53 protein-coding genes and 4 pseudogenes (1 of these 57 only partly in view) are annotated in these 57,671 nt (G+C 43.8%); 27 read left to right on the top strand and 30 right to left on the bottom strand.

The window, feature by feature from the left end:
* Together QFZ80_RS16225 and QFZ80_RS16220 are read left to right on the top strand one after the other, a co-directional pair.
* Nucleotides 1–1,223 carry the 3' portion of a spore germination protein gene (locus tag QFZ80_RS16225; protein WP_307545445.1) on the top strand. It extends 376 nt beyond the left edge of the window, so 1,223 of the gene's 1,599 nt are visible here — the last part of the coding sequence; its start codon lies beyond the left edge, outside the window; the stop codon is at nt 1,221–1,223.
* A complete protein-coding gene (locus QFZ80_RS16220) occupies nt 1,220–2,392 on the top strand; it encodes a Ger(x)C family spore germination protein (protein WP_307545447.1) in 1,173 nt (390 codons plus the stop codon). The genes QFZ80_RS16225 and QFZ80_RS16220 overlap by 4 nt, the downstream gene beginning before the upstream one ends.
* 215 nt (nt 2,393–2,607) lie before the next feature.
* Here QFZ80_RS16220 and QFZ80_RS16215 read toward each other — a convergent pair whose 3' ends face one another.
* Nucleotides 2,608–3,708 (bottom strand): GerAB/ArcD/ProY family transporter, encoded by a 1,101-nt coding sequence (locus QFZ80_RS16215; RefSeq protein ID WP_307545449.1) that lies wholly within the window; start codon nt 3,706–3,708, stop codon nt 2,608–2,610.
* Nucleotides 3,709–3,887: 179 nt separating this feature from the next.
* Between QFZ80_RS16215 and QFZ80_RS16210 the strand changes: the two genes are divergently transcribed.
* From QFZ80_RS16210 to QFZ80_RS16195, 4 genes are all read left to right on the top strand, one after another.
* Nucleotides 3,888–4,064, top strand: a complete 177-nt coding sequence (locus QFZ80_RS16210; protein WP_307545451.1) for a hypothetical protein — start codon at nt 3,888–3,890, stop codon at nt 4,062–4,064.
* An 80-nt stretch (nt 4,065–4,144) separates the two neighbouring features.
* Nucleotides 4,145–4,471: a TetR family transcriptional regulator C-terminal domain-containing protein gene (locus tag QFZ80_RS16205; protein ID WP_307545452.1), complete on the top strand. Its 327-nt coding sequence runs from the start codon at nt 4,145–4,147 to the stop codon at nt 4,469–4,471.
* 85 nt (nt 4,472–4,556) lie between these two features.
* Nucleotides 4,557–5,321 (top strand): SDR family NAD(P)-dependent oxidoreductase, encoded by a 765-nt coding sequence (locus tag QFZ80_RS16200; protein ID WP_307545455.1) that lies wholly within the window; start codon nt 4,557–4,559, stop codon nt 5,319–5,321.
* A gap of 39 nt (nt 5,322–5,360) precedes the next feature.
* On the top strand, nt 5,361–5,750 hold the full coding sequence (locus tag QFZ80_RS16195; RefSeq protein ID WP_307545457.1) for a hypothetical protein: 390 nt from the start codon (nt 5,361–5,363) through the stop codon (nt 5,748–5,750).
* A 219-nt stretch (nt 5,751–5,969) separates the two neighbouring features.
* Here QFZ80_RS16195 and QFZ80_RS16190 read toward each other — a convergent pair whose 3' ends face one another.
* A complete protein-coding gene (locus QFZ80_RS16190; RefSeq protein WP_307545459.1) occupies nt 5,970–6,947 on the bottom strand; it encodes a collagen-like triple helix repeat-containing protein in 978 nt (325 codons plus the stop codon).
* 197 nt (nt 6,948–7,144) lie between these two features.
* Between QFZ80_RS16190 and QFZ80_RS16185 the strand changes: the two genes are divergently transcribed.
* From QFZ80_RS16185 to QFZ80_RS16165, 5 genes are all read left to right on the top strand, one after another.
* Nucleotides 7,145–8,191: a YheC/YheD family endospore coat-associated protein gene (locus tag QFZ80_RS16185; protein ID WP_307555469.1), complete on the top strand. Its 1,047-nt coding sequence runs from the start codon at nt 7,145–7,147 to the stop codon at nt 8,189–8,191.
* 193 nt (nt 8,192–8,384) lie between these two features.
* On the top strand, nt 8,385–9,635 hold the full coding sequence (locus QFZ80_RS16180) for a S1C family serine protease (protein WP_307545463.1): 1,251 nt from the start codon (nt 8,385–8,387) through the stop codon (nt 9,633–9,635).
* A 198-nt stretch (nt 9,636–9,833) separates the two neighbouring features.
* On the top strand, nt 9,834–10,412 hold the full coding sequence (locus QFZ80_RS16175) for a TetR/AcrR family transcriptional regulator (protein WP_307545465.1): 579 nt from the start codon (nt 9,834–9,836) through the stop codon (nt 10,410–10,412).
* Between the two features lie 21 nt (nt 10,413–10,433).
* Nucleotides 10,434–10,775, top strand: coding sequence for a DMT family transporter (locus QFZ80_RS16170; RefSeq protein ID WP_307545467.1), 342 nt, complete (start codon nt 10,434–10,436; stop codon nt 10,773–10,775).
* A complete protein-coding gene (locus tag QFZ80_RS16165) occupies nt 10,775–11,089 on the top strand; it encodes a DMT family transporter (RefSeq protein WP_307545470.1) in 315 nt (104 codons plus the stop codon). The genes QFZ80_RS16170 and QFZ80_RS16165 overlap by 1 nt, the downstream gene beginning before the upstream one ends.
* Before the next feature lie 139 nt (nt 11,090–11,228).
* On the opposite strand, the gene QFZ80_RS16160 is transcribed toward QFZ80_RS16165, so the two are convergent.
* Nucleotides 11,229–11,984, bottom strand: a complete 756-nt coding sequence (locus QFZ80_RS16160; protein ID WP_307545472.1) for a YheC/YheD family protein — start codon at nt 11,982–11,984, stop codon at nt 11,229–11,231.
* Between the two features lie 236 nt (nt 11,985–12,220).
* Nucleotides 12,221–13,399, bottom strand: a complete 1,179-nt coding sequence (locus QFZ80_RS16155; protein WP_307545474.1) for a CapA family protein — start codon at nt 13,397–13,399, stop codon at nt 12,221–12,223.
* Nucleotides 13,400–13,602: 203 nt separating this feature from the next.
* Here QFZ80_RS16155 and QFZ80_RS39080 point away from each other — a divergent pair, with 203 nt between their 5' ends.
* The 8 genes from QFZ80_RS39080 (at nt 13,603) to QFZ80_RS16125 (ending at nt 20,282) form a co-directional block, all read left to right on the top strand.
* A complete protein-coding gene (locus QFZ80_RS39080) occupies nt 13,603–13,803 on the top strand; it encodes a DUF6199 family natural product biosynthesis protein (protein ID WP_373460103.1) in 201 nt (66 codons plus the stop codon).
* A gap of 301 nt (nt 13,804–14,104) precedes the next feature.
* On the top strand, nt 14,105–14,908 hold the full coding sequence (locus QFZ80_RS16150; RefSeq protein ID WP_307545476.1) for a metallophosphoesterase: 804 nt from the start codon (nt 14,105–14,107) through the stop codon (nt 14,906–14,908).
* Between the two features lie 661 nt (nt 14,909–15,569).
* Nucleotides 15,570–16,082, top strand: coding sequence for a reverse transcriptase domain-containing protein (locus tag QFZ80_RS16145; RefSeq protein WP_483874723.1), 513 nt, complete (start codon nt 15,570–15,572; stop codon nt 16,080–16,082).
* Nucleotides 16,069–16,284 carry a reverse transcriptase domain-containing protein gene (locus QFZ80_RS39325; protein WP_483874722.1) on the top strand — a complete coding sequence of 72 codons (216 nt, stop codon included), beginning with the start codon at nt 16,069–16,071 and terminating at the stop codon, nt 16,282–16,284. Before QFZ80_RS16145 ends, QFZ80_RS39325 begins: the two co-directional genes overlap by 14 nt.
* Nucleotides 16,285–16,798: 514 nt before the next feature.
* Nucleotides 16,799–18,046, top strand: coding sequence for a group II intron reverse transcriptase/maturase (gene ltrA / locus QFZ80_RS16140; protein ID WP_307559983.1), 1,248 nt, complete (start codon nt 16,799–16,801; stop codon nt 18,044–18,046).
* 226 nt (nt 18,047–18,272) lie between these two features.
* Nucleotides 18,273–18,635, top strand: coding sequence for a group II intron maturase-specific domain-containing protein (locus QFZ80_RS16135; protein WP_307559980.1), 363 nt, complete (start codon nt 18,273–18,275; stop codon nt 18,633–18,635).
* 224 nt (nt 18,636–18,859) lie between these two features.
* Nucleotides 18,860–19,840 carry an aldo/keto reductase gene (locus QFZ80_RS16130; RefSeq protein WP_307559978.1) on the top strand — a complete coding sequence of 327 codons (981 nt, stop codon included), beginning with the start codon at nt 18,860–18,862 and terminating at the stop codon, nt 19,838–19,840.
* A 73-nt stretch (nt 19,841–19,913) separates the two neighbouring features.
* The gene (locus tag QFZ80_RS16125; protein WP_307559976.1) at nt 19,914–20,282 is read left to right on the top strand and encodes a MerR family transcriptional regulator; all 369 of its coding nucleotides are present in this window, start codon (nt 19,914–19,916) and stop codon (nt 20,280–20,282) included.
* Nucleotides 20,283–20,464: 182 nt separating this feature from the next.
* Here QFZ80_RS16125 and QFZ80_RS16120 read toward each other — a convergent pair whose 3' ends face one another.
* A complete protein-coding gene (locus tag QFZ80_RS16120; protein WP_307559974.1) occupies nt 20,465–20,977 on the bottom strand; it encodes a class I SAM-dependent methyltransferase in 513 nt (170 codons plus the stop codon).
* 364 nt (nt 20,978–21,341) lie between these two features.
* Between QFZ80_RS16120 and QFZ80_RS16115 the strand changes: the two genes are divergently transcribed.
* From QFZ80_RS16115 to QFZ80_RS16090, 6 genes are all read left to right on the top strand, one after another.
* The gene (locus QFZ80_RS16115; protein ID WP_307545484.1) at nt 21,342–21,806 is read left to right on the top strand and encodes a YhcN/YlaJ family sporulation lipoprotein; all 465 of its coding nucleotides are present in this window, start codon (nt 21,342–21,344) and stop codon (nt 21,804–21,806) included.
* Nucleotides 21,807–21,921: 115 nt separating this feature from the next.
* Entirely contained in the window at nt 21,922–23,475 is a 1,554-nt protein-coding gene (locus QFZ80_RS16110) for an alkaline phosphatase family protein (RefSeq protein WP_373460408.1), read from the top strand.
* Between the two features lie 1,386 nt (nt 23,476–24,861).
* Nucleotides 24,862–24,969, top strand: a complete 108-nt coding sequence (locus tag QFZ80_RS16105) for a YjcZ family sporulation protein (RefSeq protein WP_307545488.1) — start codon at nt 24,862–24,864, stop codon at nt 24,967–24,969.
* A 100-nt stretch (nt 24,970–25,069) separates the two neighbouring features.
* Entirely contained in the window at nt 25,070–25,327 is a 258-nt protein-coding gene (locus tag QFZ80_RS16100) for a hypothetical protein (RefSeq protein WP_307559973.1), read from the top strand.
* A gap of 28 nt (nt 25,328–25,355) precedes the next feature.
* Complete coding sequence (locus QFZ80_RS16095; RefSeq protein ID WP_307545492.1) at nt 25,356–25,532, top strand: hypothetical protein; 177 nt, start codon at nt 25,356–25,358, stop codon at nt 25,530–25,532.
* A gap of 71 nt (nt 25,533–25,603) precedes the next feature.
* A complete protein-coding gene (locus tag QFZ80_RS16090; protein ID WP_307545494.1) occupies nt 25,604–26,284 on the top strand; it encodes an aspartate/glutamate racemase family protein in 681 nt (226 codons plus the stop codon).
* Between the two features lie 1,610 nt (nt 26,285–27,894).
* On the opposite strand, the gene QFZ80_RS16085 is transcribed toward QFZ80_RS16090, so the two are convergent.
* The 18 genes and pseudogenes from QFZ80_RS16085 to QFZ80_RS39070 form a co-directional block, all read right to left on the bottom strand.
* Complete coding sequence (locus tag QFZ80_RS16085) at nt 27,895–28,434, bottom strand: hypothetical protein (protein WP_307559971.1); 540 nt, start codon at nt 28,432–28,434, stop codon at nt 27,895–27,897.
* Nucleotides 28,431–31,064, bottom strand: a complete 2,634-nt coding sequence (locus tag QFZ80_RS16080; protein ID WP_307559969.1) for a polymorphic toxin-type HINT domain-containing protein — start codon at nt 31,062–31,064, stop codon at nt 28,431–28,433. Before QFZ80_RS16080 ends, QFZ80_RS16085 begins: the two co-directional genes overlap by 4 nt.
* A gap of 93 nt (nt 31,065–31,157) precedes the next feature.
* Entirely contained in the window at nt 31,158–31,898 is a 741-nt protein-coding gene (locus QFZ80_RS16075; protein ID WP_028554791.1) for a response regulator transcription factor, read from the bottom strand.
* Nucleotides 31,846–33,618, bottom strand: coding sequence for a sensor histidine kinase (locus QFZ80_RS16070; RefSeq protein WP_307564138.1), 1,773 nt, complete (start codon nt 33,616–33,618; stop codon nt 31,846–31,848). The genes QFZ80_RS16075 and QFZ80_RS16070 overlap by 53 nt, the downstream gene beginning before the upstream one ends.
* Before the next feature lie 117 nt (nt 33,619–33,735).
* Nucleotides 33,736–34,464 (bottom strand): glycosyl hydrolase family 95 catalytic domain-containing protein, encoded by a 729-nt coding sequence (locus tag QFZ80_RS39075; protein WP_373460102.1) that lies wholly within the window; start codon nt 34,462–34,464, stop codon nt 33,736–33,738.
* 62 nt (nt 34,465–34,526) lie between these two features.
* A pseudogene (locus QFZ80_RS16060) lies at nt 34,527–36,059 on the bottom strand (glycoside hydrolase family 95 protein); the annotation flags it as partial.
* 95 nt (nt 36,060–36,154) lie between these two features.
* The gene (locus tag QFZ80_RS16055; protein WP_307559962.1) at nt 36,155–37,720 is read right to left on the bottom strand and encodes an extracellular solute-binding protein; all 1,566 of its coding nucleotides are present in this window, start codon (nt 37,718–37,720) and stop codon (nt 36,155–36,157) included.
* Between the two features lie 63 nt (nt 37,721–37,783).
* The gene (locus QFZ80_RS16050; RefSeq protein ID WP_057304608.1) at nt 37,784–38,665 is read right to left on the bottom strand and encodes a carbohydrate ABC transporter permease; all 882 of its coding nucleotides are present in this window, start codon (nt 38,663–38,665) and stop codon (nt 37,784–37,786) included.
* A 15-nt stretch (nt 38,666–38,680) separates the two neighbouring features.
* The gene (locus QFZ80_RS16045; RefSeq protein ID WP_057304609.1) at nt 38,681–39,664 is read right to left on the bottom strand and encodes an ABC transporter permease; all 984 of its coding nucleotides are present in this window, start codon (nt 39,662–39,664) and stop codon (nt 38,681–38,683) included.
* Nucleotides 39,665–40,024: 360 nt separating this feature from the next.
* Nucleotides 40,025–40,324: a glycoside hydrolase family 95-like protein gene (locus QFZ80_RS16040; RefSeq protein WP_057304610.1), complete on the bottom strand. Its 300-nt coding sequence runs from the start codon at nt 40,322–40,324 to the stop codon at nt 40,025–40,027.
* 145 nt (nt 40,325–40,469) lie between these two features.
* Nucleotides 40,470–40,670 (bottom strand): hypothetical protein, encoded by a 201-nt coding sequence (locus tag QFZ80_RS16035; RefSeq protein ID WP_307559957.1) that lies wholly within the window; start codon nt 40,668–40,670, stop codon nt 40,470–40,472.
* 325 nt (nt 40,671–40,995) lie between these two features.
* On the bottom strand, nt 40,996–41,463 hold the full coding sequence (locus tag QFZ80_RS16030) for a GNAT family N-acetyltransferase (protein ID WP_307559955.1): 468 nt from the start codon (nt 41,461–41,463) through the stop codon (nt 40,996–40,998).
* A gap of 209 nt (nt 41,464–41,672) precedes the next feature.
* Entirely contained in the window at nt 41,673–42,242 is a 570-nt protein-coding gene (locus tag QFZ80_RS16025; RefSeq protein ID WP_307559953.1) for a dihydrofolate reductase family protein, read from the bottom strand.
* A gap of 299 nt (nt 42,243–42,541) precedes the next feature.
* A complete protein-coding gene (locus QFZ80_RS16020; protein WP_307559951.1) occupies nt 42,542–43,150 on the bottom strand; it encodes a transglutaminase-like domain-containing protein in 609 nt (202 codons plus the stop codon).
* Nucleotides 43,151–43,415: 265 nt separating this feature from the next.
* Nucleotides 43,416–43,748, bottom strand: coding sequence for a hypothetical protein (locus QFZ80_RS16015; protein WP_307559949.1), 333 nt, complete (start codon nt 43,746–43,748; stop codon nt 43,416–43,418).
* 366 nt (nt 43,749–44,114) lie between these two features.
* Complete coding sequence (locus QFZ80_RS16010; RefSeq protein ID WP_307559947.1) at nt 44,115–44,831, bottom strand: hypothetical protein; 717 nt, start codon at nt 44,829–44,831, stop codon at nt 44,115–44,117.
* Nucleotides 44,832–45,179: 348 nt separating this feature from the next.
* Nucleotides 45,180–45,962 (bottom strand): class I SAM-dependent methyltransferase, encoded by a 783-nt coding sequence (locus tag QFZ80_RS16005; RefSeq protein WP_307559945.1) that lies wholly within the window; start codon nt 45,960–45,962, stop codon nt 45,180–45,182.
* 579 nt (nt 45,963–46,541) lie between these two features.
* Nucleotides 46,542–47,045 (bottom strand): CBO0543 family protein, encoded by a 504-nt coding sequence (locus QFZ80_RS39070; protein ID WP_373460101.1) that lies wholly within the window; start codon nt 47,043–47,045, stop codon nt 46,542–46,544.
* Between the two features lie 383 nt (nt 47,046–47,428).
* Here QFZ80_RS39070 and QFZ80_RS16000 point away from each other — a divergent pair, with 383 nt between their 5' ends.
* Nucleotides 47,429–48,646, top strand: a complete 1,218-nt coding sequence (locus QFZ80_RS16000; RefSeq protein WP_307559943.1) for an IS110 family RNA-guided transposase — start codon at nt 47,429–47,431, stop codon at nt 48,644–48,646.
* Between the two features lie 407 nt (nt 48,647–49,053).
* Here the strand turns inward: QFZ80_RS16000 and QFZ80_RS15995 are convergent.
* The 3 genes and pseudogenes from QFZ80_RS15995 to QFZ80_RS15985 all read right to left on the bottom strand — a co-directional run.
* A pseudogene (locus QFZ80_RS15995) lies at nt 49,054–49,504 on the bottom strand (family 43 glycosylhydrolase); the annotation flags it as partial.
* A gap of 15 nt (nt 49,505–49,519) precedes the next feature.
* Nucleotides 49,520–51,502: a YjhG/YagF family D-xylonate dehydratase gene (locus QFZ80_RS15990; RefSeq protein ID WP_307559941.1), complete on the bottom strand. Its 1,983-nt coding sequence runs from the start codon at nt 51,500–51,502 to the stop codon at nt 49,520–49,522.
* 46 nt (nt 51,503–51,548) lie between these two features.
* Nucleotides 51,549–51,707: pseudogene (locus QFZ80_RS15985) on the bottom strand (aldehyde dehydrogenase family protein); the annotation flags it as partial.
* Nucleotides 51,708–52,122: 415 nt separating this feature from the next.
* Here QFZ80_RS15985 and QFZ80_RS15980 point away from each other — a divergent pair.
* Nucleotides 52,123–52,527, top strand: coding sequence for a sensor histidine kinase (locus tag QFZ80_RS15980; RefSeq protein ID WP_307559938.1), 405 nt, complete (start codon nt 52,123–52,125; stop codon nt 52,525–52,527).
* A 143-nt stretch (nt 52,528–52,670) separates the two neighbouring features.
* On the opposite strand, the gene QFZ80_RS15975 is transcribed toward QFZ80_RS15980, so the two are convergent.
* The 4 genes and pseudogenes from QFZ80_RS15975 to QFZ80_RS15965 form a co-directional block, all read right to left on the bottom strand.
* The gene (locus QFZ80_RS15975; RefSeq protein WP_307559936.1) at nt 52,671–54,116 is read right to left on the bottom strand and encodes a DUF5605 domain-containing protein; all 1,446 of its coding nucleotides are present in this window, start codon (nt 54,114–54,116) and stop codon (nt 52,671–52,673) included.
* 131 nt (nt 54,117–54,247) lie between these two features.
* A pseudogene (locus QFZ80_RS39065) lies at nt 54,248–54,714 on the bottom strand (beta-galactosidase small subunit).
* Between the two features lie 155 nt (nt 54,715–54,869).
* Nucleotides 54,870–55,958: a Gfo/Idh/MocA family protein gene (locus QFZ80_RS15970; RefSeq protein WP_307559934.1), complete on the bottom strand. Its 1,089-nt coding sequence runs from the start codon at nt 55,956–55,958 to the stop codon at nt 54,870–54,872.
* Nucleotides 55,959–56,081: 123 nt separating this feature from the next.
* A complete protein-coding gene (locus QFZ80_RS15965) occupies nt 56,082–57,086 on the bottom strand; it encodes a hypothetical protein (protein WP_307559932.1) in 1,005 nt (334 codons plus the stop codon).
* Between the last annotated feature and the right edge of the window lie 585 nt (nt 57,087–57,671).

Raw genomic sequence — 57,671 nt, 5'->3', positions numbered from 1 at the left:
GTCATGTGTTAAAGGGTCATGCAGCCGTTCTTACAATAGGAGACAGCAATGCGTTGATGGTCAAGGTTTGCGGTACAGCACAACGAAGCCTTGAAGAACCTTCATCTGAACCTGTCATTCGCGGTCCTAGGGATGGATTTATCGAGAAGATTTCAACGAATATTGGTCTAATACGAAATAGAATTAAAACATCTCGACTAAAAATGGAATCCATTACGCTCGGGGAGCTTACTCAAACCCAAGTAGTCATTAGTTATATAGTTGGTATTGTTTCCGAATCTGTAGTTGAGGAAGTTCGAAAAAGGGTATCTCGGATTCAAATCGACGGGATCCTCGATTCAGGCTACATAGAGGGATTTATTGAGGATTCACCTTTCTCTCCTTTTCCACTAGTGCATAGTACAGAGCGACCAGATGTTGTAGCTGCAGAGCTATTGGAAGGGAAAATAGCCATTCTTGTCGATACCACTCCATTTGTATTAATTGTTCCCATGACATTCTGGAGTGGACTCCAGGCAAGCGAGGATTACTATATTCGCTGGCCCATTGCAACTTTTGTGCGGTGGATTCGATTCCTTTTCATCAGTATCGCCATATTTGCTCCTCCCCTATATGTTGCGATTACGACCTTCCACCAGGAAATGATTCCGACTAATCTCGTTCTGAGTATTGCCTCCTCTAGGGAGCCTGTTCCTTTCCCGGCTGTGTTCGAAGCCTTAATAATGGAAATTATATTTGAGGCATTGCGGGAAGCAGGGATTCGATTACCCAAACAAATCGGGCAAGCGATAAGCATTGTTGGGGCATTGGTCATCGGCCAAGCAGCTGTGCAGGCGGGAATTATTTCAGCTCCAGTCGTCATTATCGTATCGATTACTGGCATTGCAGCGTTTACAATTCCACGATATAGTTTTGCAAATGGAATCCGAGTTCTTCGCTTTCCGATGCTATTCTTGGCGGGTACGCTTGGACTTTATGGCATTGTACTGGGTTTTTTAGGCATCTTGTTACATGTCACGTCACTTCGTTCTTTCGGCGTCCCTTATTTCACTCCGGCAGCCCCGATGACCATCACGGATTTGAAGGATGTAATCATCCAGGCGCCAATATGGGCTAAAACTCGTCGTCCACAGGCAACAGGATCTAATAATTTGGTCCGTGAACCGGCAGGTCAAAAACCAAGTCCAGAATCTGCGAGGAAAAGGAAAGGAACTTCAGAATGAAACCATTCCTATGCATCGGCTTACTATTCACAATATTAACCACAAGCGGTTGTTGGGATCGTACGGAGATTAATGATCTTGCGTTCATTGCGGGTACGGCATTTGACTTAACGGATAATGGGGAATATTTATTATCGCATCAAATTGTCATCCCTGCCTCCGCTCAAGGGGGACCAGGGAGTGGAGGAAGCCAAAAAGAGAAGTTTTTTGTTATATCGGCTGTTGGAAAGAATATTAATGAAGCGTTCTATAGGCTTCAGAAAAAAAGTTCGCGCAGGTTGTTTACCGCACATCGCGTCGTTATTTTTATAGGTGAATCGTTATCCAAACACGGGATTCAAGATATTCTCGATGTTTACACCCACGAATCGAAGCAACGATTAAAAACCTACATGATGGTTGTAAAGGGGGCAGAAGGGCGGAGACTTCTGAAAGTTAATTACCCTTTTGAACAAGCTCCCAGCGAAGCAATCAAGGAAATGGAAGCTTTAAGAAGCGAGTTGGCGGTTACACTGCGAGACTTTTTTTTAGCGTCATCAAGTGATGGGATCAGTCCTATTTTGGGAGTCATAATGCCTGAGGGTTTATCAGAAGGAGTGAAAGAAAACCATATATTTAAGCTAGCTGGAACTGCCATTTTCAAGGATTTCAAGTTAGTCGGTTATCTAAACGAGAATGAAACAAATGGATTTCTTTGGGTTACAGGTAGAATGAAGAGTGGTAGAATCAACGTCAGATTACCAGAAGGTGACGGAATAGTGGGGTTGGTTCTGGACAAAGCAAACCGAAAAATCACCTCGGAGATAAGTGGTGATAAGATCAAATTCAAGATTCAGCTGGAAGGGGAAGGAGCTATCTGGGAAAATAATACCCCGTTGGATATCAGTTTGCCAGAGAATCTTAGACTTGTACAGAAAGCATTAGAGAAAACGGTCGAGAAACAAGTCCTGGATACATTATCCAAAGTCCAGAAGCGGTACAAAGTTGATAGTGTGGGTTTCGGCCAAGAAATTTACCGTGATAAGCCAAAACAATGGAAAGTGTTGAAAGAACAATGGGATCATAAGTTTCCGGAGGTAGACGTTTCCGTTGCAGTTAAGTTAAATATAATCGGAAGCGGGATGGCAGGTCCTCCATTACATTTGAAGGAAAAGGAGATCATAAAATGATCGTCCAAATCGTGGGATATGTATGTATATTGGTTGTATGGTCTTTTTTTAGAATCCAATCCTTGCTGAGTATGCAAAAAAGCAAGGAAGCAGCGATATACGGCGTTTTAATGGGAGTATCATCCATTTCCGGATCCCTATTAATTGCCCGTGTTGACATACCGAGCATAGTTTTCCCGTTCAAAATTATTTTTGAACCCATCGGAAAAATGCTTTTAATGCATTGAATGGTCCACTTTTCTTTTTATAGTGTCTATCATGAGAAGTGACAACGGTATGAGGCTCTGTGTGATAAAACCCACACTCGGGTAAATGAAAGCAAGATAAGCTTGAAGCTCCGCGGCACTTTTGAAAATGGAAGCCGATCCAATGATGGTCAAAAGTGTTAGCGGAGCTACGATATCACGATAATTTCGGATCCCGAAAAGCTGGCTTACACAAAGACATAATATAAACAACGATACACATACCTTCACAAAATTCCCCAACACCCACACCGCAACAGCGATGGCCTCCAGACGTTCAAATGAACCTTCAATACCTATATATTGCATGAGACTTAAAAATGAATAGGTCAGTTTACCTGATAATGTACCGAGGACCATAATCGTAAGTAATATAATGGTAAATACAATAATGGAAAGGCTGAAATACGCAATCAGCGAGACCTTGAAAGCCTTTTTCGGCTGATTCAAATAAGGAAGGAGCCATCCTAATATAAATACTTGATTCATGAATGCTCCTGCTGGAATGATAGCTCCTTGCAATACCGGCAGTATTCCCTCTCCTAAAAAAGGCTTTAGCCGGACGGGATCTGCTTCCCCAATCGCCAGAATCAAGATCGGAATCAAAAAAACCAAGATCAAGGGTGTAAGAAACTCATTACATCTTCCTATGACCTCAATCCCAGCAATAACGGCTATGCCGCATAGGATCAATAATGTCAGACTTCCTACTATGGTCGGACTTTTTGGTAATAGAAGCGTTTTAATAAAAAAGGTATGCTGTATGGTCATAACCGAAATAGCATTAAGCCAAAAATAAATGTAAAACAATCCCAAACATTTCCCTAACCATTTCCCTAAGATTTTTGAACTGTATTGTATAATCGTCAAACCAGGATAACGATTGGCGAGTGTAATCAGCGCCCACAGAGTTAATAAACCTGTTGTAGTAGAAGGAATAAAGGATATCCAACCATTTTGCTTTGCAATCATCACCATCCATCCAGGAATGGTTAAGATGACGGTGGAACCGATAAAATTCATTATTAAAAAGCCTAGCTGAGTTCCCGTGATTTTTTCTGTTGACTGCATCTTCACACTCTCTCTCCTTACCTCACAGAGGTTGTTCCAAGTATTGACTTATCGTTATCCACTTATACGTTTAAAGAGAGATAAAACAATGCATAAGAACATCGCCTATGATGTATAAATAATTCTTTACCTATCGTTCTCAATATGCTAAGATCTAATCGAAAGGAGGAATCATTGGAATGGCCAGAACCAAGGAATTTGATGAGGATGCGGTGTTGCTCAAAGCCATGCTGTTATTCTGGGAACAGGGTTATGAGAAGACTTCCATGATGGACTTAGACTCACATTTGGGGATCACAAGAGAAGCATGTATGACTCCTTTGGCGATAAGCATTCCTTGTATATCAAGGCGTTAATACGATATAGTGAAATGATAGGTAAATATATTAAACACATTATTAATGGATCCATTTCTGCAAAGGAAACTATTAGGCTGGTGTTAGAAACGGCAATTAGACGGGATGGGGAAGAGTTTCCTAAAGGCTGTCTGATGGTAAATACCGCGGGCGAGTTGGCTCTACTTGATTCTGAGTCCATAGCTTGGGTCAATGAGAGCTTGACCTATATCGAGAAATTGATACGTGAGCTTATTGAGGCAGGTCAACAATCGGGCGAACTTGACAAAACGCTCAATGCGGAATGGCTGTCGTGTTATTTTAATAATGCATTTACTGGGCTGCGGGTTTTGGCGAAGACGACAGTCGACAGAGAGAAATTAAAGCAAATAATTGAAACAACAATATCAAATTTAAAGATCAACTAAATTTATTTATTTATTTGAGAATGATCGTTCTCAAAAAAAGAAATGGAAGAGACGAAAACTATAAATCACAAAGGAGCAATAGAATATGGGAAAACTGAATGGGAAAGTTGCATTAATTACTGGGGGTAGCAGTGGTATTGGATTGGCAGCCGCAAAATTGTTTGTGGCAGAAGGCGCAATGGTCGTTATTACCGGCCGTAATCAGGTCGCGTTAAACTCGGCAGTGGAGGAGATTGGCACCACCAACGCTATTGCTGTTCAGGCTGATGCCGCCGATCCAACTAGTGCGGAAAAAGCTGTGGCCGCAGCGTTTGAAAAATTCGGCCGTCTGGATGTCGTATTCGCTAATGCAGGCATTTCTGGTCAAACGCCAGTAGGTGGGACAGAGCTTTCCGTTTTTGAGGAGATCCTCAAGGTTAACGTTACCGGAGTCTTTTTTACTGTTCAAGCCGCTTTGCCTCATCTGAAGGCGGGGGCATCGGTGATCTTAAACGGCTCGATTCTTGCTAAGGCTGGAAGCCCGGGATGGTCGGCCTATGCGGCGAGTAAAGGGGCGGTCACAAGTATGGCGAGCGTGCTGGTTTCCGAATTGTCACCGCGCGGCATTCGCGTGAACACCGTCGTACCGGGAGCGACGCGGACGCCAATTTGGGGGCAACCTGAAGGAATTGCACAAATGGATCCCATTCTTTCGCGTATGGTTCCGCTGAACCGCATGGGTGAACCGGAGGAGATAGCAAAAGTCGCACTGTTCCTGGCCTCAGATGACTCTTCCTTTGTCCAGGGTGCTGAAATTAGCGTAGATGGAGGGGCTGGCTCATCCCCGCTTGGCGCTCCAATTTATCGTTAAGAAAAAGGATATCATAAAATAAAGGTATCGGCTCTGCATGTGGTTTATTTCGCCAGTTATGCGATGTGGTTTTATCTGACTCACCCCTTTTTATATACGTATCCCGGTTTCGTTACCGAGGAACTGGCCCCGTGGCAGGAAAACGGCGAAACATGGCGCCGTTTAAAAATTACATTCCCTGACCATATCGCCAGTCATAGCCGCGAGCAGATTTCTTATTTCGGGGAAGACGGCTTATTGCGTCGGCATGACTATACGGTCAATGTGATGGGTGGCGCGACCGGCGCCAATTACGCATCCGATTACCGCGAAGTCAACGGCAGCATAGTGCCGACAAAGCGGCGGGTCTACCCCCAACAAGCCGACGGGCAAAAGGCACAGGAGCCTCTGTTGGTAACCATCGACATAAGCGACATTTCCTTCACATAAACCCGTTGGAACTGTCGGTCTGGCTAGATGGCAATAGAAGCGGTGCCGTTATTTTTCTATTAAATCGCATTTATAAGCAGAGTGGATGGCCTAATATAGGTCAAAACGAGTTAGTAGGATAGTAATCCCAAAGGGGACAAGCTGAATCAGCTTATGATTCGCCTGTCCCTTTTGCATGCTACCCATGATACATATGGCGGATTACAATGCTAGAGATTATTAAGAAGGAGTATACATTAGACTAGCGCTAAATGAGAGTTGGGTGATATCAGCTGCCGAGGGATCAGTCTCATCAAGCGTCCTTACACGAATACCAATACGATCGCCCGCAGCGACTACCAATGTTCCCCCAACATTTTTATTCGTTGCAGTACGGAAACCGGTTGGGTTACCAGGTGTAATGGTCGTATTCGGAGCCCCGAATCTAACCGAACTAGTCAGCGGAGTTGTCAAGTAAGGTGAAGAAGCATGATCAATCCCACTATTAGGAAATGACGGTGCACGGAATACTGTAAAATCATATTGAAGACCGAGAGTATTTATAGAAACCTCAGAAGCAACCAATAAATCTGCACTTATTTGTAAATCATGAACGGTACCATTAAAGGGAATTGGGAAAGCAAAGCCACCTGCTTCCGGTGGACTAGTTGATTCTCCAGCAGCGTTAATAACTTCAACCGTGTGACTGCCAAAACCCATTAAAATTGGAGCAGCTGATACTACTGTAGCACCACTTATGATAATACCCGTTGAAAAGGGAATTAATCCTCCACCTCCTGGTACACCTTGTGGCCCTGTTGCCCCTGTAGCTCCCGTCGCACCTGTCGCCCCCGCTGGCCCCGCTGGCCCTGCTGGTCCTGCTGGTCCTGCTGGTCCTGCTGGTCCTGCCAGTCCGGCTGCGCCAATTGCTCCTGCAATTCCTGCGAGTCCCTCGGGTCCAAGTGCTCCCGCAATTCCCGCAAGTCCCTCGGGTCCAAGTGCTCCTGCAAGTCCAGCGGGTCCAGCTTCACCAATTGCTCCTACAAGTCCTGCAAGACCAGCTGGTCCAAGTGCTCCTGCAAGTCCAGTGGGTCCAGCTGTTGCAATTGCTTCTCCAAGTTCTTGAAGCAATTCGGGTCCTTCTAGTCCTGGAGGTCCTTGTGGCCCTCGTGGTCCTTCTGGTCCAGGAGGTCCTGGCGGACAATTACATCTTCCCATAGTCTCATCTCCCTATTATCAAGCGTAATTTATCATATTAAAAACCTAAAAATATACACACAGCAAATACCTATCAATTGAAATTTAGGCTAATAGAGTAATAAATTCGCTGATTTTCTACTCATCTATGTTCTTGTCCCATAGCATTATGTCTATTCTGGCATTAGATAATAACAGAGATCGAAGGCTAGGGAGTGATGAGATTGGAGAATAACCCATTAATAGGTATTATGGTAACTAATAGGATCAGTAGAAAAAGAATTTTGGAGCTTTATCAACGTTATCACAATCTAAACCTGAAACTTTACGCTTTTACACCGGCCGATATACGTTGGAAGGAACAACGAATTATTGGACTTAGCCTGAAAAAAGGCATATGGAAACAAAGTTCGTTTCCTTTTCCTCATGTCGTCTATAACCGCTGTTTTAACAAAAAATTAGTAACTATTGAACGCCTAGAGAAGGCGATTGGTAGAAATAAATGTTTCAACAATATCAATTTTTTTAATAAATGGGATCTTCATAACCTATTAAAAGAGTCAAATCTTAAACCCTATGTACCAGACACATTTTTATATAATGAAGAAGTGAATATATCAGAACTATTAGAGAAATATAAACTAATATACATTAAGCCTTCTTACGGATCTATGGGGAAGTCTGTGTATCGGGTTAAACTAATGGATAATGGTGATATTCACATTTCTTTGCACTGCTTGGCTCCAAGATATATTTGTAGAAAAAATGAAAGCATTCAGGAAAAGTTGGATGGACTCCGTCTAAAGAAATTCATGGTTCAGCAAGGGATTCATATGAGTCAACTTGATCATCAGTATTTTGATATCCGGGTCCTTGTCCAAAAAGATATTCTTGGAGAATGGACAGTTTCTACCATTACATGTAGAGTAGCTTATGAACAGTACTTTAACACGAGTATGTGTGAAACCATTTATGATATTGTTGACATTCTTCCGCGATTAGTTTCGCCCGAAAAGATTAATGAAATCCTCCGATCACTGCATGAGATAAGTATAATGGCCGCCAAAGAAGCAGAAACTCATATAGGTTCATTGGGAGAGTTGAGTGTCGATTTTGTATTAGATGAACAAAGAAAGTTATGGATTATTGAACTTAACGGAAAACCCCAAAAAAATATATACGAAAAACTTAAGTGTTATGAACGCAAAATTTATAGTAGACCGTTGGAATATGCTTATTTTCTCTCTCAATTTGAGAGAGAATAAACTACACAAAAACCTCTTGTTTAACAGTTCTTGTTAAATAAGAGGTTTTTTGCGCCAATCGACACCTTCAGCATACTTTCAGTTAACTTTCATATGCCTATCAGCCAAACTTAAGTAACACTTCAGGTTAGCGCCCTATACTTCTATCTATCAACAACAATAAAATTAATCGCACAAGAAAGGCGGTAATCGTATGAATGAAGATATGAAAAAATTGATTAACTTAGATGATATAAAGGTTGAAAACAAGATGGGGAGCAGTAAATTAAGATCTATGTTTGCAGCTTTTATGGCTGGCGCGGTTGTTGTCGGTGGGTTGATGTTCACATCGGATAAAATGAATCTGTTTGGGTATGATGCCGGGCCCATTCAATCAGGCGTCGCCGCAGCTGCAGCTAACTCGGCAACTGCTGGTGTCCAAACTGCATCGTTAACCCCTACAGGGACGAAAAGTGTCTCATCCATTGCAAAAGCTGCGAGTCCAGCCATTGTTAAAATCGAGACCAAAGTAAAACAGACGAATATTGGACAGAATAGAAGAAACACACTTGGGCAAGGTACTGAAAACGGAAACACCATTGAAAATGGAATTGGATCCGGCTTCATTTTCGACGCGAGTGGTTATATATTAACGAATGAGCATGTTATTAATGGCGCAGACGAAATTAATGTCTATGTGCAGGGCTACGACACACCTTTTACGGCAAAACTACTTGGAAGCAGCTATGATCTAGACTTGGCAATACTCAAAATTGATGGGGATAAAGCTCTCCCTGCTCTGAATATGGGTAACTCCGACAATACGCAAGTAGGGGATTGGCTTGTTGCGATCGGAAACCCGTATGACTTTGATTACTCCGTAACCACGGGCGTCTTAAGCGCCAAAGAGCGCACGATTAGCATCGACGATGAGCAGGGTACTCGAAATTACAAACATTTGCTGCAAACTGACACAGCGATCAATCCAGGTAACTCCGGCGGTCCGCTTTTGAATTTGAATGGTGAAGTTATCGGTATCAATACAGCTGTAAACGCTGAAGCGCAAGGAATGGGCTTTGCAATCCCCGCAAGTACGATTAGTTCTGTTGTAGAAAAACTGAAAAATAACGAAACGATTCCAAAAGAGCCAGCACCATACATTGGTGTAGCTCTACAAAATATTTCGGATGATATGCTAGCAGACTTAAAAATCAACAGCACAAAAGGTGCCATAGTTGCTGAGGTGCAGCAAGGCACACCAGCTTTTGAAGCGGGCATTCGTCAGTACGACGTTATTTTGGATGTGAATGGCACAGCAATTTCAAGCACTGCAGACATTACAAAAACTGTGCAAGCCGCGGCCGTGGGAGACGAACTGAAAATAACAATCTCTCGTGATGGTCAAACGATGGATGTTACTGTTGAAGTAGAGGATAGAAACGCAATGACCAGCCATCAAGGTTAATATAAATGGTTGAGAAACCTCATCATGGGTCAAGAAAATAAGATTGCCTGCTATCCTGCCAATCTGGCTAGGTGGTTGGCAATCTTTGTCATGTTACAGCTGCTCCTCGTTTTATTGAACGGATAGAATAGTAGTGGTTGCCCCAAATCGGAGAACGTGATACAATCTTCCTGACGAACGTTCGGAAGGATGGATCAAATGACTGCAACTCGGATCAAAGAGGTGGCCCTCAGACAGTTTGCCAAAAACGGATATGAAGGTGCGTCGCTTGCAGATATTGCTGCGGAGGTAGGCATCAAAAAACAATCCATCTATACACATTTCAAGGGGAAAGATGAACTTTTTCTTGATCTGTTTAACGATGTGCTAGCGAAGGAATTAAATTTTGTTGTCGAGTATCTCGATCGCCATAAGCATCTATCGATTGATCTGCTTTTTTATGGCTTTCTTATCCAATATAAAGATTGCTACGAACAAGATGATAACACCAAATTTTTCTTGCGGGTTGCCTTTTTTCCGCCTACCCATCTCTATGATGAGATTGTTAAACAAGGCTATAATTATTTAGATACACTTGAAACCATGTTAATCCCTTTGTTCGATCATGCGATAGCAGACGGGATCATTCATGCAGATGTCAGCAGTGAAATGGCGGCAGTTGCTTTTCTTGCTGTACTGGATGGCATGTTTGTTGAGTTGTTATTTGGAGGAGCTGAACGGTCGCTTAAGAGGATTGAAGCTTCCTGGTTCGTATATTGGCGTGGCATCAAATCGTAAAACAGCAGGAGGATCATACACATGAATCGTAATTGGGTTTATATATTTGTCGGCGCTTTATTTGAAGTGATGTGGGTTACAGGATTAAAACATTCGGATACGACAATGATGTGGATAGGCACTATTATTGCGATGTATATCTCTTTTCATCTAGTTATTAGCGCGTCTACCAAGCTTCCTGTGGGGACTGTGTATGCTATCTTCACCGGAATGGGGACAGCCGGCACCGTATTAGTGGAAATGCTGCTGTTCGGAGAGCCGTTCAGATTTCTTAAAGTATTCCTTATTTTGCTGCTTTTATCCGGCGTATTTGGGCTCAAATTTGTGACAAAAGAGCCAGATAAGAAAGGAGCTGCCGTCTAATGGGTTGGATTTTTCTCATGTTTGCCGGGATGTTCGAGATCGTAGGCGTCGTTGGCATGAACCAAATAAATAAAGCGAAAACCATCCGCTCCTTTAGCATTTTCATCGTAGGCATTGTTATGAGTTTTGCGCTTCTGAGCCTAGCGATGAAAAGCCTGCCGATGGGCACATCTTATGCGGTCTGGACAGGGATCGGTACAGTTGGCGGCGCAGTCGTTGGGATGCTGTACTATGGCGAATCCAGTGATTGGAAGCGGATTATGTTCATCGCGATGGTATTAAGCGCTGCAGTTGGTTTAAAATTAATTTCATAACCACAAATCGCTCGCTGAAAGAACAACTAAACCGTTGGTTGACAAGATATAATAAAAACAGCAGTTCAAAGACTATTGGACTGCTGTTTTTGTATACAATTTAAAGGAAAGAATTGAAATTCACAGCTCCCTAATGATCTTATTTTGACCTTCCATACATCTTGGAAATAGATAAAATACGATGATACATTTTTTTATCCTTCATATGTTTTAAGGGATAAAACTGGGGTTTTGTGTTAACCTCGAGGATCCAAGGTTTTCCTTTTGCATCTAAAGCAACATCCAAGCCTAACTCCCTAAAGCCGTTCTTATAACAATCGAAATGATTTCCAACGGTAGATCCCAACCATTCTAGTTCTGTTTTCTTTCTTTGGATAGATGCGCTTTTATATCCTGCTCCGGCCATTGTTTGAAAGAAATAACCAAGTTTTCCGCCTTGATGATAGTTCGTAGCGACCTTACCCGTCCTGCCTATTTTTGTGAATATTGCGCTGCTTACCCATTTTCCTTTTGTCGTCTTCTGTACCATAACACGGACGTCAAATGGTCTACCCTTCGTTGTGGCCAAGTGTATACCCTTCTGAAGCAAAAATGATCTTCTTTTTGAAAATCGGCGAAGCTTCATGTATAAACTTTTCCTGCTTGAGTAGTACGATTTAACTGATTTAAATTGAGTTTGATACCCACTATCTTTTCTTTTGATCCGAATAATGTCTGCTCCACCTGTACCGTCGGTAGGTTTAAAGTATATGGTAGAAAAAGACGACAGCATCAAATTTAGAGTTTTACTGTTGAATAACATCGTACGAGGGATGTATTTTTTTAGCTTTCTATGCTTAATTAACCATTTCGTTTTAATCCATTTGCTTTTGACTGATTTGCTCCTGTATGTCATATTGATAACCTCCCATGTCTCAGAATACGCTTTATGATAATTGCTTGTCACTCCATTTGCCTAGACGTGATCTTTTATCGAATTAACTAGAAACGATAGTTGAAAAAAGGGCAGCGGCAGTATAAGACATTATTTTCCGTCGGATACTACCACTGCCTTTTATTTGAGATCACACGTCAATGATCTCCGTAATCTTCATCTGACAATTGGAAATGATTGGGCTTTCTTAAGCAAACTTATTTAGTACTTGCTTGTAGGCTTGCTATTCCTTCTTGCATTCGCACATTCGGTCCATCCAGCGTCACTCCGTAGGAAATCGACTTCAGATATGTTTGCTGCTTTTTGACATATGCATCCCCCTTAGGAACAATCTGGTTTTTCTCGATGTAATAAGGGTGAAAGGACATATCGATACGGTCGCCGTTCAGCGTTAGGTAGAGCAGTCCTGTATCCGCCTTCGGACCGCTTACATAGTCAGGAAAGAGGAAATTGCCAATGGAATAAGCGATAGGCTTCCCTTTGTAAAATTCAAACCCTTGCAGCACATGCACATGACTGCCAACGATCGCATCCGCTCCAGCATCGATCATTTGGCGAGCGAAGTCGCGCTGCCACTTTTCCGGTTGGTTTTTCATTTCCACCCCCCAATGGATGTAAGCCAACACATAATCAGCGTCCTCACGTTCACGGGCTATTGCATCCAGCACCGGTATCCTGTCGTAGGCTTGGGCGATCCCCGGCGTATTCGGACCAGCGAACCAATCACCTGTTGGTATGAAGCGAGAGAATGCCAGGAATTTTACCGTTTTTCCTTTTAAAACGATGCTCTTCGCACTGTATGCTTCTTTGGCATTATGACCGCCCCCCACATAGAGCAATCCCGCGTTGTCAAGGTTATCAAGTGTATCCAGAAAACCTTTCAGTAAAAAATCCATCGAATGATTATTGGCGACCGAAACCATGTCAAAGCCTGCATTTTTTAGCCCTATTAGTGATTCCGGATTGGATTTAAAATTATAAATCTGGTTGGTATCTTTGTCATTCTCAAGCGTAACTGCGCTTTCCAGATTGACGAATGCGAAGTCGCTTTTCTCTACTTCTGCTTTAACATGAACGAACGGAAAATCAGGGCCGTACTGGGCGATTGCTTCTTTAACAGACCAGTCAAACATAGCGTCTCCCGCAAACAGGATCGTTATTGGTTCTTGCGGTAAGGGTAGGGGTTGAGGTTCTGGTGAGGTAATTGAAATTGGAAGTAAAGTTGGTATAGGAGAAGACACCGGCGTTTGTGATTCAGCTGGTGTTGTAGATAAATGGTCAGCAGTTAACAGTTCGGAAGACAATTCTCCTTGACAACCATACAGCAAAAATGCAGTTAATGCGGTTAAAAGGAAAGGCATATACTTTCGGGACATCTAAACCCACTCCTTCAATCGATCGGTACATTTGTTGTTATTTCTTATATATATTAATAATTAGTAAATGCAGAAGTTATCGAACGATGAGTTAGAGAAAATAAAAATCGGCGTACACCTATGATGTGAGAGTGATGAGAATTAGTCGAAAGAAGGATTAAACATGAGAAAGCTGCTAATATTGTTTCGATTGGGGAGATTATATGGGATTTATAAGCGTTCTTCTTGTTATTCTGGGATTAATAATGTTACTTAAGCCGTCAATCGTGTGGACAGTTACAGAGAGTTGGAAGTCTAATGATGCAACAAAGCCATCGGAGTTGTATGTATGGTCAACACGTTTTGGCGGGATTATAGTTACACTTGCAGGTTTGGGCGGTGTATTAGCGTTTTGGTTTTTATAAACGGGAAATTATAGTTCGATCAACAACAATTTTAAGTTTTAAGAGGGAATTGTTTATGGATAAAGAGATCTTGATCTAAAAAAAGTAAGTTGAATAATCTATCTTGGGCTTTAAGCTAACGAGAAATGAGAGTTTCATAATAAGACAATTTGGTTGTCGACCCGGATACGGTAGGCTGTTTAAATTAGATAACTATAGAGATTAGTAAATAGTAACTTATAACTTTTTGATATATGATAGTGATATGTCAAACATTGAGAAAATGACTCGTCGTGGTTTTTTAAAGAAAAGTGTCCTGGGGATGGGTGGTTTACTATCAATACCGCCTTTGAGTTACGGGTATGCCACATTGGTAGAGCCCCGCTGGTTACAAGTGGAGCGTGTATCGTTGGTGTTTCCTACACTGCCGGAAGCATTCAAGGGACTACGTGTGGTGCAATTCAGCGATCTTCATTTTGGATTCCATTTAGATGTAAAGCAATTAACCAGCGTAGTAGAGCAGATTCAGGCGGAACAACCGGACATCGTGTGCTTTACTGGCGATCTAGTTGATTATGCTCTCGGTCACCATAATAAAGATATTCGTGATGTATTAAATACGATAAAAGCGAAATACGGCTGTTATGCAGTGCTCGGCAACCATGATTACTATGGGAATGCTAATGCAGTTGCGGGCGTTCTAGAGGATGGTGGTTTTCACTGCCTGCGTAATAGAGGTATTAGGGTACAAAAAGGCACCCAATCCATTTGGATCGCTGGGGTAGAAGACATGTGGGAGGGCGTACCTGATCTAAAGACTGCTATGAAAATGGTGAAAAAAGACGAGTGGGTATTATTGTTATCCCATGCACCAGATTTTGCCGATGTTGCTGCCTTAGAATCCGTCCATTTGCAACTCTCGGGTCATAGCCACGGCGGTCAAGTGAGGCTCCCGCTAATCGGACCACTGTCTTCGGTTCCTTATGGCGTCAAATATCCATCCGGACTGTATCATGTTGGGAAAGACAAGCCTCTCACCCTTTATACAAATCGAGGTATTGGTGTGTCGGTACGACCAATTCGGTTCATGTGTCGACCGGAAATAACTGTTATAACACTAGTTTAAAGATTAAATTTGAAATCGAATCACCACATCTAATAATCAGAGTTTCATTAAGCATGTTTTGTTATTAAAACATTGACCTAACTCAGAACGATAGTGAAGGAGCTGCTCGCCGCAGCTCCTATTTTTGTTCAGCGTGCCCAGAGGCACGCATTATCTAGTTGGTGCAAGTCCAACCACGGGAAGGACCAAGCCACCCTTGTAGCTAGGATGCTTGCGTATGGCGAAATCTGTGCGTAAAAGCGCATCGACAAAAGTACTTGTCAGAGGCAGGGCGAGCAACATACCAGGCCGTAACATCAAGTGAATCCTGCCGCATCGTCAAAGAGGCCTCGCAAGAGGGACAAGAGGAAGCTGAGTCTCGTGAACATAGACGAAGGCCAAGGAAGCTGCGTAGATCTTGGAACAGCAGTGAAGAATCCTCCGGTGTAAAGGGATCGGCATGGTATGAAAGATAATGCAGTGAACTGGGGAGACCCTCCCCTGCACGTTTTTTTTTTTTTAGAAACCGTAAAGAGACACTCTATAAGCTCGAAAAGCGAAGTGAGCCGTCTGTAGGAAGGGAGTCCGAGGGGCTCATAGTACCAAAGAACCGAAGGACAACATAACCTTCGGGAGGGAAGGAGCCCTGCTTTGTTTATGCTTTTTAAGGAGGTACGAGTGAGTGAATGCCAATCGGCTAACGACACCAAAGGAAAAAGTTCAACAACTCCAAGAAAAGCTAGGTCATGCAGCCGAGGAAAACAAGAAACGTAAGTTCCACTCCTTGTACGACAAGGTTCACAGATGGGACGTTCTATGCGAAGCATGGAAAAGAGTGCGTGCTAACAAAGGCGCGGCTGGTATTGATGCCGTTACTCTTGCAGACATCGAAAAGCACGGGGAGATTTCGTTCATCAAGGAATGTCAGCGTGAGCTACAAGAAGGTACATACCATCCTGATCCAGTGAGACGTCGATACATTCCTAAAAAGGATGGAAAACAAAGACCGCTCGGAATACCGACGGTTCGAGACCGAGTCGTACAAATGGCAACAAAACTAATGATTGAACCCATCTTTGAAGCGGATTTTCATGAAACATCCTTCGGATTTCGCCCGAAACGTGGTGCAAAGGGAGCACTAGACCGAATCCGTAAAGCCTGCAACCGTAAACAGGCGGATATTGAAGTTAATTAGGAAGTGGCTACAAGCGGGAGTTATGGAAGAAGGATCGGTAAGACGCTCCGACTTAGGCACACCACAAGGTGGCGTCATCTCGCCGTTACTGGCGAATATCTACCTCAACTACTTCGATCAAATGTGGGAGAAACATGGAAAAGGAGTAGGTGAGTTGACACGGTACGCAGACGACAGTGCGCCACGAATGCATGGCGCGTAAGAAAGCCAAAGCAATGCTGAACAAAAGATGAAGGCGGGCCCTTCGGAGTCGCTGTGCAGGCGGAGGCTTCAAACTACCTTAAGCTGCTGCGGTCAAAAGCCGTCGGTGGTGAGCGTTAAGGAAAAGGCAGAGCAAGACTCTGTCAGGTGAGTGTTACGGAGACGAACACAAGTCAATGGCTGATAAAGTGTCGAAAGCGTAGGGATGTCATCAAAACCAGGAGGGAGTCGTTGGCCTGGGATGAGTCTGGAGGAAACCTGTTTACTGTCCAGATGGTGACCGGCATGAAGGCGGCGTGAACGTAACACAGGCTTTTGTTCGGAACGTGGGAACCTACGACTCCGATGCGAATGGAAAAATCCAAGCGGAAATCCCGCAAGGATGAAAGTACAAATGCGGAGTATAGGGGCGGAATAGCCCGTAGTAGCGATGAACCCACTGAAAAGGTGGCGGAGCCAAGGGGCTGTGTTATCCAGTTTTGAAAATACGTCAACCGCGAAAGTGGGAGGAACAAATGGACAAAACAAAGTCGTATGAAATTTCAAAGCACATCGTATGGGAAGCTTATGAGCGAGTCAAAGCGAATAAGGGAGCGGCCGGAGTCGATGAAGAGTCGATTCAAAAGTTTGAGGAAACCCTGAAAGACAACCTCTTTAAAATCTGGAACAGAATGTCCTCGGGAAGTTACTTTCCCCCGCCAGTTAAGGCGGTAGAGATACCGAAGAAGAATGGCGGGGTAAGGATATTGGGGATTCCAACCGTCTCAGATCGTATCGCGCAAATGACAGTTAAGCTGGTCTTTGAGCCGATGGTGGAACCTATATTTCACTCCGACTCCTATGGGTACAGACCGGGGAAATCCGCGATTGATGCGGTTCGAGTAACAAGAACCAGATGTTGGAGATATGACTGGGTGTTGGAATTTGACATTAAAGGTCTATTCGACAACATCGATCATGGGTTGCTTATGAAGGCAGTAAAGAAACATACGGACTGTGCGTGGATCATTCTCTACATCGAAAGATGGCTAAGAGCTCCGTTCCAAATGAAGAATGGAGACATTGTAGAACGAACCTCCGGCACGCCGCAAGGCGGGGTCATCAGCCCAGTACTTGCGAATCTGTTCATGCATTATACATTCGATAAATGGATGGGACTCGAGCATTTCAATAATCCGTGGGCAAGATATGCGGATGATGCAGTGATCCACTGTCGTACGAAAGAGGAAGCTGAACGGCTGCTTGAGCAACTCAAAGGACGGTTCACGCAATGTAAACTCGAACTGCATCCGGATAAAACGCGAATTGTGTATTGCAAAGATGATGACCGAAAAGGGGAGCATTCCGAAATTAAGTTCGACTTTCTGGGGTATACCTTTCGGCCAAGACGATCGAAGAATCGGTTCGGAAAACACTTTATCAACTTCACGCCAGCAGTGAGCAACAAGGCGTGCAAAGCGATGAGGCAGACGATTAGAGGATGGCGGATGCATTTGAAGCCGGACGTGGCCATTGATGACCTGTCGCGGATGTTCGATGCCTCGATTAGAGGGTGGATCAACTACTATGGGCACTTCTACAAGTCGCAACTATATCCCGTTTTACGCCATATGAACGAGGCACTCATCCATTGGGCAAGAAGGAAATACAAGAAATTGGAGAGGCACAAGACACGGGCGATAAATTGGATGGGACGACTTGCAAAGAATCTTCCTAAACTGTTTGCACATTGGCAGATGGGAATACTGCCTACGGCTGGATAATGGGAGCCGGATGAGCCGAGAGGTTCACGTCCGGTTCTGAGAGGGCCTGAGGGTGTGATTCCCTCGGGCTACTTACCTGGTTGTAGTTTGCAAGACGAAGAAAGAAGCGGACCATGCGTACAAACTCATCGTTACGATTATGGAGCGTTTAGAACTCACCTTACACCCCACCAAAACACGCATAGTAGGCTTGTGGATAGGAGACGAAGGATTCGACTTTCTAGGCATGCACCATCGGAAAACAAAAGCAGAAACATCCCAAGGCAACGTGTATTTCACAACGCAACAGTGGTTAACGAAAAAGGCAGAAGAACGCATACGGGAAGTGGTTAAAGAAAGACTTGCACCACCGAGTTCACGTTCACGCTCTTTTGAGGAACAGGTAGGATGGCTCAATCCTAAAATTCAAGGATGGAGAAATTACTACCACACGACCTACAGCCATAGGAAATTAGCGAAGTTGGACTGGTACATACTGCAAAGGTTAACCCGCTGGTATGCTAAGAAAAGACAAAGAAATAGATGGATGCGTTCATTTCAAGAAGTTAAATATATTGCCAGACAAATGGGGCTTAAAACGTTGTTGTAATCCGCATGCTCATGATTGAAGAACATCGGAAAGCCGTATGAGGGAAAACTTCATGTACGGTTTGATGAGGAGGGGCTGAATATTCAGCCCTTTACTCTAGTTCAAGTAATAGGCAGGATAGCTAAACACGCACTGCAAGCACAATCACTTGACTTGGAGTTAACTCCAGAGAGTAAACTACATATGAAGGAAAAAATATCTAATGGAAAGTGGGAAACAACCAAATGGACTATGTGAAACTTGGAAATACAGGCTTGGATGTATCTCGGCTTTGTCTTGGCTGTATGAGCTTTGGTGTAGCAGAGCGGTGGACTCATCCATGGGTACTTAATGAAGAAAGTAGTCGTCCTATTATAAATAAAGCTCTAGAGCTTGGTATCAATTTTTTTGATACGGCGAATATTTATTCAGACGGAACAAGCGAGGAAATTGTTGGACGAGCGCTAAAGGATTATGCGAATCGTGATGAGATTGTCATCGCCACAAAAGTTCATTTCCGTATGCATCAAGGTCCTAATGGTGCTGGTCTTTCCCGAAAGGCAATCATGAGTGAAATTGATAAGAGTCTTAAGAGATTGGGAACGGATTATGTAGACCTTTATCAAATCCATCGCTGGGATTATAATACGCCTATCGAAGAAACGATGGAAGCCTTGCATGATGTTGTGAAGGCCGGGAAGGCCAGATATATTGGTGCTTCTGCTATGTACGCATGGCAGTTCCTAAAGGCATTACATGTAGCTGAAAAAAATGGGTGGACCCGGTTTGTGACGATGCAAAATCATTTAAACCTCATATACCGTGAAGAGGAGAGGGAGATGATGCCACTCTGTAAGGAAGAGAAAATCGGTGTGATCCCTTACAGCCCGCTAGCTTCAGGAAGATTGACGCGTGATTGGTCGGAAACAACGTATCGTTCCGAAACCGATCAAGCTCAGAGATTTAAATATGCTGCGACTGCAAGTACGGATCGTTTGATAGTAGATCGCCTTGCAGCAATCGCAGAAAAACGTGGCGTTCCCCGGGTTCAAATCGCTCTTGCCTGGTTGTTTCAAAAAGAACCGGTAACAGCTCCCATTATTGGTGTTACGAAAATGTCTCATCTCGAAGATCCGGTAGCTGCTCTTTTGATTACATTAACTCCTGAAGAAATGGCATCACTGGAAGAGCTCTATGTTCCCCATCGGGTAATTGGTGCAGTTTGATATAAGAAACGACAAGAACGTCCTATCCAATTTCATGGACGTTCTTGATATGAAATTGGTAGGTGAAATCTGAATGCAGATAGCCGAAGTAAGTGAAAAATATGTTTTGTCACAGGATACACTTCGCTATTATGAACGAATCGGACTAATTCCACGGGTGAACCGCAATAAAAGCGGAATCAGGGATTATACGGAAGAAGACTGTAGGTGGGTTGAATTTATCAAATGTATGCGTGGCGTAGGTCTTCCTGTTGAAATTTTGATTGAGTATGTTGGGTTGTTTCAACAGGGTGATGAAACCATGGAGGCTAGAAAAGAACTCCTAATCGAGCAGCGTAAGCAGCTCATTACAAAAATGGAAGATATGAAGAACGTGTTTGAACGTCTTAATAATAAAATTTCTAGATATGAACAGACAATTGTTGAAAAAGAAAAACTCTAAATAGACCATAACATTAATTATGATAAGTGAAGGAGCTTGCCTCGCGGCAGCTCCGTTTTTTTTTTTATTGAAGTAACGGACAGATTTACTCCAAAATAAGAAGTGCTAATGTTGAACAGAACCTGCTTTGCTACGTTTCTTGAAGGTGGTTGCATAAGGAGGGATTCTTTTATTCACCAACTTTAAAGTGATTTCAATTTTGCTAAAAAAAATAATTCATGGTATAAAAAGCATTTTCGAAATCGTTTTATGACCTTACAGTCATAATCGTGATCTCGAAACAATCCAATATATTCTTGTTCATTACGAATATACTCACCGTTGTCGTACCATTTCATAAATCTGTTGCATAACGGTTTTTTCATAAATAAGCACGGTTCCATTACAATGATGGTTCCGTTAGGTGTTAGAATTCGTTGAAATTCTTTCATGTAACTTGATATTTCATTCGAAGTAATATGATGTAACACAGCGATGATGAGCAGGTAATCGACCGATTCATTCTTGACAGGTAAATTATCACTTTCCAAGACTTGAAATGTATGGCGGGGATATATTCGCATTGCATAGTCAATACGCTTAGCATCAGGGTCAATGCCTAGATAATTTAACGGATGGAACATAGAGCAATTCGCTCCAGTTCCGGAGCCGAAATCCAGTACGGCCTGACCCTCAAATGTAAAATGGGATTGCAAGTGTTCGTGAATATATTTTTTGGTAAACCATTTCGGACGAACAAACCAATGATAGAGCCTAGGCGAGATTGAAATGTTAATGGCAATTCACCATCTTTCGGATTATGTCACGAAAGATAATTTAACCTGCGAAATTGAAAAAAATTCAGGTTAATATTTCCTATATTTTAATAATATTAACAAAAATTGGGTATATTTACTTTCAGTTGATAAGAGAAGGAGTGAAATTTCCCTCAGAAAAACAGGCTGGAAAAATTGGTATGATACGTAAAACCTTTGCTGATTCAAAAGTAAGAAAAATATGTGAATTAATAATGAATCAAAAAGCATACTAAAAGCATATTACCTGAAGGAGTGGAGCTAATTGTTTAAAGGGATTACATTGCTTTTCATCATTTCGGTTATTATGATGGGTTGCACGACGAACAATAACCAAGCGCAACAGCCAGGGATTCAAATGCAGCAAGCCCAAGATCAACCGCAGAAGAATTTGGATACCCGAGTTCATATCGCCAATCAAGCTGCAGAAAAGATTAGACAATTAAATGGCGTGAGGCAAGCGAATGTGCTTGTGACGCGAAGAAACGCCTATGTAGCTGCCGCAGTGAACGATAATCAAGGCCAGCTCTCCCGTGAGATGGAAGATCAAATCGCCCAGCAAATTAGGGCAGTCGATCCAAGTATTCAAAATGTATATGTTTCCACCAATCCTGAATTTGTGGATCGTACTAATAGGTATGTAACGGATGTAGGACAAGGAAGACCTGTTACCGGATTTTTCGAAGAATTTAACGAAATGGTCCAACGAATTATTCCAAACGCCCGATAAATGATACGCTTGAATCCCATCCTTATATTAACGAGGTGGGATTCATTTGATTTTTTCTTGATTAAAAGAAAGGGGTAAACAATTGAAAACAAAAGATAAAATTGCCATTCTGCTAATGATAAGTCTAAGTTTGCTTAGTATCGGTTGCAGGGCAAACCCCAGCCCACGGCTAAACCAACAAAGCGTCGAGTCTCCTATCACAACAAATCAAAATACAAAACCTGTCATATGTATCCTTATTGATTCTTTAATGGATAAACCTTTGCAAGAAGCGATTGGGCAAGGTCATGCACCTGCGATACAATTTCTGCTTAATAACGGACAATACTTCCCAGAGATTGTGAGTTCGTTTCCAACGATGTCCGTGACGATCGATAGCACTTTATTAACGGGGACGTACGCAGACCGGCATCATGTGCCCGGACTTGTTTGGTACAGTGGTAAAGAGAACCGCATGATTTTCTACGGAAATGGTGCCAAAGAAGCGTTGAAAATTGATCAATTGCAAGTATTAACGGATGCTATTTATCAGTTAAATCAGGTTCAACTAAACAAAGAAATTAAAACGATTCATGAAGAGTTGGCCGAAAAAGGAAAACACTCTGCGTCAATAAATGCTATTGTTTTTAGAGGAAAAACAGAACACACCTTAACAGTGCCCCGCTTGTTATCATTCAGCACGCGTTTGCCTAAACAAATGAAAATAACAGGACCTACGTTGTTCTCCTATGCAGCTCTTGCACAACTGGACTCGAAGAATGACCGGAACGCTTCTATGTGGAAAAAATACGGAATGAACGATGAGTTTTCTGCACAAGACACCGCTTTTCTAATTAGTCAAAAAAAGCTTCCGAATGTAACCATCACTTACTTTCCGGAGAATGATAACGAAGTACATAGAAAGGGTACGGATCATTTTGGTGGGATTAAAAAAGCGGATCAAGGACTTCAAGTCGTGCTTAACGCTTACGGATCGTGGGAGCAGGCTGTAAAGAATGCGGTATGGATCATTATGGGTGATAGTGCGCAAAGCGCTGTCTACGATGATCGGCAGGCAGCCACTGTTGAAATAAGGCCGCTATTGAACCGTTACCGCATTGCGAAATTAAATCAACCGGTAAGGACCGAAGACCAAATTGTGATTTCCACAAATGAACGGATGGCCTATGTCTATGCGATCGATGCGAATGTGCAGTTATCTGACGTAGTGAAGCTTTTGCAAAATGAGGAAAAGCTCGACATTATTGCAATGAAAGACGATGAAAATGTTCGTGTTATAGCAGGGAAAAACGATAAAATGTTTTATTATCGTCCTGGTGGTGATTATACGGATGAATATGGACAATCGTGGACTATATCGGGCGAGCCAGGTCTCGTGGATATTACGACAACTAATAACAATATTAAGTATGGGAAGTATCCTGACGTTTTGGCGAGGCTATACGGGGCTATGCATTCTCATGAAGGAAGATATGTTGTCGTCACGGTCCAACCTGGTTATGAACTCGTCGGTGAAAGCTCCCCTACCCACATCGGCGGAGGGGCACATGGCTCGTTGCATGAAAAAGACTCACTTGTCCCATTAATTATATCCGGAACGAATACCCGGCCAAAAACACTGCGAATTGTTGATATTAAAGACTGGATCCTACAATTGGTGAACGAATAAGTTTAACGAATTACGGAATCAATGTTACGTTGCAAAAAAGGGAGTGCCTTAGTGCGGAATTTAAGACCTATCAATTGAACTAAGCAATTGGTAATACGGAACCGCTTTAAATTATTTATTAAGAAGTATCGCCTAAAATCCAACTTCCGATGTGTTACCTAAGCCAATATATCGGGGGAATTCAAAAAAGTCCGAACCATTGCCAAGGACAGACATGAATTATCTAATCATGCCTATGTTGATAAATCGTCTTTATAATCACTATGAATTTTTGGTAAAACATATTTCTTCCGAAACTCCTAGGAAATGATCAGTTTTATCTCTGGATAATTAACCAACTCGAAAAAGGTACACATAGGAAGCTTCCGAATACGGGAACAATCTACACAATCGAGGAATCCAGAACAAAAAAACTTTTGGATATCTTAAATAAAGCATACGGTAGTCATTGAACTAAAGAAGAACAATACGAGGCTGCCGCGTGAATTAATCGGTAGCCTTGTTACGTTAATGGGCAGAATAAAGCAATTACTTACTCTTACTAACTCCATTGTCAGAAGTGGTTTGTTGTTATAATTTCCCGAAAAACCCGGTCAAGTACCCGGGTTTGAGATGTTTTGATAGTATTTGACTGGTACGTCAGCTTTATTTCGATTTTTTTTGAACTCCAGTTCTTCCTTGATCGTTCGGATTGTTCGATCGTGACGTGGCATGTTTTGGATTGTTGGTGTCGTTAGTTTTGCTCATGTTTATAGTTCACCCCCTGTCATATTCCATAAAAGTATTTCTCCAAATCACAATCCTTATTAGAAAAATGTTCGCATTCCGGAATACGGGTTTTTGCATCCCCGATACTGCATATCAAGTTCTTGTCAAAACCAAAAGACAAGAACTTGATCCCGACCCGATTTTGACAAGAACTTGGTCTCATAAAGCTAAGGGTTTATTAATAAGGACATTCGAGCTACCATCCGAAAGCATGAGGGACTATCTTAGAAGAACTAATCGGTGAATGGTTTAAATGCAACTCTAACATACAAACAGTCGACATTAAGTTCGTGAGGCTGCCCGTCCCTACAGAATAGCAAGAAGCATGGGTCTTTAACAGCGTTTGAGAAAAACGACCTTTTTCTTAGGCAGGTATTAAAGCCCATTGAGATCACAGCTTTCGATTGGCACGTTGGGGGCGAAGAGTCGTATTTTTAAGAAGAAGCTTATCTCTCTTGTAACTGCAATTGAAATAGCCTTTTCAGTAAAAGCATCAATTACGATACGTTTGCTCGTTTCCTCAGCGTTTGCCTCACAATGGTATACGTCCAAGCAAGCACTATGTACCGAACATATATTTATACCGTAGTGAAAAACCACTGAAGGGAATGAGTAAACATGGGAGCAGTAGGTTATGGTGAAGGTTATGGTATGGGCAAAAACGTAGCATTTATTTTGGTTCTTTTTATTCTTTTGGTAATCATCACATCAGCTTTTGCAATTTAATCCAACAACATAAAAATATCTTAAATACAAAAACGGCCCTATCGCGAAATAGATGCGATAGGGCCGTTTTTTCTCGTTGTCTTATCATAAGGGCTGTCGGGTGGCAGCCTGCACTCCGCTAAACGTTCATGTTAGGGCAGGCATGACGGTGAAGCTGGGCGAAAATACTGCGGCCAAAAATGCCGGGGTGCTTGCGATGACGGCAATAATCGAAAATTATAAGGCAAATGCGAAGAAGCTGGCGGTACGCAAGGGCCGAGGCGGTACAGCTACGGAACGGCTGACTGCACTGGTCGAGCAGACCAGAAAACTGGATGAGACCGTGCAGAAAGCAATTACTATAATAAATATAATGTAATGCGACTTCATATGAGAGGACATAATTTTTGAAAGCCAAGAATGTATTAAGGCAGAATCAACAAAAATTCTTTAAGATGAATAACAATGAATTTATTGAAAGGATAATTGATATTTACTACCAGGGTAGTTTGAGGGAAGATTTAATTAACGGAATTGAAGAAGTCGACATGTCTGTTGAAGGAAAGGACAGGCTCAAGAAATGAAAACAAATTGTTCTGGATAAAAATACAATAATCTGATAGTATAAGGAAAATTTAAGTGGGGTGGTTATTAAATGAAGAGAAAGATTGGTTGTTTGCATGCCCACTACTCTAATATTGAGTATATTCAAAAAGCTATTGCTTCAAATGATTTGGAGTTAGTACACTTTGTCGACCCAGGCTTAATGAGTAGAATCGCATCAGATGAAACTTTTGATTTAACAAAAGCCCAAAACAAGGTAAATGATCAGATTGAATGGATAGCCAGTACCAAGGTTGATGCAATTCTAATTACATGTACTAACTACATTGCTCTTCTCGACGACGAACAACTTAAGACATCAGTTCCTATCATAAAAATTGACGAGCCGTTTTTCCATTATGTTTGCAGTATAACAGAGCCACAAGTGCTACTATTTACTAATCCAGCAACAGTCGAAGGAACGATGAGAAGGCTTAATGAATTTGCAACTACACATGTTAAACCAATTAATATCGACGTACAAATCATAGAGAATACATTCGAGCTAATAATGCAGGGGAAAAAAGAACAATATGTTAACGAGTTATCTAATTATATTAAGGGTTTGCTTATCTCTAATCAAAACAAGATCGTCTCTGTCGCACAATTATCTATGGTCGAAACTGCCGAAAAAATTGAGTGTGAAATGGATGTGAAAATCGGAAATCCCTTGAATACATTAGTAACTCATATTGAATCGAGTCTACAAGGTTTATTCAACGGTGAACTATAGACAAGACAAGGAGCAGTTCAGCGGCAGCAGGCTAGGGCAGGGGATATTTGGACAAAAGCCTTTGGAATAAAATCCAAAGGCTTTTTTGTATGTCCAACGTCGTACCAACATGCTGACAGCTAGAGTTGATGAGGGGATAGGCTTAGGCCTAGCTATTCCGATACTTATTCACAAAACCCGTATTTTATACATATGTCCTGAAAGCGAATCTAAGCCTTGATATATCTAGATTTCTATTGTCCAGCGACATTAAAAACAAAATGGATGATGGATTTCCTGCCATTTTAGGAGTAATTACACGAACACTTACTTGTTTGTTCCCATAATCAACCGTAATAGGTTGCGTTCCGCATCATGTAAATATAATTGTTCAAAGTCCTTGTAGTTAGCTATTGTATATTCCATTCAAACAACCACCATCTCAAAATAAAATCGTGCTTTCATCTATTTATGTGCTTAACGAATCCTTCTATCCAATCTGTTTTTGAGTTCAAATTATTTTTATGCCATTCCCACACTTGCCTTGTTCCTTCTTCGCTTAGAGTATATCGGATATTCCTTGAGCCTTACCAAGACTATTCCATTCAGTCACACCGTGCCGGATAAGCCCTACTGTGGTTGCCATTCCTGTCCCCCTCAATGAATGCTCAATTTCCCATTTGTGCTATCCCAATAGTACCATATATTGTAACTATCCTGCCTGTTAGCTCAATCGTTGCCCCTTTCCAGCTTACGTTCTAAATTCATCTAATTTAACCTGTTGTTGAGAAAGGTTTTCAATTGCGCATAACAATACAAGTTCTTGTCATCATTCGGCAAACGATATATGTTCTTGTCATTGGCTTTTGACAAGAACATATATCGTTAAAACAAAAAAAGCCGCAACTACGCGACTTTTAAGCTTATATGTTCTTGTCACCCGACATTAATTAATTGATTGTTGTTGAAATTTTATAAGTTTTATGCAAAAAGATTTTAGGCGGACGGACTCTAGACAAATTAATTACGCAATGTTACGTAATTAAAATGAAAAAGCCAGCCGTTAGTGGCCTGTTATGGGTGGCAGCGGCCACGTTTACTTTACTGGTATCAGTTCAACTACTAAATATTACGTCAAATTCTCGGGTACCCACTAACTCAAATACATATTCGTTTAGTGGTTCCATCAGCAGTTACTAAACTCGTCTTCAAATCAAAGACTACAACTCCTAATAAGGGTTTTAGTCTTGATTTTTTTAGTATGTGTGCCTAATTCCGCGTTGCTTATTTCTACTAAGAAAATAAATAATATCGATCATCCAAGGCGGCGTGAAGAATGCGTGCAGTATATGGAAATATATGGGTTGTTAACCTCGCCCTCTATTTTTTTGCCATCATTAAACTAAACAGAAGGACGGGCAGACTTGCGGTATAGAGATTTATATTGGATTCTAAACTATGTATATTATGGTTTAGTGTGATAGGGCTGAGTTCAACCGCTTCAACTTCTTTTGCAGCAAATGCATACGAAGGTAACATCAAGCAGCATGCCAAGATTGCCATAAGAATTCTCTTCATTATGAGGGCGTAAAAGAAAGACCTTGAGGATTTCCACCCCCAAGGTCTAATCACTAAGTTATATTTAATTCTGTTTTCATAACCTCAAGTGATTCAATAATGTCTTTTATTTGTTCAGACGATAGTTCAAAAACATTAGCACGATAATGTTCAAGAAATTCGTTAAAGGACGTAATGTTTTCATCCTCAGTAGGTTCTACATAGTGCCATCTATAGCTTGGACTAATCTCAATATATGATTTTTCATTTTTTCGATATATCCATGTTTGGAAATCTCTTGTTGACCACATCCAATAGTTGCTGAATATATCTTTCTCATCATCTTCTGCCATATCTGCTAAGTTATTTGTCCAAATATTCCAGTCCTCCCCTAGATTACCTACCTCCATATCTGAATTTAGTTCAACTTGATTTTTCAATCCGTTATATAAAGTAATTATCGCTTCTTGAATTACATCGTTAAAAACACATATTTTCCCATGATTACCTTCAAAGAACACAGTTACATTATCAAATTTATTAGTTACTGACTTTTCCGATAGAAATTGAAAACTGGCATCGTTAGTAAAATGAATAGAAAAATAATTACTCATTTAATATTTCCTTTCTTATCAACCAATCCTGCTTTTCTAAAAATAGCTTGCATTTTTTGATCGAGTTCGCCCCATGACCTAGCGTGACCATGGTAAATTCCGTCACGAGTCTTATCTAATACGACGAACTCCTTATTACTTATCCCTATTCTTCGGTCAGTATTTGGTCCTATTGATATTGAATTATCTAATGCTGTTTGACCATCATTCGGTGCTTTATTCTTTTTACCACTATTTGTTGCTCCATGATAATCTGCATTTACAAATGTTCCATTTGGACCACAACTTGTGTTATGAACCCAAATCCCTAAATCAGTCACATAATACGTATGATAATCAGCAACCGTAAAGTTATAAACCGTAACTGGCTCATCAAGCTTAACGAACTCAACCTTATCAATCGTAAGATTGCTTCCATCAGCCTTTTGTAGCTTATCGCCCACAAGCAATTCATCGGCGTAGACCCACCCTTTTCCTTCAACCCAGAACGGATGATTATCTGTCGTCTCGATGATCTGCTCCCCAACGTATAGTTTTATAATATCATCACGTTGGTTGCGATATAAAGCAGTTACTTCTTTGTATGCCAACTCTCCATTAGAATCATACTCAGACTTAGCAAGAACCATATCTCCGACTTCAATGACTTCGATAGGTTTCTCCCCTTCGTCTGTAAGGACCTTAGTCCCAGCGGTAAAACAATTACACGCACCAATTGCTTTACCCTTTCCAATCTTAGCAGCCCTTGCAATCTTAGTAACTTTAGATCCTAACTTAGCACTCGGATTAATAAAGCCAGCTGCGTTAATGGCAACGTTCACCGCGCTTGGATCCTGTTTAATGGACCTGTAACTGTCATAGAGCGACCAGGCATAAAAAGCGGCAAAAATAATCGGGACGATAAACTTGCCTTCAGGATCTGCATGCATGACAGGATTATTATCGGCGTAGCTGTAAGCATTTAAGCTGAGCTCGCTCCCGATTCTGATCGCAATCGGGTCTTTGGACAGAAAGCGTCCAATCTGCGGATCGTAATAACGCGCATTCAAGTAGTATTTCTTGGTCGCTTCATCGTACCAGTACCCCGCATATCGGTATGGGTTTAGGCTTGCAATGACGCTATTCGTCGATGTTGTTGAAGTAATATTGCCCCATGCATCATATTTATACTGTACCACGGTCGTACCATTGCTATCCGTCATCCGAATGACGTTCCCATGCTCATCATAGTGGTACCAATACTGACTGCCTTGATAGCTCATGAAGATCGGGCTTCCGTTGTGATCGTAAGCGAAACGATAGATTTTGCCGTCGCTTTCCTTGACATAAGTGACGAAGTTCCCATCGTAATGGTACTCCTTAGTTATGCCTCCTGTGGAAAGTGTATCACGATTACCTAAAGCGTCATACGTGAAGGCAGCAACAGAATTACTTCCTTGCTTGACTTCCTTGAGCTTGTTATCGTCACCCCATACGTACGTATACGATCCGTCGCCGACTACGTTACCTGTCGCGTCATAAGAATAATTATTGCTACCAACAGAAACAAGGCGGTTTTTCTCCGGATTATACGTGTACGTGGTGGCCACACCATTCTTGATGGCCTTCGTTCGGTTCCCTAGTTCATCGTACTGGTACTCGATGATTGTTCCGGCAGAGTATTTCTCCTGCAAAAGCTGGTCTAACGAATCGTAAGTGTATTCTACCCACGAGCCGTCCATGTCGCTCCAGATTTTCGTGATTTTGCTTCCCGTGTCGTATTCGTAACGGAACTTATCTACTGTCGCGCCCGCAATTTCTGCTCGAAGCTGTATGGTACGACCTTCTTGGTCATATTCGTTGAAGGTTGCACTAGTGTTGCTGTTGTACGTTTTCACCGGCCGACCTGCTTCGTCAAACAAATACCAGGAATCGCGGTTGTATGAGGCATCATGGAACTTTTTCGGTTTGCCAGAGTTATCATACGTGTAGTCGTAGTTCCAATCAAAGCCTAATGTTCCATTATACACGCGAAGCTTCGTACGACGACCTTCGTCATCGTAATTGTTTTCCAAATAATTCGACGTGGTCGGTTCAGCCACTTTTGTTACACGATTCATTTTATCGTAGTTCGCTGTAAAATTAGAAGCTCCAGTTCCATAAGATGTTAAATTTCCATTCAAATCATAGTTGTATGCGAAGCTTTTGGAAACCGCTGCGCTGTTGCCAAATGATAAATCTTTCAAACGTTCTGCATTATCATATCCCATTAGTGCAAATTGTGCAGTCGGGAAACCGACTCTGTTCAGGAGACCGGATTTATTATCGTAACCAAACGTCCATGAGTTTACAAATGGAGTCCCGTTCCATGTAACTGTTTCGTTCAATTGTTTAATATCGTCTTGTTCATTGTATTGGACTGTTGTCCAGGTTTTTGCGTTCGGATCGGTAACGGCTAATAGGTTCCCGTTTTTATCGTAGCTGAATGAATTCGATTTATTGATTTTAACCGCGCCTAGCGAACCTTGAAATGGGAAAATGACGCTCTTGATCCGATCCATGATGTCGTATGCATATGAATAAACGTTGCCTGCTGTATTAGTAACGGATTCGATATTCCCTGTTGCCCAATCTCTTGACAGGGTTACCATATTACCTCTGGTTTCAAGAAATTAATCCCCGTCAGAAAATGAAGCAAGGAATTGTTAAGTTGTTCGCCTGTGAAGCGCGAATGAAGAAAACCTTCAGGTATTAGGCGATTCATGACGTTCGATTTCTTCTTGATTTTCGCGGTAGGTGCCGGGAGTCGTTCCCGTGTATTTTTTGAACACCTTCGCGAAGTAGTGCTTGGTATCGAAGCCGACCTGCCGGCTGATCGCGCAAACGGTCGAATGAGGCTGCGTTTTCAGCAGCTTTTGCGCTTCCCGGATTCGTAACGCATTCAAGTAATTGACGAGGGTGTCTCCCGTCTCCTTCTTGAACAAGCTGCTAATATAATTCGGATGCAGACTCATGCGATCCGCAAGATGGTCGAGGGACAGATCGTTCATATAGTTCATTTGCAAATAGGCCAATATCCGTTCGGCGTGCCGACTGTAATCCGAATCCGATGCGGCGGGGAGCTCCTCCTTCACGCGGCTCAGCAGGGACGCGATTTCCTTTTTGTCCAAAGGCTTCAGCAAGTAATCTACGACGCCCGAGCGAAGGGCCTGACGGACATAGTCGAACTCGTCATAGCCGGTCAGGATAATAAATCGATCGCATAACCCCTCAAGCCTGGCCTCCTGAATTAATTCGAATCCGTTCTTCTCCGGCATATGGATATCCGTTATCGTCACATCGGGCATAAAGCGCTTCATTGTCTCTAATGCCTCCGGGGCATTGAGGGCCGAGCAAATGTCGGAACCGACAGGCGCGACTTCCTCGACGATTTTAACTAACCCTTTCAGAATCAAAGGTTCGTCGTCTACGATCAAGATCTTCAACGTCCGCCACCTTCCTTTTCACGATGATAATGCGCAAGCAGGCTCCTTTGCCCGACTCGCTGAGGATTTCCAGTCGGGATTCTCCTCCGAAGAAGCTTTTGACTCGTTCGTTGACGTTTTTCAAACCTACGCCGACCCGCTCCTCTGCCTTTCTAGGCTCGTCGTGCCTGGACAGCCGTTCGCGAAGCGCGAGAAGCTTCTCCGGCGTAATCCCGTTGCCGCTGTCGGTAACGTCGATCGTAATCTCGCTTTCCGTTTCCGTCGCCTGCAGCGAGATATGGACGGGTCGAAGGACGGCGGAAGCTCCATGCACGATCGCATTTTCGATAAGCGGCTGCAAAAGGAATCGCGGACAAGCCAGCCGTTCGGCATCCAGCGCAACTTGAATTTCAAAAGTCAGCCTGCTTTGGAGCCTCATTTTGTGGATGTTCATATAAAAGGAAACCATCTCGATTTCCTCCGCAAGAACCGTTTCTTCCCGCGCGGACGACAAGCTGTACCGCATCAGTTTCCCGAACCAGAAGGAAATATCGGCGACTTCCTTGTCGTCGTTAGCCTCGGCGACCATGCGGATCGTCTCGAGCGTGTTATAGAGGAAATGAGGCTTGATCTGCGCTTGCAGCACCTGGTATGCCGCTTCTTTGTTGCGCATTTCAGCTCGGTGGACGTTGTTGATGAGCTCGTCCATTCGCCGGACCATCGCGTTATAGGTGACGATCAGGAAGCCGATTTCATCCTTTTCGAACTTGCCGTTTTTGATCGTCAGCTGCCTGAGGTTATTGTCGTTCAGCGTACGCATATGCCGGGCCAACCGAAGAATCCGTTTGGTAATCGTCGAAGCCAGCAGGTAATAGGCGATGGATAAAGCGATCAACAGCAGCACGATCATCGTCACCAAGACGATTTCCTTCTTCTTCACGGAACGGAATACGTCTCCCACCTGACCGGTGACGATGACGCGAACGTCCAGCGGCTCGAGCTTCAGCTGATTGACGATCGTTTGCCGGTTGATAAAAAATTTCCTGTCATCCGCTTGCAGAAGACGCAATGTCTTCTTGTCCAACGCCGGCGCTTCGTTCGTCAACGGATCGCCCTGTCCGGACAACAGCAACGCTCTCCAACTTCCTTCCACACCCGCGGCCGCATAGAAGTTATGGATTAAACTTTTGCGTACCCGAATTTCAAGAAGGCCGATTCGCTCCGTAATTTGCGTATTGTAAATGTACTGGTAATAGATCAGGTCCGGATCCGACGCCGCGGGATCGGCGCGCAGCCATTTCCCCTGTCCGGCTTTCAGGGACGAGACGGTTTGTTCCGTTTGCGGATCCAGCATAGACCGATCGCGAAACAGATTGGTGATGGGCAATACCCGATCCTTCATCTTATAAATGACGATGGATTCGATCTCCGGATTAGCGAACATCGATTGCGTGTTCAGCGGGAGAATATAGCGGGTCAGCGCGTAGATGCTGTCCGCGTCGGATTCGTATACGCCGTCCAGATAATCGGTCAAGTAAGGATTGTATTGCAGCACCCGGTGGACCGACTGAATTCGGGCGAAATCCGTTTTCAGATTGGCGTAAGCCTGCTCCAGGATTTTCTGCCTGCTCTCCACGAATTGTTGCGTCAGGTTGCCGTAGATTTGCGTGTAATAGTGATAACCGAATGCCAGAACAGGGATAAAGATCATAATCACGTAACCAAGCACGATTTTGCGCATGATGCTCAAGGCGGCGTTTCCCTCCGATGTGGAATCCATATATCGTTAACATATCATGTACTAAAGAATTCCGATAGAGGCGCATCCCTTCCAGATTTGCAATTCCGCAAACCCCGGTTAACGTGAGAACGGATCAAATTGAAACGATTCGCCAGCCTTCACGGTGTATCGGATCGATCGCTTCCTATAGCGCAGCGTACAAGGCATTCCGCAAAGGGAACGGATCTCGGCGCCGATTAAGCTTCCTTCCGCCCAAGTCATGCCGACTTCGAATCCCCCTCTGGCGCGAAAGCCCGAGACGGAGCCTTCCGGCCATGTTTCCGGCAAGGCAGGAAGCAATTCGATTTCGTATTCGGCTTTTCCGTTTCGATAGCGGGATCGGCTTTGCAGCAGCATTTCCGCAATGCCCGCGGTTCCGCCGAAATTGGCGTCGATCTGCATCGGAAACGGCTCATGCTGATTGAGCAGATTCGGATTGGTCGATCCCGCCAAGAGATCGACGAGCCGCTTGCGCGCGCTCTCCCCGTCTCGCAATCTGGCGTGCAGCGCTATCCGCCAAGCAGCCGGCCAAGCCAGGATTCGGTCCTTGCTCCGATGGCGAAGCTCGAGGCTTTTGCGCGCCCCCTCGAACGTTTCGGGCGTATCCTCGGATATCTGATTGCCGGGATATAAGCCGTAAAGGTGAGAAACGTGGCCGTTCGAATCTTCCGGTCGATCCCAATCCTCCGGCCATTCCTGCAATTGGCCGAATCGTCCGATTTGCATGGGGGGATCCGGTCCAGAACCTTTCGGATTTCGTGTTCGAACGCCGAATTTTCGCCCAGCAGCTCGCTTGCGATCAAACAACGTTCGAGCAAGTCTCGGATCAACTGCACGTCCATCGTGGACGAGATCGTGAGATGCCTTCTTCGATCGTGGCCGTCCCGATACGCGTTCTCCGGCGAATAGGAAGGATTGGTAATCAGCAGACCGGCGAATTTGACGCCTTCGGGAGCCTCCACCAGGAAGTCCATCACGAATCGGGCGGCTTCTTTCATGGCAGGGTAGGCCCGTACCCTCAGAAAGTCAAGGTCGGGATTGTATTCGTAGTGATCCCATAAGTGCTGGACCAACCATACCCCGCCCATCGGCCATATTCCGGCATGGATGTCGACCGGGGCCGCGGCGCGCCATAAATCGGTATTGTGGTGGACGACGAAGCCCTTCGCGCCGTAATAGAGTTCCGCCGTGCGCGCGCCGGTGACGCGAAGATCGTCGATCAGATCGAACAGCGGCAGGTGGCATTCCGGCAAGTTTCCGACCTCCGCCGGCCAGTAATTCATCTGGACGTTGATGTTGGTCGTCCATTTGCTTCCCCATTCCGGCCATTCTTCTTCATTCCATATGCCTTGCAAGTTGGAAGGCTGATCGCCCGGTCTGGAAGACGCAATGAGCAAATACCGGCCGAACTGAAAATATAACGCGGCGAGCGACGGGTCCTCCGTCTCCCGAATGTCGTGTACGCGCCGATCCGTCGGACGCCGCTTGCCGCCAGTTCGCTCGTCCGCCCCGGCTCCCCCCAGCCTTATCGAGACTCGTTCATACAAGGCTTTATGGTCTTCGACGTGTTCGTCCAGCAACTCGCGATAAGGTCGTTCGGAGACGCGCGCCATATACCGATTGTTCAATTCCGAAGGATCGCCCCCCATGTCCCGGTAGTTCAAGAAGCTTGTCGCTCCGGAAAAAACGAGGGTTACGGCACTCGCTTCCGCTATGCGCAGGCCGCCGTCGCCGGCCGCGCACGAGCCGCCTTCGCAAAAAGCCGTGAGCCTCCCTTCGAATCGGAGTCCCGGACCTTCCCAAGAGCCGCTCCAATTTCTTGGACCCTTGCGCGTTCCGGTCCATCCAGTCAGCCGAATCGCACGGCTGCCGTCCGATTGAACGGACGCATCGGGGTGGACGCTGGACAAAGACGCGTCTACGGCGATACTGCCCCGCTCGCCGCACGAAAGCCGAATCACCAGGCAGCCGCTCGGGCGGGAACAGAAGATTTCGCGCGTGTATTCGCATCCGTCGGCTTCATAGGATACGGTCGCCACCGCCCGCCGCAGATCCAATTCACGCCGATATCGCGTAACCTCGCGATGCCCGGGGAACGCCAGATTCAGCTCGCAAAAAGGCAGGTAGGCTTGCAGATGGATCGGCTCGCCCATCATGCGGTCCAGAAACAGCCGCTCCGCCTCCTCGATCCGATCATTGAAAATCAGGCTCCGGACTTCTTGCAAATATTGCCCCGCGTCAGGCCGGTTATAATCGTGCGGCGCCCCCGACCACAACGTCTCCTCGTTGATCTGGATTCTTTCCGTTTCCGCTGCTCCGAACACCATTGCTCCCAGCCGTCCGTTGCCAATCGGAAGAGCCTCTTTCCATGCCGTACCGGGCGAATCATACTCCAGCTTCATCATTTTCCCGCCTTTCCGTTCTCCCATTTGCCTTCACCTGCAATATAGCGTGCAAAGTCCGTCAGGAACGCGCAGCGCTCCTGACGGACCCAGTCTTATTTTTTAAACAAATCCTTCTTCTTCTGATAGGTTTGGTTAGCCCAATCCACCAAGCGATCCAGACCGATCTTCTCGGCGTTCTTCACGATGCTCTCGTAGTTTGCCACGGCTTCTTCCTCCGACTTCGCCAAGTAGATTTTAACCTTCTCGTTTTTGATCATCTCGTCGATCTTCGTTTTGATCGTCTTCTCGTCCGAATCCGGCTGCAGCTGAATCAAGCCGAGCTCCGGCTTGTAAACCGTGAACGCCTTTCTTTCCATCAACGCTTTCGTCTTCTGCGCTCCCGGTACGTAGCTCAACATGCCTTCCGTAACGCCGTCGTTGTACAGGTACCACCATTTGATTCCGTTGCTGTTGACGAAATCGGCGTCGGACGGATCGTATTTCAAATTCGGATACCCTTGGTCGTTCCAGGTCCAATGCTCGCCCTCGACGCCGAACATCGTTAACTTTTTGCCTTCGTCGCTCGCCAGATATTGAAGGAACTTGATCGACGCCTCCGGGTCCTTGTTTTTCTTCGTGATAAACGTACCTGCAAAGCCCAGTCCGGAGCTGACCGCTTTCGCATCTTTCGAAATGGAGCTAGGCAGCATTTGGAACGTATACGAACCGCCGGCGTTTTTGACCTTGATATTGTCCGAGTCTGCTATGCTGACCGTATGCATATGCGCGAATGCCTTCCCGCTGGTCGCATACTGATCGTCGATCTGATCGTTCGTATAGGCGAAGTTCTCCGCCAGAATGTCCCCTTCGCGGTACAGACGGTTCATAAACTTGAAGAAATCCAGCATTTTCAGCTGTCTGATCGCATAGTCCACTTTTCCGTCCCGCTCATACCAGCCGTCCAGAAGGCCCTCGACGCCGAACTGCGTCAGGAAGTATTGCTCGATCCAATCTTTGTCCATGATCAGAGGGATCATGTCCGGATATTTTTCTTTGACCATGCCCAAAACCTTCATAAAGTCGTCAATGGTGTCTATTGACGGATTGCCGAGCTCTTGCAGAATATCCTCGCGCACCGCGATACCCGGGTTGCCGTCGCTGCCGACCGAGTATTTGTTCTGCGCCATTTCCTCCTGCGTCGCGAAGGAGTTGCGCACCGTATAGAAATTGCCGTCATCCATCGTGTGGATCGCAATTCGTATCGGATCGATCTTAAAGTCAGGCGCGTATTTCTCGATCAGCTCGTTCCAAGGATAAGAAAGCTTCGAATCGGACATCCGTTCGATGTTCGCGTTAGTAAAAACCAGATCCGGGAGATCGCCGGACGCGATCATGAGCGGAAGCTGCTTGTCGTCCGTGGCTACTGTCACTTTCAGCTTGATTCCCGTCTTTTCGGTAATTTTCTCGGCAACCGCTCCCGTCCATTCCTTCACCGGATACCAGGAGGCATCGATAAACAGGGATAGCTCCTTCACCTCGTTGCTTTTGGCGGGCGGTTCGCTCCCCACCGAGTTATTGACTTGACCATCGTTGTTATTTCCGCATGCGGACATCAGCGCTATCGTCATCATTAGGATGAGCGATAAGAGCAGTGCCTTCTTCCCTTTGTTTCTTTTCAAAATAACCCCTCCAACAAGTGATGTTTATATTAAAGCAAACGCTTTAATATCATGCCAACAAAATCAACCCTTCACGGAACCCAGCATAATGCCTTGAATGAAAAACCTCTGGAGGAACGGATAGACGCACACGATAGGCGCGATAGATATAACCATAGCCGCTACCTGAAGAGAATAGCTGGTGACGCCCGCTGAAGCGCTGTTCGCAACGGCTATAGCGTCCATCGGCGCATTGCTCTTGTTGATAACCTCCATCATCCGGAAAGCGAGCGTCCGCAGACCTTCCGACTGCACGAAGTAAGCGGAATCCAGCCAAGAGTTCCATTGACCAACCCCCAAGAAAAGCGACATGGTTGCGATCAGCGGCATAGAGACGGGAAGGATGATCCGGTAGAAAATAACGAGCTCGGTAGCCCCGTCCATGTAAGCCGACTCCTTGAGTTCACTCGGAATTTCCTGAAAGAACGAAATGGCTATCAGCAGAAAAAACGTACTTAACATGGAAGGAATGACATAGACACCAAACGTGTTCAGCAGCCCCAGTGAGCGCAGAACGACGTAATACGGTATCAAACCGCCGGAAAAGTACATCGCGAATATAATGACCGTGAAATAACCTTTGCGAAACAGAAGATCGCGGTGAGACAGCCCATAAGCAACCAAACAGGTAAAAAGGACGCCTAGGGCGGTTCCCGCAAGCGTTCTCATAATCGTGACCAAAAAAGCACGGTACCAGTGGGGGTCATCCAAAAATCGCGCGTAATTTTCAAAGGAAAAGGTCCTTGGCCATAGATAGACGCCCCCAAGAAGCGAATCGGTTCCTTTATTGAAGGAAAGAATCAGGACGTAATAGAACGGATAAAGCATCGATAACGTCAGAATGGCTAGTAATGCATAAATCATAGCGTCCATGATACGATCTTTTTGTTTTTGGCTGAGCTGCATGCACGCTCCCCTTTCCTAGAATAGACTTGATCCCGAAGTGCGTTTGGCAATGTAGTTGCTGGAGAAAATCAGGATGACGGAAATGACGGACTGGATCAAATCAATCGCTGCCGCATAGGAAAATCTCCCGTCTCTTAATCCGACCTTAAACGCATAAGTTTGCACGATCTCCGAGGTCGGATTGTTGATGCTGTTGCCGAACAGAAACGCCTGCTCGAAGTTGGAGCCCACCAATCCTCCGCCCAGAATGCTTCCGATCGTCAGAATAAGTACAACGACGATCGTTCCTTTCATTCCAGGGAACGTAATATGGCGAATTCGAGCCAAGCGGCCCGCTCCGTCGATCTGCGCGGCTTCGTATAATGACGGGTTAATGCCCGCTATGGCGGCCAGGAAGATAATCGTCCACCAGCCCATCTCCTTCCAGACGGCACTTCCAGTCGCCAGTCCCCAGAAATAGTTGGGGTTCGTCAATATGTCAAGCGGCTTGTCGATTATGCCTAGCCCTAGAAGCGCTTTATTGACCATCCCGATATCCGTCGACAGGAAGGCGAAAGCGATGCCTGCGACGACAACCCACGAGATGAAATGGGGCAAATAGCTGATCGTTTGGACAAAACGCTTAAACTTCAAATTTTTTACTTCGCTTAATAGAATGGCCAGCAATATGGGAGCCGGAAAAGCAAAAAGGATTTTTAGCAGACTCAATGCCAGCGTATTTCGAACGATTGTTCCAAACTGATAGTCATTAAAGAACTCCTTGAAATGCTTTAATCCCACCCATTCGCTTGTAAAAATGCCCTTAATTCCGGTAGAGATGGAATACTGCTTAAATGCCATTAGAATGCCGAACATCGGCGTATAGGCGAAGACAAGCAAAAATATCATGCCGAGCCCAACGAACAGGTGCAGCGTTTTTTGTTTTTTAAACCGCTTCCAAAACTGCGTTCGCTGTTCTGTTTTTCCCTTAATTCCGGTTACGCGTGTATCCAACTCCATATCTGCTCCTCCTTTGTTTTCAGTATACTCTTCGAATCAGAGCGTCGAAAGCCAACATTCTTAAGAAATCGTTGTCATTTTTGAAGATCGGATGGCAAGGTGCCCGGACAATAGCATCCCGTTGCCGCCGTTCAAATCGGTTTGCGATCCGCATAGAACGCGGCGATATCGTCCCTCGTACGCTTCCGTTTCTGGACAAAAAATAGATGACCCCCGACGAATTGACGAATTCCGAGGGTCATCTACCGGCCAATGCTAGTGCGGCCTAGTTCTGCTTTGATCACGGATTAAACTGCAGCGACAAGCGGTTTTATTTCACTCTTCCCTGCTTGGGCATTGGCGTTGACGCAAGCAATCGTTTCAATCCGGAAGCACGGTGTAGACGACGCCGGCATCCGCATGAAAGCGGAGAAGGCCGGCCGGCCTCTCGGATTCGACCGGTTTCCCTTCCACTGTAATCGAACAACTGATCGCGCTTCGGATACAGCATGGTCCACTGGCAGTAGAGGCAATTACGGCCTTCGTCAGACTGCCGTCCTTCCATTCCAAGTCGACCGTATAGCCGCCTCTAGCGCGCAGCCCTTGAACGAAGCCCGTTGACCAAGCTGCCGGAAGCGCCGGGAGCAGATGAAGCTCGCCCGCATGACTCTGAAGCAGCATCGTAAAATTATTCCTACCCACTAATGACGATAAAAATCACCATTAGTTGCGGTTAACTGCCCGTAACGAAGGCAGCCGAATCATTCATTAGGCTGCCTTCGTGTAGTTATTTAACTAATGTTCTATGTTAGCAATACATTATTACTTAATTTCGTGACTTAAATAATTTAATAACGACTTCTATACTACTATATACCATTAATAGTATACCAAATATGTTTAATGTGTTCTTTAAAAAGGTTCCTAGAGCATGAGTACCATCGAAAGTTAACATTTCTGGAGTAGGGAAAATAAGTAAACCAAATCCCATTAAAAATGAAATTGCCAGTAAAAGATTTCTCTCCATGAAAATTTCCACCTTTCATCGAATAAGTAAAGTCCTCATAAGAACCTCACCAATAATTTTACCACATTTTGTAAATCAAACCACTCGTTAAAATTATAAAAAACGGCAGATGACCATTGAGTCATTTACCGTCCTGTTGAATTAATAAAATCTTATTATCTGTATAATCCTGCCCTGGCTTACTTATTTGAATAGGTTGCTAATTTCAAGGAGATTCGTGTCATCTATTACGCTAATCTGCCCGTTACTTGAACAGGCTGCCAAGTATACCGGCAGCCTGAGTTATTATAGTGCTATCGTTACCCGTAAGTTGAACAAGATACGCCTAAATATAAATGGAGTATGTCGGTTCACCGTATGTAAGAATATTCTCATCGGTAAATCCAAGCCTCGTGTAGAATTTTTTGCCTGCATCGTTTTCAGGATGTACAGTCAAGCGAATGCGATGGCAAAAAAGATGGGTGTCTTTGATGTGCTTAATCAACACGTCTATCGCAGCAGACCCTAATCCCCTTCTTTGAAACCTTTTATCAATAAAAAAATGAAAAAGCCAATAGTCTTCTTTGCTATCAGGTGTATAGTGCAGATTGAAGAAACCCACCATGATATTCTGCTGGTATACCCCATAAGGATCGACCGTCTTGCCGTCTGGTCTGATGTACGCCTTGGCAAGAGCAATTGCAACAGGAGGTGTGACAGCGGCAACAAACTTTTGCTGCTCAACATTTACAGAAAGTCCAATTGCTTCTCGCCAGTTTTCAGAAGTTATTTTTTTCAGAGTTACTTGAGACAAGAGTGGTACCCTCCATTTCTTACATTAGGAATTACTTTCATCTTTACACGAATCATTCTTTTAATATAATACATTAAACTCTTATTATTTTTTTCCTTCTTCTTAAACAAACCTGCCAGTTACTTTAATGAACAAAAAAAAGGAGCTGCTATTATCAAGCTCCTCCACTATCGTATCCGTTAGTTGAACATGGTTATTTTTGAATTTTATTACTTCTCATTAAGATGATAGCATAGTTGAACAACGCCAGAGGTAAAATTTCTTGTATTTGCTAGTTTCAAATTGAACCTCTTTTTTATGTCAATAAATAAAGGCTTTCCATTTCCCAAAATAACAGGGTGAACAGATAATCTAAATTCATCAACAAGCCCTAAATTTATAAAAATTGTAATAAGACTTGCTCCGCCATATAGCCAGATATCTTTACCAGGCTTATTTTTTAATTTGTTTACTTCTTCAAGAATATTATCATTTATAAATATTGCTTCATTATCAATGCTTTTTTGCGTTCCGGAAAACACATATTTTTCTTTGCTATGAACTAATTTCCAAATTTCTTTTTCAGTATCAGAATCTTCAGTTTTTGGAGTATATTGTCCCCATAAATCGTAGCTTTTTCTTCCATATAAAATAGTATCAATTTGATTCAAAAAATTAGAGAACCCCATATCAGAGTCCATGATGCACCAATCTACTTCTCCTTTTTGCCCTTCAATAAATCCATCTAAAGTAACTGCTAAATCTAAAATTATTCTTCTAGGGCGTACATTATTGGACATAATTTTTCCTCCTTGAAATGATCAACTTGAATCGCTATTCCTTGACCACCCGCATCACTTACATAGCATTCCTCTGCCACGTGTTGTGCCTGCTACCAAAGCTACTTTTCCATTTAGAGCTTTCATGATTTCTTACTCCTTTCGTTGATCTACCACCAATTATAGAGCTTAATTATGTCAATTTGTGTCATATATAAAATATCGTTAGCTTTTCAACTATACTGCCCTTTAGCTGAGAACAGGGCTACCACGTGGCAGCCCTTTCGGTGTTAAACTAACGTTTTCCGTTAACTTAATGATCACAAATGATCAGGTAGACCATGGAGATACATATTTATGCAGTCAGTATTACTTTTTAACGCTCCAACGGTCTTAGCATTGGGGGACTTGTATATCGTCAAATAATCAGCCTCGTCATAATCTTCTCGGATCGGAAAAGCAAGTTTTTCTTCATCCAATGAGAACTCTGCGTGAATTCCAGGTTTATTGCCTCGTGGGTCCAAGCGAATCCACTTTTCAAAATTCTGAACATAAACACCGTTTAATGCATGGATGCAATAGCCTGTGTCTGGTGTGTCCCCTATCGTAAGACGCTGATAACAGAAGCCAGTGGGAATGCCTGCTCTTCGTAATATTGCACAGAAAAGGTTAGCTTTTGCGTAGCAAATGCCTTCCCCATGAATCAATGTTTCTGACGCGGAACAAGTTATTCTAGAACTCTGGATATCCCAAGAATGATCAATCTCGTCACGGACAAATTCATAAGATTTTTTAATAAAATCCACTTGATCTTGTGACGAGGCTACCAATTTGGAAGTCAATTCAGCAATCAAGTGATGATCATAATCAATCTCTTCTGTCACGATCAAGTAATCGTTAATGAATTGCGATTCACAAACAAGATTCATTGCAACCAACTCCTACACGATTATTTGCATGTGCAACACGACTAAAGTTTATCTGATGTGCACAAGCAATCCCTATTTAGTATGTTGGAATAATTATGCACAGAAATGATAATATATTCAATGATTTTCATTCTGCAATACTGCCCGTTAACGTAATGAAGCTGCCGATCGTGCCGGCAGCTTCGTCCATTGATGTTTTATTCAACTATAGTTTCCGTTAGTTTAACAATATAAATATAAATGCCTGAGTAATAACAGAATATCTTTATATATACTTTTGATAAAAACCAAAGTTTGTCCAATACTCAATTTTATCTACAATTGCTTTTGTATTCCTACTTTCAAAACTCTCTAATGGTTTTTCCCAATTATAATCCTTAATTAATAATAGTTTAAATGTACCGTTTTGATCGCTATCTGGATACCAACCCAAGTCGAGAATAAGATTATAGTTACTATTGGTAAGTTGCAATAAATCTTCAACAAAATATTTACCAAAATCATTGCAACTATCAGGTTCGCATTCATAAAAGTTATTACATTCTACTGCCCATCCTCCCAGTAATCTTAATGGTTGAAGTTCATATGGTTTATTCATAAACTACACCTCTTTTTAATTCTTCCACTATCCTGCCAGTTACTTCAAATGAAAAAGAGCAACTGCCGGCTGATATGCTCCATTATTTTTTAACTAACGTTCTCCGCTAGTTTAATCCTCCTTGCTTATTCTTTCCAGTGCTTCTTCAATGGTTTCATACTTAATGTTATCGTATTCCCAACTCAAATAGCGGTTAATGTCTAGAGCCACTTCTCTCCATGTTGAACGAACCGAATCTCTTAAGACTGTATTTATTTGTTCTTCGAATGCAGCATGATGGTAAAGAAAAAATAAAAGCCTGATTGATCCTTAACGAAGGAAAAACCGGGATTTATATGAGAAAAATGTCTTAATGATGGATAAAGTTTAATTGCCCTTTTTAGTTGCCTCAGGTGTAACTGGTGCTGGAATTTCTTTTGGTGAGATTTTTGAAGTGTCAAAAACTGAGTCATTGTCACTCTCAATACTATATTCCTCTGTACTAACTAATTCCTCACTTCCATCAACTACTTGATATGTTTCTTTCTTTTTTGGGAATGATGTCTTAGAATCTGTGTAGACTTTCACTACATTATTTTCATTGTTGTCCTTTTTTACTTGCTTAAAAACAATTACCTGTTCTTTAGTTTTTACACTTTCATCAAAAGTCCATGATTGTTGATCGAGATCTTTTTTTATTTCACCCAACAAAGAGGCCTTTAATAATCCCTTATTTTCTTCAGCAATATCCTTTGGTAATGTCCAAGTATATGCTTCCCGTTTTCCATTAATCTCAGGGCCAACAACTATTACCCTTTCCCCAGCCTTGTCCACAATGGTCTTCTTTATTAAAGAACCATCAGACCTATATTCTATCGAAACTTCTCTCGATCCTTTAACATCTCTGTAATGATCCGTTTTACTAAATTTTGAAGTCGTTTTAATGTGTTCAACACCGCTTACCTTTAATTTATCAAGTGCTTTAGAAGCAATCTCATTAGCATTTGCTTCAACTTGTGTATTTCCACCAAAAAATCCGATATAAATTGCGCTTAATATGCCAACCGAAGCGATACTTGAAACAAGTATATATTTTTCGTTCAATTTAGTGTCCTCCTTTTATTAATTAATAATCATATGCATTCATATGCCAACCATTCATGTGTACTAAGCCGGAACTAGGCGCCCCGGCCGAGCATAGCGTGCGGATCAGTGGGTGCATTGCAGACGCCGGCGCCGATGACGGTCACTTCTCGGCCTGCCAGTGAATGATTATATGTCAACAAAAGCAGGATTTATAAGTATAAATATCACCAAATTTAATATACCACATTTTGGAAGTATACTGCCCGTTACTTGAGAAAAGGCAACCAATCCACCTGGACCGTTTGCCTTTTCATATTGTTATTAAGCTATAGTTTCCGTTAGTTGAGCGAATGAATTTGTTGGGTTTCACTTAATATTTTTCTTTGCATGGAACAAAACAACTACTTGAGGTTTTATAAGAGTACCACCATGTTCTTCAATCGCTGCTATGATTTCACCAAACAATTCAAATCGCACATCTTCGGGAATTAGTCTATGTCTGGAATTAGTGTTTAATAACGAGATATATTCATTTGCAGTATAGCTGTGGTTACAATTGTATTGCTTTACTTCCAATTCCTTAAACAACCCATCCTTTAGAGTTAAAACTGACCTTTCATCAATAATTTTTTCAATAGTTGGGTTTTTCGAATCATCTAATTGAGGTGCATATCGCTTGTAACTTTCTCTGATTCGATTAGAAACATCATCATAAGATGGAACATGGACGGTCCAAAAAAATGCTATAGAACCTTCATCGCTGAGCAAGTCGAAGACCTTACGATAGCCATCTTCTTGTGGCTGAATAAAGTGAAAGGCTGTACCTGATATAGCCAAGTCAAAGCTACTTTTTTCACTTTTCCAAGTTTCAAATGGAGAATTGATTATGTTAACATTTGGGTTGTTTCTAAATTTTTCACGAGTAAATTCAGCTAGATTTTGACCTAATTCAATGCAAGTCAAATTATCAAAGCCTAACTCAACAAAACCTTTCGTTGCCTGACCTGTACCGCAACCAATCTCAAGTATGGAATCGCCCTCCTTGATAGCCGCAAACTCAAAGATATCAGTAAATAACTGTTCAGGATAGCTTGGTCTGTACTTATCGTATTCTTCTGCAATTTCATTAAAAGTGTTTTTTCTTTCCATTTCAAAAACCTCCCATATTACCCCAAAGTTCGATTATGCCAATAATAGTGAATTACTGTTTTGGCTTCAAGGGATAGGATTAATAAAACAATTCTGCCCTTTAGCTTAATCAAGCAAGTCAATCTAAAACTTTATTTTCTGAGAGCCATATTACCCTTATTGATTCAAAATATTAGGAAAAGGGTAAACATACGATAAGTGGGAAGTGGTATTAAAAAACAGCGAAAACGGAATTCAATTTTAGTTTTCGAAAGGTTGTTGATTCACCATGAAAACACGAAGAAGGATAAAAAGATCGAGATTTCTGCTTCGATACTTTTTGAGTAAGACTTAGCATTAGAAGTGCATTTTTGAAATAAACCGCTTCCCACTATAAGAGGACTCTGCGATATAATTCGCGGGGTCCTCGCTTTTATGATGTTATCAATCAATTTCTCCTTTGTTATTAAGCTACCTAAGCTAACCTGCCAGCTATCTTAATAAAATGAGCAGGCCACCGCAGTGCCTGCTCATCTAATGTGTGTTATTCAAATATCGTTTCGCGTTAGTTCAATAATTAAGAAAACATATCAATGACTATCAAATATAATTGAAGAAAATCAAGTAAAGACAAGTGCAGACAGCACTTAGTGGGATTGCCCATAAGTAATTAACATAGTGGATTCTCATCATAATAAACATATTGACGTCAAAGAACGCTGACCACCCAATACTCCAACCATGAGAATAAGTCATTCGCCCGAATTTCCAACCAATCCATTCGACAATACTAAAAATGAAAACCCATTTTATAATATGAAAGATTTGTTTCTTCAAATGCGTTGGATACGTGGATAAGAAAGTAAAGGTAGTCATTGGAAAGATTATTAATACGTACATAAAGTAAGTCGCCATATGATTTAAAACAAAATCCTCTTGTAATCTCCATAAATGATATTTATCTAATGCAAAAATCTTATACAAAAAATCACAAGCAATAACGTAAAGTAATGTAGGGTAATATCGTTTGAAATTTTTCCAATCACCCCAACGAATAGCGGCAAGAACTGCCCATAAAGCAAGTGCAATGTGAATATTAATCACTTCCTAAAATGCCTAATTTATAAAAGTTAATATTCACCATTCTTAAATTTATATGTACCAAGAATGAGGAAACATACAATACTATTTAATTATGCACTTATTGAGCATTTCTGCCCGTTAGTCATTCATGCAGCGCAAAAATCGCGCTGCACCACAGATGATGAAAATGAAGAAAAAAGATTAAAATCGTCAATACTGCTACTACGGCTGGGAGAGGAAGGTCGATGAACTATGGTGCCTTTGAGCCCATCCGTTAGTCTGACTCCACCGACCACGGTGCATCACAGAATGTCGCTCCTTCGGGAAGCACTCATGGTAGATTAATCCTATTTTGGTTGTTGCACCAGCCCCCAATATTCAAAGCCGTAGAAAGGACTATTTCAATGGATATACTCATTGAGCGCGCATGTGGCATGGATGTTCATAAGGATTCCATTACTGCATGTACAATGACACCTGAAGGAAAGGAGATTCAGACGTTTTCTACTAAAACCGTATTTCTAATCCAGTTAATTGACTGGATTAAAAAGCATGGTTGTACCCACGTAGCGATGGAGAGTACAGGCATATTCTGGAAACCAATTGTTAACCTACTAGAAGCTGAAGATATTGAATTTTTAGTTGTAAATGCCCAGCATATGAAAGCTCTACCAGGACGGAAAACGGATGTCAAAGACGCAGAATGGATCGCCCAACTTCTTCGCCATGGACTTCTGAAAGCGAGTTTCATTCCAAACCGAATTCAACGAGAATTACGTGAGCTCGTTCGTTATCGCCGAAGCATCATTGAAGAACGTGCCAGGCAACATAATCGGATTCAAAAAGTGCTAGAGGGAGCAAACATCAAACTGGGCTCTGTGGTTTCAGATATTATGGGGGTCTCGTCTAAGGACATGCTTAACGCCATCGCAGACGGTGAAGAAGATCCTGAGAAATTAGCAAGCTTCGCTCGGCGCACTATGAAAAAAAAAAAAGATGAACTCGAACTCGCTCTTCGAGGATACGTAAATCCTCATCAACGCATGATGCTTAAAACCATTTTAACCCACATCGACTTTCTCACCGAACAAATTGCAATGTTAGATCAAGAGGTTGCCCAGAGAGTTATTTCAGATCAGGAAGACATAGAGCGATTAGATTCTATACCTGGAATTGCCACTCGAATGGCTGAACAAATCTTAGCTGAAATAGGAACAAATATTAAAAACCAGTTTCCAAGTGCGGCTCACTTTTGTTCTTGGGCAGCACTTGTGCCTGGACATAATGAGAGCGCAGGCAAAAGAAAGTCTTCTAAAGGAAAGAAAGGAAACAAATATTTAAAATCTGCATTAACAGAAGCCGCACATTCCGTAGGTGCCTCTAAAAACTATCTTGGTGCTATGTATAGGCGAACATTAGCACGAAAAGGTAGGAAAAGAGCAGCCATTGTAGTGGCCCATGCCATGCTAAGAATCGCTTATTATCTGTTGACAAGAAAAGAAATGTATGTAGACTTAGGTGAAGATTACTATGATAAACAAAAGCTTGGAGCTATTGTACGGAATTCGGTTCGAAGACTTGAGACCTTAGGCTACAACGTTACAATCTCGGAAGTCTCTTGATCTACGGATCACCAAAATCCTAGGCGCTGCAGATTTTTTAAAAAATGAATGAGCCGCGTTTTCTTTAGTGATGTCTTTTTCTTCGACTGCCTGCTTTTTAATTTTCATGGTAGTTCAATCTTAGGTATCCTTTCCGAGGTATTTCCATATCCACCTCATTCACTCCACACCATCTGTCGGGAATGAGATAATGTTCTTGTCACCCGACATCCGACTTGTTATTTTTTGTTGTCGGAAAAAAAATCTAACGACACAAATGTTCCTACATAAACGCGCTTATTTACTTTTAAAACAAACATTTACTTTTCTTAATAAAAATACAAAAAAAGGTTGATCTACGTTGCATCGGTAGATCAACCTTTTATTATATGATTTGTGAATTGCTCGTATTTTTGAACAGGTCTTACTTTATTCCCGTCCCAAAGCATATTGACGAGCCACTTGCGCCCATCATCGTCGTGAAACAAAGACGGATCGAATCCACTACTGTTTAGGTAAATAGGCTCTGACCAATGCCCACTAATATCTGTAGCTGTTACCAAATAGTTATGGGTATCCTTGAAAGCTCCAATTCTGCTTTTTACATCCGTGTAGATCAAATAATAAACACCGTTATGATAACTTAAACATGGCGCCCAGATTCCACCGGAATCCAAGTTGCCTTCCATATTTATTTGAGACTTTCTTGATAGTGGGTGACGAAGCAGCTGCCAATGTATAAGATCCTTTGAATGATGAATTTGAACACTGGGAAACCATTCAAACGTGGATGTGGCAATATAGTAATTATCATCTACCCTAAGAATAGAAGGAACAGGGATTGAATCCGGGCAAAATTGGGTTCGTAATATGGGTCATCTCATCATTCCCCTCCTAATTGTTCTGCACAGCCAATGCTTTTGTACCTGCTTCTAATACAGCGAGAATTCGATCCACATCATAAACACTCCCTGCCCAGGTTCCACCGCTGACAGACTGTAAGGCAGCCCATAAACGAGTATCTGCTGGTAGTTTTTCGTCTGAGGCGAGCTCTGGGTGAGGGTCGCGGGCAGCAAGCACACGGGCTCCTTCTTCTGGGGGCAGCAATTTGCCACCATCGCCTAGAAAATGGATGCTGCCTTCCAAACGATTTCGGTCAACTACGATGTCGATTGTATCTCCATCCCGCAGTTTACCAATCGGACCGCCAGCTAGCGCTTCAGGTCCAACATGACCGATGCAGGCACCTGTGGATACGCCCGAAAACCGGGCGTCGGTAATTAAGGATACGTATTTGCCGAACGGCAAATGCTTTAGTGCTGAGGTTAATTGATAGGTCTCCTCCATCCCGGTACCCAATGGTCCGCGCCCAATCAACACCATAATATCTCCGGCTTGAATGCCGCCTTTCTTTATTGCCGAGATAGCCGCTTTCTCCGAGGTAAACACCTTGGCATTGCCCCGATGACGGTATACCCCATCCTCTCCAATAGTTGACGGGTCAATCGCCGTCGATTTAATCACCGAACCTTCCGGAGCCAGATTCCCAGTAGGAAACGTAACCGTCGAGGTCAACCCCCTTTCTTTGGCACGTTCTGGACTCATAATTACGTAGTCCGGATCGATGCCATCCATTTCCATAAGCAGACTTCTCATTCGTTGACGGCGCTCGCTCGTTTCCCACCAATCCAATACAGTACCCAGCGTTTCACCGGTTACGGTCAACGCATTTTCTTTCAGTACCCCCAAACGTCGGAGATGCAGCATCACTTCCGGTACCCCTCCGGCCAAAAACACGCACACAGTCGGATGATATTCCGGACCATTCGGCAATACGCTGACTAGCCTTGGTACGGCTTTATTGATACGAATCCAATCTTGAACAGACGGAATGGGCAGCCCTGCCGAATGAGCGAAAGCAGGGATATGCAGCAGTAAATTGGTCGATCCGCCGAAGGCCGCATGAACAACCATCGCATTGTGGATGGACGCTTCGGTCAATATATCCTTCATCCGGATTCCCTTTTCCTCTAGCGTCATCATCGCGCGGGCCGACTGCCTGGCCATCTCTTCCCATACGGGCTGTCCTGATGGTGCAAGCGCAGCGTGAGGCACCGTCATGCCCATAGCCTCTGCAATAACCTGCGAAGTAGCTGCCGTTCCAAGAAACTGGCAGCCTCCGCCCGGTGTGGCACAAGCTCGGCAGCCGAGGTCGGCAGCATCTTCTAGGCTGATTTCGCCATTAGCATACCTTGCACCTATAGTTTGGATTTTCCCGGCATCTTCGCCCTCCGTGGGAGGTAATGTCACTCCGCCGGGCACAATTACGCAAGGGAGTTCGTGCATCCCGGCGAGAGCAATCATCATGGCAGGCAGTCCCTTGTCGCAGGTCGCCACACCGAGCACTCCTTTGCGAGTAGGCAAGGAGCGGATAAGTCGCCGGAAAACGATCGCTGCATCGTTGCGGTAAGGAAGAGAGTCAAACATGCCTTCCGTGCCCTGGGACCTACCGTCGCAAGGGTCGCTCACATATCCGGCGAAAGGAACCCCTCCGCTTTCTGTGATCACCTCTGCAGCAGCCTGCGTCAGCAGGCCAACCTCCCAGTGACCGGTATGATAGCCGAGCGCAACTGGACTCCCGTCTTCCTTACGTATGCCTCCTTGCGTGCTTAACAACAGATACTGTTTACCCTTCAGGCGAGACGGTTTCCACCCCATCCCAACATTTTGGGTAAGTCCGAACAATTCTCCGCTTGGAGCATCCAATAACATTTCTTTTGTTAGTGGCAGTGAGCCTTTTGGGCCCTGCGTATGCGTACGGATTGTAAACAAATCGTTATTTTCATTTGCCATAATCGATTTTAATTGCTCTGTCATCAACCCTCACCCTTCCGAATTAGGTTTCATAGCAAAAGTGATACGCTTACGCTTTGAGAAATACCGTTTTTATCGATGTGTAAAATTCAATGGCCGCCTGGCCTTGCTCGCGCGAATGAGAGCTAGACTGCTTCATTCCGCCGAACGGAGCCTGCAGCTCCACCCCGGCTGTCTCGGAATTAATTCTTACTAAACCGGCGTCCATAATTAGTTAATCTATTATTCATTTGTTTCATCATCCACAAATACTCATATGGGTACATTACATGCTCTTTTGTTCCTTCTAAATATCCTTGTTTTTTAAATTGCTCCCAAACCTCTGCTGTCTGAAGTGTCCAATATGTAGACATCTATACCCCCATGAAAGCTATTGCTGCAATATTACCTGATATCACCTATATTAGTAACCAGACCTTACCGATATACCCCAAACTCTTTTCGAAGTTGTGCATATAAATTGTTATAGGCCGTTTGACAGCTATGCAAGGCATGTCCCCACATTTCTAAAGTACGATTCCCGGCAGCTTTCCCTCCTGCAATATTAAAAGCCGCGAATTGCGTCTCCAAACTACCAATAGCCTTAATCATTTCAAAGCGTCAAATTGTTTGTTAATGAGCAATTGTTTTATTCCGAAGAGAATGTCAACCTGTTTAATCTGCAGAAAGCACGTCAGACCTATTGGTTCAAGCGGTTGATGGACAGCGGCAAAGGGATTCTATGGGTCCCCAGCTCTTACTTCACTGATCAGGATCCAAACGGCAAGAGTTTCTTGGCGGTTCTCCAAGGGGATATCGTGATTATCGTTTCTGATGATGGCGAAGGGATGTCTCCGGATATCGTATCGAAACTGCTCACGAATGATCTCAACAATCGAACGAGAGGAAGCGGATACGGCCTGCGAAACATTAATGAGCGGATCCATCTGTTTTATGGTCCGGGTTATGGACTTGCTTTTGATAGCAAACCAGGAATAGGTACGGCTGTTACAATCCGCATACCTGTACAGAAAATGCAAAATGTATAGAGGATCGGAAAACCAGGCAGACCAATTGTTCTTGCGCATGAAGCCGGCATCATTAAGAACGATTCGTCAACCTTAAGATCTGCAAGTTCCGTTGATCCCACAAAAAGCACTCATCCCTTGGGGCGTGAGTGCTCTGTTATTTGTTATGTTTTTTGTATTCTTAGTGCAATATATTGCTTTCCGGGAAGCTCCACGTTGCTGTTTGCATCATAAATTCCTTCTAGTGGAGTGACCGTCATCTCCCACGTATTGATAATTTCGATTTTATACTTTCTATCCTTCGTGAGTTCTAAGTACTTTACTGCAGGCCTGTGAATTCCAAAGTACACCAAATAATACTCTCCTTCTTTACCTATGCAGGGACTGTTTTCCCAGTGAGGCTGAAAGGTTACGGGTTCGCGGTATTCTCTGGGCACGCTCTCCATGATTTCTTTCATGAAAGCGATTCTATCAGGGCTTTGACCGTGCAGCTCCCCACCCTTTGACCACCATAAGATTTCATCCGGATGAACATAGGTCTCTCCGTGTCCCACATATCCGCCGCTCAAAAAACCCTCCCAGAATCTGCGCGTCATTTCCTGCTCTGTTACATTGCCCCATACATAGCCGAGGTTCCCTTCATAGGCACATTCGTCCACGACCACCGGTTTATTGTATTGTTCTCTCCACTGAAGAATGCCCCTCAGATTAGAGTTCTGGACGCTTACATGGGTGAGCAAAGAATGGTTGTGGTCATAGAACGGTCCGCAGTTATGAATCGAACGAAGATGATCGTAAGGATCGTACTCCGCCACAGTTTGTATGATCACGTCCCAGTCATCTATACTCATATTCCCCATGAGATCATATTCGTTGGCCATGGACCACCATATGTTTCGGAAAGCCGACAAACGAGCGATCAGGTAACGCAGATATCTGATATTGACTTCCATGCCCATCTTATCAAAGCCCCATCTGCCATTATCATAAGGGTGGAACAGGATGATATCCGCTTCGATTCCAAGATTTCTAAGATCATCCACTCTCTTTTCGAAATGCCGGAAAAATTCGGGGTTGAATCTCGTAAAGTTCCAACCCTCTTCCCTGGAACCTTCAAAGGGATACGATAAAGGATCGTTATTATTATAAAGGTAATGCTTCGGAAACACACACATTCTCATTTTGTTAAAAGGAGCCTTTTTGAGCGTCCTAAGCGTTAACTCTTCAAGTTCATCCCCTTGATGCGTCCATACGTAGCAGGTTGTTCCTACAGAATCGTGAGGTGTGCCGTCGGCGTAAGCAAAATGATAGGTATCACTCACTTTCACCGGACCATGATTGCCCTCAGCAGGCGCGACGCATTCGAATTCACCAGACAATCCCTTCAATTCCGAAAGGTTGCCGCTTGTCTCATAGGTCCATACTCCCTGTTCGCCTGGCATAAATCTGACCTTATAAGTCCCGGCACCATCATAGAATCCCGGCACTTCAATACTTCTTTCACGTTGCTTGAATGTGGCGCTGAAAGTTACATCCGTAAAAGGATTTCCTTCCGCAGGTCCTTTTACGCTGAGTTCAAACATGTCCCATTGTTCTACTTTACGGTTCATCCTCTTTACTCCTTCCTTTTTAGATATGCTATGGTATCGCCAGTTCGGCTGCGATGGGACATCCTGTGGTATTGGTTAAACCCTTCTAACGTTAACCCCTTTATAGCGGACTCTAGGGCGGTACCGTAAGTTTACTCGATGATCTCCAATGTCATCCTGTAACTATAGATCCCTTTTTTAATTTTGTATTCATCATGAATATTTTTGCTCCAACCATCCTCACCGCCAAGACCTGTATGTTTGTAATCGATAGATAAACCGCATCGGATTTGCCAAGTTCACCTTCATAAGCGGCATTGTCATACTGTTTAATGCTGTGATGATGAATATCAAAATGGAAGTGACCTTCTGCAGTAATTTTTACTTGACGATGATCTGAGGATACATATGGATAACGGGCATCTTCCTTGCCGCCGCATTCAACTGGAACGATATATGGTACATGTTGTTGTGCAACGGTGCTTTCATAAATACCGACTAATGCCGAAGATTTACGGTCTGCGTAGTTTTCCCATGGCCCGCGTCCATACCACTTGATATGATTCCAAGTTACAGGAAATTTGAAGCTTAAACCATGCCTTTGCTGCCCACAGCATATTTTGTGCGTGTTTCAATACATCCATGATAAAGACAATGAACTTGAATGATAATGGAAGCAGATGCTGAATAAACCTGGATATTTTGGATCTCTTTATGATGGGCATCGGAGTGCTTCTGGGCAACTCCCCTTGCAAGATTCCACGTTGTTCGGCTTTAGACCGTAAGTCCGATGGGAAGCAGAGTCGGTTTCTCGCAGGTACTCTTCATAAAATAATGGGTTTCTTGGACGGAAGCATCGTGGAAACCATGCATTGCCTCCAACACGTGGAAAGCCATCTCCCCGTTCGCGCGGCACTTACGTCCAGTTGCGATCGCTTTCACCATGTCAGCCGCACCAATTCCGCGCGAGTTCTCGGAGTAACCGTGCGTGAGCGGGATTTCCGACCACACCTGCCCGCCCGCCCTTTGAATGATCACCGGTCCTCCGAAAGTATTCGGATCCGGAACAATTAGCGTTCCTTGACTACCGTACACCTCGATGCGCGGAAGTTGGGTACCGCCTTTCACGTCGAAGCTGGTCAATATCGTTCCGATCGGGCCAGAAGCGAACTCCATGACGCCGGCGATATGTGTCGGAGTTTCCACAAGAATCTTTTGCCCGACGTTCGGCCCGCTTCCGATCGTCCGCTCCGGGAAGGAAATATTCGTCATACCGGTTACTTTTTTAATCGGTCCCAGCAGTGCGATGAGTGCAGTCAAGTAATATGGCCCCATGTCGAACATCGGTCCGCCGCCGGATTTATAGAAAAACTCTGGATTTGGGTGCCAGCCTTCCGGCCCATCGCCCACCATGAACGCCGTTGCGCCAATCGGAGTGCCGATCCAGCCGTCCTCAATTAGCTTTATGCAAGTTTGGATACCCCCGCCCAAGAACGTATCTGGAGCGCAGCCTACCGAAAGTCCTTTGCTTTTCGCCAAATCGAGCACTCTTCGTCCATCTTCACGTGTTACCGCCAGAGGCTTTTCTACAAAGACGTGTTTGCCCGCTTCCAACGCTTGAAGACTGACATCCGCGTGAGCCTGCGGAACCGTCAGATTGATGATGAGCTTGATATCCGGATCGCTCAGTATTTCGGAAACAGAGTACGCCTTGACCCCGTGTTCCGCAGCTTTCGCTTTCGCGCGCTCGATGTCCAGGTCCGCACAAGCGACGATATCCATCGATTCGAAGCGCTTTCCGTTATGAAAGTAAGCGTTACTGATGTTTCCCGTTCCGATAATGCCGACTTTTATTTTCTCCATTTTCGATATCCCCTTAGTATGTTGGTTGGTCATAAAATAATTAACCACGCTGAGCTGACAGCGATCCGGCTTTACTGCTACCACATTGTTGTTTCGTTCCATCCCATTACACATCTCGGTACTCTATTGGTTTATCAAGGTATCCTGCCGTCCAAGCGCTCTACGAATGCTGGTTTCAAGCGGAGAGTAATAAGCTGTACTATCTCTGTTTAGGTTCAGTCTTTCTCTCAAAGGTGTCGTACGGTTGCACATGAACCGAGGAATGCCGTTCAAGTTTTGCGATGAAGCATGGTACAGGAACGGGTGACAAAGAACCACGTCACCAGGTCCGCCGGTCGTCTCCAGGACACACAGCGTAACGCCATTGGCATCGACATAGTCATTATTCATGAACTTGTCGAGCCGCTCCTGGGCGAACGCTTCGGAGTTCTTCCCTTCCGTGCCTCCGGCATCTTGTAATTCCATGTCCGCATAGATGTCTCCGCCCTCCTTGTTTGCCCTGCGTTCGGCACCGGTCAGTTCGCGCAGGTACGGATGCTCGCGGTTTAGCACGCGAATCGCTTCGCCGAGCTCCATTCCTTCCGGGTGGCGTTCCAAGAACCGGGAGACAACCTTATGCGAGCCTTCGACGATAAATGTTCCGCCGCCCTGATGGGCAATGTCGGAGAACAGGCACAGGCACAGCAGTCCCTGATCCGGGCTGTCGATGTAATGTCTGAAGTGGACTCCGTCCCAATGCCAGCCGTTTACCGGAACCGTCCACGGCTGGTCGGCGTTTAGGGAAAAGTTGACTGGCCACCAGCCGAACGCGCTCAGCTGCTCCGTCTCTCCGAATACGGAGCGGTTCGCCCAACGGCCGTGTCCAATCAGATCCTCGATGGCGTCGCCAAGCCGCGCAGTATTGCAACGGGCGAAGTCCGGGGTCAGGAACACTTCGTTGATCTGTACCATCGGTTCCGTCCACGTCGTCCGATCGTCACGGCGTACACCACTGCGCTTTTCCACCTCCGTCCACAAATATTCTTGCGCCGCGAGTGCGTCTTCACGGGCATAAGCACCTTCCAGCTTAACCCAGCCCTTCTCGATAAAAAGCTCGACCTGCTCATTCGTCAGCACTTTGTAAGACATCGTCAAAGTCCTCCCTATATCGTGATATGTAGCGTTTTTGATAGAACTTTTTATTCTCCTAATCTCATTCGGCCAAGATACATGCCGATTTCCGCTCTCGCGCCAATAACTTTCTCTCTATATACCAGATCGAGCGGCGCGCGGTCGGTCTAAGCATCCAACTCGAATGAACTTCATTAGAAGGCGATTCCGTCAATAACTTCACATCAGCGTTTTGTTTCGTGACAAGTTAGCAACGATTAGTTTTTCCTCCGGTGTACTCCTAACTTTCTTATTGGGTTTCTTCGTGCTTCTATTATGCCGGGATGGGAACTGTGTGCCTACCCGATTATGTTTCTATTTAGCCAATAATATTGTACTACCGTCTGACTTACGTTGATGGAGCAACATCCGGTCGCTATTCGTCCCGCTCAGTGTAATGAATAGGAATATGACTTGTCGGCATACAAAGTGATTCCGGATCGGGTTTTGCGTCCAAGCAATCAATCGCGCCGACGCTTGCGAATCTAGGCAATTTCTTTTTATGCCTTCAGCTTTTTTGCCGATATTACAAGCCGCTTATAAATATACTCGGTATTGCCTGAT

The sequence above is a fragment of the Paenibacillus sp. V4I7 genome, assembly GCF_030817275.1.
Lineage (GTDB): Bacteria > Bacillota > Bacilli > Paenibacillales > NBRC-103111 > Paenibacillus_E.
The sequence above is the reverse complement of the archived record's forward strand: the minus strand, read 5'-3'. Positions and strand labels throughout refer to the sequence as shown.

Coding starts and splice junctions, on each gene's coding strand:
- QFZ80_RS16220 (WP_307545447.1), top strand. CDS start 1,220: ATGAAACCATTCCTATGCATCGGCTTACTATTCACAATATTAACCACA.
- QFZ80_RS16215 (WP_307545449.1), bottom strand. CDS start 3,708: ATGCAGTCAACAGAAAAAATCACGGGAACTCAGCTAGGCTTTTTAATA.
- QFZ80_RS16210 (WP_307545451.1), top strand. CDS start 3,888: ATGGCCAGAACCAAGGAATTTGATGAGGATGCGGTGTTGCTCAAAGCC.
- QFZ80_RS16200 (WP_307545455.1), top strand. CDS start 4,557: ATGGGAAAACTGAATGGGAAAGTTGCATTAATTACTGGGGGTAGCAGT.
- QFZ80_RS16190 (WP_307545459.1), bottom strand. CDS start 6,947: ATGGGAAGATGTAATTGTCCGCCAGGACCTCCTGGACCAGAAGGACCA.
- QFZ80_RS16185 (WP_307555469.1), top strand. CDS start 7,145: ATGAGATTGGAGAATAACCCATTAATAGGTATTATGGTAACTAATAGG.
- QFZ80_RS16180 (WP_307545463.1), top strand. CDS start 8,385: ATGAATGAAGATATGAAAAAATTGATTAACTTAGATGATATAAAGGTT.
- QFZ80_RS16175 (WP_307545465.1), top strand. CDS start 9,834: ATGACTGCAACTCGGATCAAAGAGGTGGCCCTCAGACAGTTTGCCAAA.
- QFZ80_RS16170 (WP_307545467.1), top strand. CDS start 10,434: ATGAATCGTAATTGGGTTTATATATTTGTCGGCGCTTTATTTGAAGTG.
- QFZ80_RS16165 (WP_307545470.1), top strand. CDS start 10,775: ATGGGTTGGATTTTTCTCATGTTTGCCGGGATGTTCGAGATCGTAGGC.
- QFZ80_RS16160 (WP_307545472.1), bottom strand. CDS start 11,984: ATGACATACAGGAGCAAATCAGTCAAAAGCAAATGGATTAAAACGAAA.
- QFZ80_RS16155 (WP_307545474.1), bottom strand. CDS start 13,399: ATGTCCCGAAAGTATATGCCTTTCCTTTTAACCGCATTAACTGCATTT.
- QFZ80_RS39080 (WP_373460103.1), top strand. CDS start 13,603: ATGGGATTTATAAGCGTTCTTCTTGTTATTCTGGGATTAATAATGTTA.
- QFZ80_RS16150 (WP_307545476.1), top strand. CDS start 14,105: ATGGGTGGTTTACTATCAATACCGCCTTTGAGTTACGGGTATGCCACA.
- ltrA (WP_307559983.1), top strand. CDS start 16,799: ATGGACAAAACAAAGTCGTATGAAATTTCAAAGCACATCGTATGGGAA.
- QFZ80_RS16135 (WP_307559980.1), top strand. CDS start 18,273: ATGCACCATCGGAAAACAAAAGCAGAAACATCCCAAGGCAACGTGTAT.
- QFZ80_RS16130 (WP_307559978.1), top strand. CDS start 18,860: ATGGACTATGTGAAACTTGGAAATACAGGCTTGGATGTATCTCGGCTT.
- QFZ80_RS16125 (WP_307559976.1), top strand. CDS start 19,914: ATGCAGATAGCCGAAGTAAGTGAAAAATATGTTTTGTCACAGGATACA.
- QFZ80_RS16110 (WP_373460408.1), top strand. CDS start 21,922: ATGATAAGTCTAAGTTTGCTTAGTATCGGTTGCAGGGCAAACCCCAGC.
- QFZ80_RS16105 (WP_307545488.1), top strand. CDS start 24,862: ATGGGAGCAGTAGGTTATGGTGAAGGTTATGGTATGGGCAAAAACGTA.
- QFZ80_RS16090 (WP_307545494.1), top strand. CDS start 25,604: ATGAAGAGAAAGATTGGTTGTTTGCATGCCCACTACTCTAATATTGAG.
- QFZ80_RS16085 (WP_307559971.1), bottom strand. CDS start 28,434: ATGAGTAATTATTTTTCTATTCATTTTACTAACGATGCCAGTTTTCAA.
- QFZ80_RS16080 (WP_307559969.1), bottom strand. CDS start 31,064: ATGGTAACCCTGTCAAGAGATTGGGCAACAGGGAATATCGAATCCGTT.
- QFZ80_RS16070 (WP_307564138.1), bottom strand. CDS start 33,618: ATGCGCAAAATCGTGCTTGGTTACGTGATTATGATCTTTATCCCTGTT.
- QFZ80_RS16050 (WP_057304608.1), bottom strand. CDS start 38,665: ATGCAGCTCAGCCAAAAACAAAAAGATCGTATCATGGACGCTATGATT.
- QFZ80_RS16045 (WP_057304609.1), bottom strand. CDS start 39,664: ATGGAGTTGGATACACGCGTAACCGGAATTAAGGGAAAAACAGAACAG.
- QFZ80_RS16040 (WP_057304610.1), bottom strand. CDS start 40,324: ATGCTGCTTCAGAGTCATGCGGGCGAGCTTCATCTGCTCCCGGCGCTT.
- QFZ80_RS16035 (WP_307559957.1), bottom strand. CDS start 40,670: ATGGAGAGAAATCTTTTACTGGCAATTTCATTTTTAATGGGATTTGGT.
- QFZ80_RS16025 (WP_307559953.1), bottom strand. CDS start 42,242: ATGTCCAATAATGTACGCCCTAGAAGAATAATTTTAGATTTAGCAGTT.
- QFZ80_RS16020 (WP_307559951.1), bottom strand. CDS start 43,150: ATGAATCTTGTTTGTGAATCGCAATTCATTAACGATTACTTGATCGTG.
- QFZ80_RS16015 (WP_307559949.1), bottom strand. CDS start 43,748: ATGAATAAACCATATGAACTTCAACCATTAAGATTACTGGGAGGATGG.
- QFZ80_RS16005 (WP_307559945.1), bottom strand. CDS start 45,962: ATGGAAAGAAAAAACACTTTTAATGAAATTGCAGAAGAATACGATAAG.
- QFZ80_RS16000 (WP_307559943.1), top strand. CDS start 47,429: ATGGATATACTCATTGAGCGCGCATGTGGCATGGATGTTCATAAGGAT.
- QFZ80_RS15990 (WP_307559941.1), bottom strand. CDS start 51,502: ATGACAGAGCAATTAAAATCGATTATGGCAAATGAAAATAACGATTTG.
- QFZ80_RS15975 (WP_307559936.1), bottom strand. CDS start 54,116: ATGAACCGTAAAGTAGAACAATGGGACATGTTTGAACTCAGCGTAAAA.
- QFZ80_RS15970 (WP_307559934.1), bottom strand. CDS start 55,958: ATGGAGAAAATAAAAGTCGGCATTATCGGAACGGGAAACATCAGTAAC.
- QFZ80_RS15965 (WP_307559932.1), bottom strand. CDS start 57,086: ATGTCTTACAAAGTGCTGACGAATGAGCAGGTCGAGCTTTTTATCGAG.